Raw genomic sequence first — 57,671 nt, 5'->3', positions numbered from 1 at the left:
CCTGCTGCTCGTGAGCCGACGCGGCGAAGCGGGCGAGCTCGTCACCGAGCTGACGGAGCTGGGTGGCCGGGTGCAGGTCGCGGCGTGCGACGTCGCCGACCGGGACGCGCTCGCGGAACTGCTCGCGCAGCACGAGGTGGGAGCCGTCGTGCACGCCGCAGGTGTGCTCGACGACGGCGTGGTCGACGCGCTCACGCCGGAACGGCTGCGCACCGTGCTGCGGCCGAAGGTCGACGCCGCGTGGAACCTCCACGAGCTGACCGGAGACCTCTCCGCGTTCGTCCTGTTCTCCTCGGTCGCCGGAGCCTTCGGCAACGCCGGGCAGGGCAACTACGCGGCCGGCAACGTCTTCCTCGACGCGCTGGCCGAGCACCGGCGGGCCGAGGGCCTGCCCGCGGTCTCGCTGGCGTGGGGCGCGTGGCAGCAGGATGGCATGCTTTCGGAGGCCGAGGCCGAACGCATGGCCCGCGTGGGCATGCCGCCGCTGTCGGTGGCGGAAGGCCTCCGGCTCTTCGACGCGGCGATCGCGGGCGACCAGCCGGTCGTCGTCCCGGCCAAGCTGGACCTGGCGGCGATGCGCGCCCGCGGCGAGGTTCCCGCTTTGCTGCGCGGGCTCATCCGCACCCGGACGCGCCGCCAGGCTGCCGGGTCGCAGACCGCGGACACGCTCATCCAGCGCCTGAGCGCGCTGTCCGAGGACGATCGCCGGTCCGCGGTGCTGGACCTGGTGCGTGGCCGGATCGCGGCGGTGCTCGGTCACGCCGGTGGCGACGAGATCGACCCCGATCGCCAGTTCCAGGATTTCGGTTTCGATTCGCTGACGGCGGTGGAGCTGCGCAACCAGCTCAGCGCCGTCACCGGCCTGCGGCTCCCGGCGACGATGGTGTTCGACTACCCGACGCCGACCGCGCTGACCGCTCACCTGGTCGGTGAGCTCTTCGGCGAGGAGGTCGAGGCCCGGCCGACCAACGGTGCGCGCACGAGCGACGAGGACGACCCGATCGTCCTGGTCGGGATGGGCTGCCGCTACCCGGGCGGTGTCGGTTCGCCGGACGAGTTGTGGCGCCTGATCGACGAGGGCGGCGACGCCGTGTCCGGGCTGCCGACCAACCGGGGCTGGGACCTCGAGCGGCTGTACCACCCCGATCCCGACCACCCGGGCACCTCCTACGCGCGGTTCGGTGGGTTCCTGCACGACGCGGGGGAGTTCGACGCAGGGTTCTTCGGCATGTCGCCGCGCGAGGCGCTGGCGACCGACGCGCAGCAGCGCCTCCTGCTGGAGGTCGCCTGGGAGGCCGTCGAGCACGCCGGGATCGACCCGAGGTCGCTGCGCGGCAGCCCGACCGGTGTGTTCGCCGGTGTCATGTACAGCGACTACGGCGCCGGACTCGGCGGGGGTGACTTCGAGGGCTTCCAGGGCAGCGGCACGTCCCCGAGCGTCGTCTCCGGACGCGTCTCCTACACGCTGGGGTTGGAGGGACCTGCGGTCACCGTCGACACCGCGTGCTCGTCGTCGCTGGTCGCCATGCACTGGGCGATGCAAGCCCTGCGAGCCGGTGAGTGCTCGCTCGCGCTCGCCGGTGGCGTCACGGTCATGTCGACGCCGACCGCGCTCATCGAGTTCTCCCGGCAGCGGGGTCTGTCCCCGGACGGTCGCTGCAAGGCCTTCTCGGACTCCGCCGACGGCGTCGGCTGGTCCGAGGGCGTCGGCGTCGTCGTGCTGGAGCGGATGTCCGACGCGCGCCGCAACGGCCACCGGGTCCTCGGCGTGGTGCGCGGTTCCGCGGTGAACCAGGACGGCGCGTCCAACGGCCTGATGGCACCGAACGGTCCCGCGCAGCAGCGCGTGATCCGCTCCGCGCTCGCCAGCGCCGACCTGAAACCGTCCGATGTGGACGTCGTCGAGGCGCACGGGACGGGTACCTCGCTCGGTGACCCGATCGAGGCGCAGGCGCTGCTGGCGACCTACGGCCAGGACCGCGAGCAGCCGCTGCTGCTCGGCTCGGTCAAGTCGAACATGGGCCACACCCAGGCCGCCGCCGGTGTTGCCGGTGTCATCAAGATGGTGCAGGCGATGCGGCACGGCGTCGTGCCGAAGACGCTGCACGTCAACGACCGGTCCTCGCGCGTCGACTGGTCGGAGGGCTCCGTCGAGCTCCTGACCGAGCGCACCGTCTGGCCGCACCAGGACCGGCCCTGGCGCGCGGCCATCTCGTCGTTCGGCATCAGCGGGACCAACGCGCACCTGATCATCGAGCAGCCGCCGGAGGAAGCCGCCGCGGACTCCGGCGCGGAGGAACCGCACGCGGTGCCCGTGCTGCTGTCCGCTCGGACGCGCCACGGGGTTCGCGCGCAGGCGTCGCGGCTGCGTTCCCACCTGGACGCGCACGCGACCACGGGCCTCACCGATCTCGGCTACTCCTCGGCCACCTCGCGGACGGCCTTCGAGCAGCGGGCCGCGATCGTCGCGGAGGACCGCGACTCGCTGCTGCGGGCCCTCGACGCGCTGGCGGCCGATCGCGCCGATCCTGCGGTCGTCACCGGTGACGGTGAGACCGGTCGGGTGGCATTCCTGTTCTCCGGGCAGGGTTCGCAACGGGTCGGCATGGGGCGCGCGCTCCACGCGCGGTACCCCGCTTTCGCCGAGGCGCTGGACGAGGTGCTGACCCACCTCGACCCGGCGCTGCGCGACCTGATGTGGGGCGACGACCAGGAACTGCTGAACCGGACCGGGAACGCGCAGCTGGCGCTGTTCGCGGTCGAGGTCGCGCTGTTCCGGTTGGTGCGCTCGTGGAACGTCAAGGTCCACGCGCTCGCCGGGCACTCGGTCGGCGAGATCGCCGCCGCGCACGTGGCAGGCGTCCTGTCGCTGGAGGACGCCTGCCGGCTGGTGTCGGCACGCGCCTCGCTGATGCAGGCGCTGCCCACTGGTGGCGCCATGGTCGCTGTGCAGGCCGGTGAGGACGAGGTCGTGGCGCACTTGACCGATGGCGTTTCCATCGCGGCGGTGAACGGTCCTGGCTCGGTCGTGCTGGCCGGTGTCGAGGAGGAGGTGCTGGGGATCGCGCAGCGCTGGAAGTCCAAGCGCCTGCGGGTGTCGCACGCCTTCCACTCGCGGCTGGTGGAGCCGATGCTCGAGGATTTCCGGGAGGCGATCGGAGGACTGACGTTCCGGGCCCCGGAGATCCCCGTCGTCACCTCGGGTGACGTGACCTCGCCCGAGCACTGGGTGAGCCACGTCCGCGACACCGTGCGGTTCGCCGACAACGTCGCGGCGCTGCGCGATTCGGGCGTCACGACGTTCCTGGAGATCGGCCCGAGCGGCGCGCTGTCGGCCCTGGTCGACGAGTGCGTTCCGCTGCTGCGCGACGACCGCGACGAACCGGGCGCGGTGGTCGCGGCCCTCGCGCGGTTGCACGTGCACGGGGCGCGGGTGGACTGGTCCGCGCACTTCGCGGGGACCGGCGCCAAGCGCGTCGACCTGCCGACCTACGCCTTCCAGCACGAGCACTACTGGCCGGTGTCCGCGGCCGGGCCCGCCGCAGGTGGGCAGACCGATCCGGCGGACCGGCGCCTGTGGGCGGCGATCGAACGTGGTGACGCCGCCGAGCTGGCTTCGATGCTGCGGTTGGATCTCGACGAGCACCCGCAGCTGGATTCGCTGATCCCCGCGTTGTCCTCGTGGCGCAGGGGGAGTCAGGACAAGGCGCGGCTCGACGCGTGGCGCTACCGGGTGCTGTGGGCTCCGCTGCGCGCGACGGGAACACCCGCTCTGGAGGGCAGTTGGCTGCTGATCGCGTCCGCCGGAACCCACGACGACCTCGTGGAGCCGGTGCGGGCGGCGCTGAGCGCGGCAGGTGCCGAGGTGTCGGTGGTGCTGCTCGACGAGTCGTGCCTCGACCCGGAGGTGCTGGCCGCGCGGCTGCCGGAGTGCACCGGCGCGGTGTCGCTGGTCGCCCTGGACGAGCGGCGGTGCGCGCAACACCCCGCGCTGTCGGTCGGTCTCGGTCTCACCCTGGCGCTCACCCAAGAGCTCAACGCTCCACTGTGGACCATCACGCGCGGTGCGGTGAGCACCGGGCCCGCCGACGGGGTCGGGTCCGCCGGGCAGGCCGCGATCTGGGGCTTCGGGCGGGTGGCCGCGCTGGAGCACCCGCAGCGGTGGGCCGGTCTGATCGACCTGCCCGAGGTGCTGGACGAGCGCGTGGCGCAGCGCCTCGTCTCGGTGATCGCCGGGGTCGGTCGGGACCGGACCGAGGACCAGGTGGCGGTGCGCCCGACCGGTCTGCTCGGCAGGCGGCTCGTGCACCGCACCGCCGACGCGCTGCCGTCCGAGGACTCCTGCACCGCTCGCGGCACCGTCCTCATCACCGGCGGCACGGGGGCGCTCGGCGCGGAGACCGCCCGCTGGCTCGCCCGGTGCGGAGTGGAGCGGCTGGTGCTCACCAGCCGGCGCGGCAACGACGCACCCGGTGCGGCGGAGCTGGCCGCGGAACTGGAGGCGTGCGGACCGCGCGTCGAGATCGTCGCCTGCGACGTCGCCGACCGCGACGCCATCGGCGCGGTGCTCGACGGCATCCCCGACCTGACCGGGGTCGTGCACGCCGCGGGTGTCGGGCAGTCCGCACCGCTGGAGCGGACCTCGCACGCCGATTTCGCCGACCTGCTCTCGGCCAAGGCCCTCGGCGCGGTGAACCTGAACGACCTGCTCGCCGACCGCGAGCTCGACCTGTTCGTGGTCTTCAGCTCCATCGCCGGCGTGTGGGGAAGCGGTGGCCAGAGCGCCTACGCGGCCGGCAACGCGCTGCTCGACGCCCTGGTCGAACAGCGCGCGGCACGCGGCCTCGCCGCGACTTCGGTGGCCTGGGGGCCGTGGGCCGAGATCGGCATGGCGACGCACGAGGCGGTGGCCGAAGACCTGTCCCGCCGCGGCCTGACCCCCCTGCAGCCGGACCTGGCGATCACCGAGCTCAACCGGGCGGTGGTGCAGGGCGACACGAACGTCACGGTCGCCGACGTCGACTGGGAGGACTTCCACCCGGTCTTCACCGCGATGCGGCCGAGTCCGCTGCTCGCCGACCTGCCGGAAGTGCGCGGGCTCGCGGACGACACCGTGGAGGCCACCGAGGACTCCGACTTCGCCCGGCGGCTCCGGAACCTGCCCGCGGCCGACCAGGAACGCCACGTCCTCGACCTGGTCCGCGCCGAGGCGGCGGCGGTCCTCGGGCACAGCTCCGTCGAGGAGGTGGGGGAGCAGCGGGCCTTCCGCGACATCGGGTTCGACTCGCTGACCGCCGTGGAGCTGCGCAAGGAGCTCTCCTCGGCCACCGGTCTGAGCCTCCCGGCCACCCTGGTCTTCGACCACCCGACCCCGAGAGTGCTCGCCGACCACCTGGTGGGCGAGCTGCTCGGCGCGTCCGAGGACGACGTCGCGCGGCGTCCGCACCTCGACGGCTCCACCGACGAACCGATCGCGATCATCGGCATGAGCTGCCGATTCCCCGGCGGCGCCACGAGTCCCGAGGAGTTCTGGGAGCTCGTCAAGACCGGCACCGACGCGATCACGGAGTTCCCGGGCGACCGGGGCTTCGACGTGTCGGCGCTGCACGATCCGGACCCCGACCGCCCCGGCACCACCTACACCACCGCCGGTGGCTACCTCGACGAGGCCGCCGATTTCGACCCGGCGTTCTTCGGGATCTCGCCCCGCGAGGCGCTGGGCATGGACCCGCAGCAGCGGCTGCTGCTGGAGACGACCTGGGAGGCCATCGAGCGCGCGGGCATCGACCCGGCCGCGCTGCGCGGCACCAGCACCGGCGCGTTCATCGGTTCCAGCTACATCGAGTACGGCGGAGGTGACGGCGGCTCCGAGGGCTACCAGGTCACCGGCAGCAGCCCGAGCGTGCTGTCCGGGCGCGTGTCCTACCTGTTCGGCCTCGAAGGCCCCGCGGTCACCGTCGACACGGCGTGCTCCTCGTCGCTCGTGGCGCTGCACCTGGCCTGCCAGTCCCTGCGCAGCGGGGAGAGCACGTTCGCGCTCGCCGGTGGCGTGACGGTCATGCCGAACCCCAAGCCGCTGATCGCCTTCAGCCACCAGCGCGCGCTCGCCGAAGACGGCCGCTGCAAGGCGTTCTCCGACTCGGCGGACGGCATGACCCTGTCCGAGGGCGTCGGCGTGCTGGTGGTCGAACGCCTCTCCGACGCCGAGCGCAACGGGCACCAGGTGCTCGCCGTGGTGCGCGGATCGGCGGTGAACCAGGACGGCGCGTCCAACGGCTTGTCCGCGCCGAATGGACCTTCGCAGCGCCGGGTCATCAGGCAGGCGCTCGCCAACGCCGGCGTCGAACCGTCCGAAGTGGACGCCATCGACGCGCACGGGACCGGTACCGCGCTCGGTGACCCGATCGAGGCGCAGGCGCTGCTGGCGACCTACGGCCAGGAGCGCGACGCGGACCGCCCGCTGCTGGTCGGCTCGGTGAAGTCCAACATCGGGCACACCCAGTCCGCCGCCGGTGTGGCCAGCGTGATCAAGATGGTGATGGCCCTGCGGCACGGCACGTTGCCGGAGACCCTGCACTGCGGCACGCCGTCCACGCACGTGGACTGGAGCTCCGGTGCGCTCTCGCTGCTGCACGACGCGCAGGACTGGCCGGAGACCGGACGGGCCCGCCGGTGCGCGGTGTCGTCGTTCGGGATCAGCGGCACCAACGCGCACGTCATCCTGGAAGGCACCGCGAGCGAGCAGACCTCCCCCGTCGTCACCGCGCACCAGGGGCCTGTCCCGTGGCCGGTCTCGGCCAAGTCGGCGCGAGCCCTCGACGCCCAGATCGAGCGCGTGCAGCAGGTCGCCGCCGACCCCGCCGACATCGGTTACTCGCTGACGCTGCGGTCGCTGCTGGAGCACCGCGCGGTGCTGCTCGACGGCGTCGAAGTCGCTCGCGGCGTCGCCGACGTGGACGGCAAGGTCACCTTCGTCTTCCCCGGCCAGGGCGCGCAGTGGGTCGGGATGGGTGCGCAGCTGCTCGACGAGTCGCCCGTCTTCGCCGACCGCTTCTACGAGTGCGCCGCCGCGCTGGCCCCGTTCACGGACCTCTCGCTCGTCGACGTCGTCCGCGGCGCGGAGTCGCTGGACCGCGTGGACGTCGTGCAGCCCGCGACCTGGGCCGTGATGGTGTCGCTGGCCGAGGTGTGGCGCTCCCACGGCGTCGAACCGGACGCCGTCATCGGCCACTCCCAGGGCGAGATCGCCGCCGCCTGCGTCTCCGGCGCCCTGTCGCTGCAGGACGCGGCGCGGGTCGTCGCCTTGCGCAGCAAGGCGATCGCGGGCTCGCTCGCCGGACGCGGCGGCATCGCCTCCGTCGCGCTGGCCGCCGGGGAGATCGAGCCGCGGCTCGCCGAGTGGGACGGCCGGCTGTCGCTGGCAGCCACCAACGGCCCTCGCTCCGTGGCCATCTCGGGTGACCTGGACGCGCTCGACGAGTTCTGCGCGACGCTGACCGGCGAAGGCGTGCGGGTGCGCCGGATCGAGGTGGACTACGCCTCGCACTCCCGGCACGTCGAGGACCTGCACGACGAGCTGCTGCGCGAGCTGCACCCGATCCGGCCGCAGCGCCCCGGAGTGCCGTTCTTCTCCACCGTCACCGGCGAGCGGATCGACGGTCCGGACACCGACGCCGAGTACTGGTACCGCAACCTTCGCCGCACGGTGCGCTTCACCGAGACCGTTGACACCCTGCTCACCTCCGGGCACCACGCGTTCATCGAGGTGAGCGCGCACCCGGTGCTCACCCCGGGCGTGCAGGACGCGATCGACGACGCCGGAGCCCGCGCGGTCGCGTGCGGCACGCTGCGTCGCGACGCCGGTGGCGTGGACCGGGTGCTCAGCTCGCTCGCCGAGGCGTTCGTCCGCGGCGTCGGAGTGGACTGGGCCGAGCAGTTCCCGGACGCCCGGCGGGTGGACCTGCCGACCTACCCCTTCCAGCGCGAGCGGTTCTGGATCGAGCCCGCCATGCCGGAGCAGACCGAGGCGGATACGGCCGACGCGGCTTTCTGGACCGCCGTCGAGCAGTCCGACCTCGCCGCGCTCACCTCCAGCCTGCACGTCGACGAGGAATCCCTGGCCGCCGTGCTCCCCGCGCTGAACTCCTGGCGCGAGCGCAACCGCGAGAAGTCCACGACGGACTCCTGGCGCTACCGGGTCGCGTGGAAGCCGTTGCGCGGCTTGGGCGACCCGAAGCTCACCGGTACCTGGGTGCTCGTCACCGCGGACGGCATCGCCGACGACGACGTGTCGGCGGCGCTCGCCGATCACGGAGCCGCCGTGCACCGCGTCGTCCTCGACGAGGCGTGCGCGGACCGCGCGGAGCTCGCGCAGCGGCTCCACGGCGTGGACGCCACCGGGGTGGTCTCGGTGCTGCCCTCCGCTGAGGAAACCACCGGGGCGAGCGCGGACCTGCCGATCGGGCTCGTGCTCACCGTCGCCCTCCTCCAGGCGCTCGGCGACGCCGGCATCAACGCTCCGCTGTGGAACCTCACGCGGGGCGCCGTGTCCACCGGCCGGTCCGACGACGTCGAGCACCCGACCCAGGCGCTGGCCCTCGGACTCGGCTGGTCGGCCGCGCTGGAACACCCGCAGCGCTGGGGCGGTTCGATCGACGTGCCGGAGGAGTTGGACCAGCGCGGTGCCCGCCGGTTCGCGGCGGTGCTGGGCCAGCCCGGCGACGAGGACCAGGTCGCCGTTCGCACCAACGGCGTGCTCGTCCGCCGGCTCGTCCGCGCCCCGGCCCGGGCCGATCGGCCCGGTGAGTGGTGCCCGCGGGGCACCACGATCATCACCGGCGGAACGGGCACGCTCGGACCGCACGTCGCCCGCTGGCTGGCGCACCTGGGCGCCGAGCGCCTTGTGCTCACCAGCCGCAGCGGTCCGGAAGCGCCCGGCGTCGCCGAACTCGTCCACGAACTGGGCGAGCTCGGCACCCCGACCACGGTCGTCGCCTGCGACATCGCCGACCGCGATTCGGTCGCCGCGCTGCTCGACGGGCTGCGCGCCGACGGCCACCAGATCCGCTCGGTCGTGCACGCGGCCGCCAGCATCGGGTTGTGCTCGATCGACGAAGCCACCGTCGACGCCCTCGCCGAGGTGCTGCGCGCCAAGGTCGAGGGCGCGCGGAACCTGGACGCGTTGCTGGAGGAGGACCTCGACGCGTTCGTGATGTTCTCCTCGATCTCCGGCATGTGGGGCAGTGGCGAGCACGCCGCCTACGTGGCGGGCAACGCCTACCTCAACTCGCTGGCGGCCCACCGCCGCGCCCGCGGCCTGCGGGCGACCGCGATCTCGTGGGGCATCTGGTCCGACGACCTCGGACTCGGCCGCGTCGACCCGGAGCAGATCCGCCGCAGCGGCCTGGAATTCATGGAGGCGCGGCTGGCGCTGGCCTCGTTGCAGCGGGCGATCGAGGACGACGAGACGGAGCTCGCCCTCGCGCACGTCGCCTGGGACCGGTACCACCCGGTGTTCACCGCGGCGCGTCCCACGACGCTGTTCGACGAGGTCCCCGAGGTCCGCAGGCTCACCGCAGCGGCCGAGCAGCCCGAGGCGACGGACGGCGGCCTGGTGTCGCGGCTGCGCGCGCTGCCGGCGGTCGAGCGCGAGCAGGCGGTGCTGCAGCTGGTGCGCACCGAGGCCGCGAAGGTGCTCGGGCACGCGAGCCCCGACGCGCTCCCGGAGGACCGGGCGTTCCGCGAGGTCGGCTTCGACTCGATCACCGCCGTCGACCTGCGCAACCGCCTCGCCGCCGCGACCGGGTTGCGGCTGGCGACGACGATGGTCTTCGACCACCCGAGCGCGCTGGCCCTGACCGACCACCTCCTGTCCGAGGTCGGTGGCACCGAGACCCGTCGCGCCGCACCGGTCGTCGCCGCGGTCCGGGAGGACGAGCCGATCGCGATCGTCGGCATGGCCTGCCGGTATCCCGGCGGCGTGAGCTCGCCGGAGGACCTGTGGCGGCTGGTCGCCGACGGCGTCGACGCCATCTCAGGCTTCCCCACCGACCGCGGTTGGGACGACGTCCTGCACGACCCGGACCCGGACCGGCCCGGCAGCACGTACTCCGCGCAGGGTGGGTTCCTGCACGACGCCGCCGACTTCGACCCCGGGTTCTTCGGCATCAGCCCGCGCGAAGCGCTGTCGATGGATCCGCAGCAGCGCCTGCTGCTGGAAACCGCGTGGGAGGCGATCGAGCGCGCGGGCATCGACCCGCACGACCTGCGCCGAAGCCCCACCGGCGCGTTCATCGGCGCGAGCTACCAGGACTACTCGGCCAGCCGCGGTGGATCGGCCCCCGACGAGGGTCACATGATCACCGGTGCGCTCTCCAGCGTCCTGTCCGGGCGGATCAGCTACCTGTTCGGGTTGGAAGGACCCGCGGTCACCCTGGACACGGCGTGCTCCTCGTCGCTGATGGCCCTGCACCTCGCGTGCCAGTCGCTGCGGGGAGGGGAGAGCTCGCTCGCCCTCGCCGGTGGTGTCAGCATCATGTCGACTCCCGGCGCCTTCGTCGGGTTCAGCCGCCAGCGGGCACTCGCCGGGGACGGGCGTTGCAAGGCGTACTCCGAGGCCGCCGACGGCATGACCCTCGCCGAGGGCGTCGGTCTCGTCCTGCTGCAACGGCTCTCCGACGCGCAGCGCGAGGGCCGCAAGATCCTCGCGGTGGTGCGGGGCAGCGCCGTCAACCAGGACGGCGAGTCGAACGGGCTCACCGCCCCGAACGGACTCGCGCAGCAGCGGGTGATCCGCCAGGCGCTGGCCAACGCGCGCCTGGAAGCCTCCGACGTCGATGCCGTCGAGGGGCACGGGACCGGGACCGCGCTGGGCGACCCGATCGAGGCGGACGCCCTGCTCGCCACCTACGGCCAGGGCCGGGAACGGCCGCTGCTGCTCGGCTCGATCAAGTCCAACATCGGCCACACCCAGATGGCCTCCGGCGTCGCCAGCGTGATCAAGGTGGTGGAGGCGCTGCAGCGAGGCGTGCTGCCCCGCACGCTGCACGTCGAGCAGCCGTCCACGAAGGTGGAATGGGTTCCCGGTGCCATCGACCTGCTCGCGGAGGAGACCGCGTGGCCCGAGGTCGACCGTCCGCGCCGGGCGGGGGTTTCGTCGTTCGGGCTCAGCGGGACGAACGCGCACGCGATCTTGGAGCAGGCGCCTGCGGTCGAGCCGCCGGACGCCGAGCCGGTCGGCGGCACCGTTCCGGTGCTCGTCTCGGCCCGCGCCGACGGCGCGCTGCGCCAGCAGGCAGCGCGGTTGCTGGAACTGCTCGACGAGCGTCCCGGCCTGCACCTGACCGATCTCGCGAGCACGCTGGCCACCGCGCGCTCGACGTTCGAGCACCGCTGCGCGGTGATCGCCGAGGACCGCGACGAACTGGTGCGCGGTCTGACCGCGCTGCGCGACGACCAGCCCGATGCGGCGCTCGTGCGTGGCGTGGCGACGCGCGGCCGCACGGCTTTCCTGTTCTCGGGCCAGGGTTCGCAGCGCCTGGGCATGGGACAGGATCTCTACGAGCGGTTCCCGGTGTTCGCGGATGCCTTCGACGAGGTGTGCGCGCACCTCGACGCCGAACTGGACCGCCCGTTGCGCGAGGTCGCGTGGGGCTCGGACGTCGAGCTGCTGAACCGGACCGGTTTCGCCCAGCCCGCGTTGTTCGCGGTCGAGGTGGCGCTGTTCCGGCTGGTGGTCTCGCTCGGCGTCGTGCCGGACCAGCTGGTGGGGCATTCGATCGGTGAGGTCGCCGCCGCTCACGTGGCGGGGGTGTTCTCGCTGGAGGACGCGTGCCGGTTGGTGTCGGCGCGTGCCGGTCTGATGCAGGCGTTGCCCGCAGGTGGGGTGATGGTGTCGGTGCGGGCCGGTGAGGACGAGGTGCTGCCGCTGCTGACGGGCGGTGTGTCGATCGCGGCGGTCAACGGTGCGTCGTCGGTGGTGCTGGCGGGTGTCGAGGGCGAGGTGCTGGAGCTCGCTCAGCGCTGGAAGTCCCAGCGGCTGGCGGTGTCCCACGCGTTCCACTCGCCGCTGATGGACCCGGTGCTGGAGGACTTCCGAGCTGTTGTGGGGAGCCTGTCCTTCCACGAACCGCAGATCCCCCTCCTCGCCGCAGGCGACGTGACCTCGCCGGAGCACTGGGTGCGGCACGTGCGCGACACCGTGCGCTTCGCCGACGGCGTGGCGCGGCTCGCCGAGCGGGACGTGCGCGCGGCTCTGGAGATCGGCCCCGGTGGAACGCTGTGCGGACTCGCCCACGAGGTCCTCGGCGGTGAGGCCGTGCTCGCGCCAGCCCTGCGCCCGGGCCGCGCGGAAGTGCCGTCCCTGCTCAGCGCACTGGCCGGGGTGCACGTGCGCGGCACCGGTGTCGACTGGACGGCGTTCTTCGCCGACAGCGGAGCCCGCACCGTCGACCTGCCCACCTACCCGTTCCAGCACGAGCGGTTCTGGCCGGAGACCGTCCCCGCCGGCGGGGGTTCGGCTGGTGGGGCCGTGGATTCGGTGCCGCTCGACGAGCGGTTCTGGGACGCGGTGGAGCGCGAGGACTTCACGGCGCTGGCCGAATGGCGCCGCAGGCACCAGATGTCCACCGTGGACTCCTGGCGCTACCGCGTGACGTGGCGGCCCGTGACGGCCTCCGGCGCGCTGACCGGCCGGTGGCTCGGGCTCCTGCCGTCCGGGCACGACGCGAGCGACCTGATCGACGGACTCGGTGTCGATGTCGTCGGTCTGGAGGTCACCGAGCCGGACCGGGCGGTGCTCGCGGAATCGCTGCGCGGTCTCGACGGCTCCTTCGACGGTGTGCTGTCGCTGCTGGCCCTGGACGCCGACCTCCACGCGGGGCTGACGGCCACCACTTCGGCCGTGCAGGCGCTGGCTGACAGCGGGATCGAGGCACCGCTGTGGGTCGCGACCCGCAGCGCGGTCTCCGCCTGCGCGACCGATCCCGGACCGGTTCCCGAGCAGGCCGCTGTGTGGGGGCTCGGACGCGTCATCGCGCTGGAGCACCCGCAGCACTGGGGCGGCCTGGTCGACCTGCCGCAGCAGCTCGACCGCAACGCGCTCCGCCGGTTCGCCGGCGTCCTGGCGGGAACCGGTGAGGACCAGGTCGCGGTGCGGCCCTCCGGCGTCTACTCCCGCAGGTTGGTGCGCGGCGAGGTCGGCGACGATGAGCCCGGAGGCGAGTTCCGCCCCGGAACCGTGCTGGTCACCGGTGGCACGGGCGCGCTCGGCGCGCACGTGGCGCGTTGGCTCGTCGAGGCGGGCGCCGAGCACCTGGTGCTCATCGGCAAGCGAGGTGCGGACGCTCCCGGTGCCGCGGAACTCGCGCAGGAGCTGGGCGATCGGGTCACGATCGCCGCGTGCGACGCGGCCGACCGCGACGCCCTCGCGGCGCTGCTCGCCGAACATCGCGTCACGTCGGTGTTCCACGCGGCCGGTGTCGTCGAGGACGCGCTGGTCGAATCGCTCACGCCGGAGAGCTTCACCAACGTCCTGCGCGCCAAGGCGATCGCGGTGCGCAACTTGCACGAGCTCACCACCGACCTCGACGCGTTCGTGCTGTTCTCCTCGACCGCCGGTGTCCTCGGCGCGGCGGGCCAGGGCAACTACGCCGCCGCCAACGCCTACCTGGACGCGTTCGCCGAGATGCGCCGTGCGCAGGGGCTCGCGGCGACCTCGGTCGCGTGGGGCCCGTGGGCCGATTCAGGCATGGCGGTCGACGAGGGCGTCGAGGAACGGTTGCGGCGCGGCGGATTCGCACCGCTGCTTCCTGAGCTGGCGATCTCCGCGCTGCGGCGGGCGATCGAACGCGGCGACACCTCCATCGCCGTCGCCGACATCGACTGGGCGCGGTTCCTCCCCGGCCTCATCCAGCTCCGCCCGGCACCGCTGGTGGGTGACCTGCCCGAGGCGCGGCGCGCGCAGCTCAGCGCCGGGTCCCGCGCCGGTGCGCAGCCGGAGCCGCTGCGCGAGCTGGCGAGGGTGCCCGAGGTCGAGCGCCGCGGAGCGATGCTCGACCTGCTGCTGACCCACATCGCCGGGGTGCTCGGCCACGCGCGTGGTGCCGAGGTCGACGCCGAACGCGCGTTCCGCGACCTGGGCTTCGATTCGCTGACCACGCTGGAGCTGCGCAACCGGCTCGCGGCGGCCACCGACCTGACCCTGCCGGCCTCGCTGCTCTACGACCACCCGACCCCCGTGGAACTGGCGGAGTTCCTGCTCGCGCAGGCCGCAGGTTCGGTGGAGGCCGAACCCGTGGCGATCGTGCGTGCCGCCACCGACGAACCGATCGCGATCGTCGGGATGGGCTGCCGCTTCCCGGGAGGCATCAGCTCACCGGAGGAGCTGTGGCAGTTGCTCCTCGACGGCGAGGACACGGTCAGCCCCTTCCCGACGGACCGCGGCTGGGACCTCGCCGTCCTGAACTCCGGAGCCTCCGCCGCGCGTGAGGCGAGCTTCCTCAAGGGCGTCGCGAACTTCGACGCGGCGTTCTTCGGGATTTCGCCGCGCGAGGCGGTGGCGATGGACCCGCAGCAGCGGCTGGTGCTCGAAACCGCGTGGGAAGCGCTGGAACGCGCGGGTATCGACCCGGTGTCCCTGCGCGGCAGCGAAACCGGTGCCTTCGTCGGCACCAACGGTCAGGACTATGAGCACGTGCTCCGCCGCTCGCTGGACGCCGACGTGCTGGGCTACCTGGCCACCGGCAACACGGCGAGCGTCATGTCCGGCCGCATCGCCTACTCGCTCGGCCTGGAAGGTCCCGCGGTCACCGTCGACACCGCGTGCTCGTCGTCGATCGTCGCGATGCACTGGGCGGCCAGCGCGTTGCGCAGCGGCGAGTGCTCGCTCGCGCTCGCCGGTGGTGTGTCCGTGATGTCCAGCCCCGATTCGTTCGTCGAATTCACCGCGCAGGGCGGGCTCGCACCGGATGGCCGGTGCAAGGCCTTCGCCGACGCGGCTGACGGGACCGCGTGGTCCGAAGGAGTCGGCGTGCTGGTGCTGGAGCGGTTGTCCGACGCGAAGCGCAACGGTCACGAGGTGTGGGGCGTGCTGCGCGGTTCGGCGGTGAACTCCGACGGCGCGTCCAACGGCCTCACCGCCCCGAACGGCCCGGCGCAGCAACGCGTCATCCGCAGCGCCCTGGCCGACGCCGGTCTGTCCACGGCCGACATCGATGTGATCGAAGCGCACGGCACGGGAACCACGTTGGGCGATCCGATCGAAGCGCAGGCGCTGCTCTCCACGTTCGGCGACCGCGACCGGCCCCTGCGGCTGGGCTCGGTGAAGTCGAACATCGGGCACGCGCAAGCCGCGGCCGGTGTCGCCGGTGTGATCAAGGTGGTCATGGCGATGCGGCACGGAATCCTGCCGATGACCGCGCACGTCGACAAGCCCACCTCGCACATCGACTGGACGTCCGGCGCGCTGGAGCTGCTCACCGAGGCGGCCGAATGGCCCGAGACGGGACGTCCGCGCCGCGCGGGCGTGTCCGCCTTCGGCCTGTCCGGCACGAACGCCCACGTCGTGCTGGAGGGCGTCGCGGAGGAAGCGCGCCCGGTCGAGCGGCGGGAGCCCGTGGCCGCGCCGTGGTTGATCAGCGCCAAGACCTCGGCGGCGCTGGACGCGCAGATCGAGCGGGTGCGCGGCGCCGACGGTGACGCGATCGACGTCGCCCACTCCCTGGCGACCAGCCGTTCGGCGTTCGCGCACCGGGCCGTGCTGGTGCCCGCCGACGCCGGCCTGGTCGAGATCGCCCGAGGTGCGGTGCGGCGCGGCGGTTCGACCGCCTTCCTGTTCTCCGGGCAGGGCGCGCAGCGCGTGGGCATGGGCCGCGGCTTGTACGAGCGGTTCCCGGTGTTCGCGGATGCGCTGGACGAGGTGCTCGACCACCTGGACCCGGAGCTGCGCGAGGTCATGTGGGGTTCGGACGTCGAAGCGCTGGACCGGACCGGTTTCGCCCAGCCCGCGTTGTTCGCGGTCGAGGTGGCGCTGTTCCGGCTGGTCGAGTGGCTCGGGCTCGTGCCGGACCAGCTGGTGGGGCATTCGATCGGTGAGGTCGCCGCCGCCCACGTGGCCGGGGTTTTCTCGCTGGAGGACGCGGCAGCTCTGGTGTCGGCGCGCGCCGGTCTGATGCAGGCGTTGCCCGCAGGTGGGGCGATGGTGTCGGTGCGGGCCGGTGAGGACGAGGTCGCACCGCACCTGACGGGCGGTGTGTCGATCGCGGCGGTCAACGGTGCGTCGTCGGTGGTGCTGGCGGGTGTCGAGGGCGAGGTGCTGGAGCTCGCTCAGCGCTGGGAATTCAAGCGCCTGACCGTCTCCCACGCGTTCCACTCGCCGTTGATGGACCCGATGCTCGACGAGTTCCGCGCCGTCGTGGAGCGGTTGTCCTTCCACGAACCGCGAATTCCGCTGGCAACCAGCGGTGACGTGACCTCGCCCGAGCACTGGGTGCGGCACGTGCGGGAGACCGTGCGCTTCGCCGACAACGTGGCTGCGGTGCGCGAGGCCGGGGTGGCGCGGTTCGTCGAGATCGGACCGGACGGGCCGTTGTCCGTGCTCGTCGAAGGCAGTGTTCCGCTGCTGCGCCGCGACCGCGACGAGCAGGAGGCGTTCGCCTCCGCGCTCGGCCGGATGTTCGTCGAAGGCCTGTCCGTGGACTGGTCCGCCTTCTTCGAGGGCACCGGCGCGCGGCGGATCGACCTGCCGACCTACGCCTTCCAGCGCCAGCGCTACTGGCCCCAGACCGCTAACGCTACCGCCGAATCCGGCTCGGAGGACTGGCTCTACAACATCTCCTGGACCCCGGTCACCGGCACCGGTGTTGCGCGGGGACGGTGGCTGGCGCTCGTGCCCACCGGCGACGAGTGGGCGGCGGCCGCCGCCGACGCGCTCGGTGCCGAGGTGGTGCGAGCTGAGACCGTCCGCGCGGAGCACGCGCACGAGGAGTTCGCGGGTGTCGTGTCGCTGCTGGGAACCCGGCCTGACGAACTGCTGACGACCCTGGCCGAGGCCGGGATCACGGCGCCGCTGTGGTGCGTGACGCGCGGTGCCGTCGCCGTGGCCGCCGAGCCGCTGCGCAACGCCGCCCAGGCCGACATCTGGGGCGAGGCGCAGGTGGTGGCGCTGGAACACCCGGAGCGCTGGGGCGGTCTGATCGACCTGCCCGAGGTCGTGGGCGAGTGGCTCGGCTCGGTGCCCGACGGTGAGAACGAGATCGCGATCCGCGCTGACGGCGCCCACGCCCGGCGTCTGGTGCGCTGTGCCACGAGCGGTGATCCCTACGAGCCCCGGGGCACGGTCCTCGTCGTCGGCGGCACGAGTCCCATGGGCGAGGCGGTCGCCCGCTGGCTGAGCGACAACGGTGCCGACCACCTCGTGCTCACCGGCGTCGATGACGCCTCCGAGGCGGCGCGGGAACTTCCCGCGACCGTCGCGGTCTGCGACACGGGCGACCGCGACCAGCTCGCCGCGCTGCTCGACACCATCGGTGACGACCTGACCGCGGTGGTGCATGCCGGCGAGGAGCACGCCGAGGCGCCCGATCACGCGCTGGCCGGGCTGGCCAACCTCGACGCGCTGCTCGACGACCGCGAGCTCGACGCGTTCGTGGTGCTCGGTTCCATCGCCGGAACGTGGGGCGTGCGCGGGAGCTCGCCGCAAGCGGCCCACGACGCGCGGTTGGCTGCGTTCGCGCACCAGCGCGACGAGCGCGGCCGCACGACCCGCTTCGTCGGCTGGGGCCCGTGGGCGGAGACGACCGACCGGAGCATGAGCTCCCACCTGCGCATCAGCGGCCTCCCGGTGGTCCCGGCGCAGCGCGCGCTGGCTGCGCTGAGCCGCGTGGTCCCCGGTCAGGAAGCCGCCGTCGCCGTCGCGGACGTCCGCTGGGACACCTTCGCCCGAGCGCTCGCCGAACGCTCGGCGTTGTTCTCCCAGATCCCGGAAGCCCGAGCGGCGCATGCGGAGGAACCCACCGAGGAACCGGCGATGCGGCAGGCGCTGGTGGCGATGGCCGAGGGCCAACGGCGCAGCGCGATGCTGACCCTGGTGCGCGAACGAGCCGCCGCGGTCCTGGGCCACGGCGATTCGGACGCGGTCGAGGCGGACGCGCCGTTCCGCGACCTCGGCTTCGACTCGCTCACCGCGGTCGACCTGCGCAACCAGATCGGCGCGGCGACCGGGCTCACGTTGTCGGCCACCCTCGTGTTCGACCACCCGACGCCGACCGAGCTCGCCGACCACCTGGTCGCCGAACTCCTCGGCGAGAGCGAAGCCCCAGCGGTGCCGACCACCGGATCGGCAGCGACGAACGAACCCATCGCCATCGTCGGCATGAGCTGCCGCTACCCGGGTGGTGTGCGGTCTCCCGAGGACCTGTGGCAACTGCTGGTCGACGAGGTCGACGCCGTCGGTGAGATGCCCGGCGACCGGGGCTGGGACCTCGGCGCGCTGTGCGACGAGGGCAGGAGCGCCACCCGTTGCGGCGGTTTCCTGCACGACGTCGCCGACTTCGACCCGGACTTCTTCTCCATCTCACCGCGCGAGGCGCTGGTGATGGACCCGCAGCAGCGACTCGTGCTGGAAGCGGCGTGGGAGTCCCTGGAACGCGCCGGCATCGATCCGGCCCGGTTGCGCGGCAGCGCCACCGGCGTGTTCGTCGGTGGCGGCAGCGGCGAGTACCGAGCCCCGGTCGAGATCACCGGCATGGAGTGGCAGACGGCGCAGTCCGCGAGCCTGCTGTCCGGTCGGGTGGCCTACACGTTCGGCTTGCAGGGACCGACGGTGTCGGTGGACACCGCGTGCTCGTCCTCGCTGGTGTCGCTGCACCTCGCCGCGCAGGCGCTGCGCTCGGGTGAGTGCTCGATGGCCCTCGCCGGTGGTGTCACCGTGATGGCCACGCCGGTCGGGTTCGTCGAGTTCAGCGCCCAGGGCGCCCTGTCGCGGGACGGCCGGTGCAAGGCGTTCTCGGACTCCGCCGACGGCACCGGATGGGCCGAGGGCGTGGGAATGCTCGTGCTGGAGAGGCTTTCCGATGCGGAGCGCAACGACCACCAGGTCCTCGCCGTGGTCCGCGGGTCCGCCATCAACTCCGACGGCGCGTCCAACGGCCTCACCGCGCCCAGCGGTCCCGCGCAGCAGCGGGTGATCCGGCAGGCGCTCGCCTCGGCAGGGCTCGAACCGTCCGATGTGGACGTCGTCGAGGCGCACGGCACGGGAACCGAGCTCGGCGACCCGATCGAAGCGCGAGGACTGCTCGCGACCTACGGGCGGGACCGGGAACGCCCGCTGTGGTTGGGCGCGGTCAAGTCCAACATCGGCCACACCCAGGCCGCGTCCGGCGCCGCGGGCGTGATGAAGGTGGTCATGGCGATGCGGCACGGCGAACTGCCCAAGACGCTGCACGTCGACGCGCCGTCGACGCACGTGGACTGGGAGTCCGGCGAGCTCCGGCTGCTGACCGAGCGGACCGGCTGGCCGGAGGCGGAACGCCCGCGGCGCGCCGGTGTCTCGTCCTTCGGGGCCAGCGGCACGAACGCGCACGTGATCATCGAGCAGTACCGCCAGCGGCCCGAGGACGACGGTGGATCGGCGCTTCCGGTGACGGAGGTGCTGGTGCCGGTGTCCGGCCGCACCCCGGCGGCGCTGCGCGAGCAGGCCCGTCGCCTGCTCGGCCACGTGCGCTCCGGCGAGCCCGCGCTCACCGACGTCGCGTACTCGGCGGCGACGACGCGAGCCGCGTTCGAGAACCGCGCCGGCGTGCTGGCAGGCGATCACGACCAGCTGATCGACGGTCTGACCGCGCTGGCCGAGGACCGCAGCACCCCGCGGGTTCTGCGCGGTGAGGCCGCCCGGAACGGCAAGCTCGCCTTCCTGTTCTCGGGTCAGGGTTCGCAGCGCCTGGGGATGGGCCGCGGGCTGCACGAGCGGTTCCCGGTGTTCGCGGATGCCTTCGACGAGGTGCTCGACAACCTGGACCCGAAGCTGCGCGAGGTCGTGTGGGGTTCGGACGTCGAACTGCTGAACCGCACGGAGTTCGCCCAGCCCGCGCTGTTCGCGGTCGAGGTGGCGTTGTTCCGGCTGGTCGAGGAGCTCGGGCTCGTGCCGGACCAGCTGGTGGGCCATTCGATCGGTGAGATCACCGCCGCCCACGTGGCCGGTGTGCTGTCCCTGGAGGACGCGGCTGCCCTGGTGACCGCACGAGCCCGCCTGATGCAGGCGTTGCCCGTAGGTGGGGCGGTGGTGTCGGTGCGGGCCGGTGAGGACGAGGTGCTGCCGCTGCTGACGGGCGGTGTGTCGATCGCGGCGGTCAACGGTGCGTCGTCGGTGGTGCTGGCGGGTGTCGAGGGCGAGGTGCTGGCGCTCGCGCAGTCCTGGGAGCCCAAGCGGCTGGACGTGTCTCACGCGTTCCACTCGCCGTTGATGGACCCGATGCTCGACGACTTCCGGGACGTGGTCGCGGAGCTGTCCTTCCACGAGCCCAGGATTCCGCTGGTAACCAGCGGTGACGTGACCTCGCCCGAGCACTGGGTGCGGCACGTGCGCGACACCGTGCGCTTCGCCGAGAACGTGGAGACCGCCCGCGAGAGCGGCGTGACCCGGTTCATCGAGATCGGCCCCGACGCGCCGCTTTCCTCGCTCGTCGAAGGCAGCGTTCCGCTGCTGCGGCGGGAGCGGGACGAGCAGGCGTGGTTCACCTCGGCGCTGGGCCGGCTGTTCGCGGGTGGCGCGGCCGTGGACTGGTCCGCCTTCTTCGAAGGCACAGGTGCGCGGCGGATCGACCTGCCCACCTACGCCTTCCAGCGCCAGCGCTACTGGCCGGAGACGATGTCGCGACCGGCCGCGGCGACCACGCCGGACGCCGACGACCACGCGTTCTGGGACGCCGTCGAAGGCGAGGACTTCCAGTCGCTGGAGAACGTGCTCCAGGTCGACGGCGCGGCGCTGTCGGAGGTCCTGCCGGCGCTGCTCGACTGGCGCAAGCAGTGCCAGGACCTCGCCGAGGTGGACGGCTGGCGGCACCGGATCGCCTGGCGCCCGCTCGGAGGCGCCCACACCGGCGAACTGACCGGCAGGTGGCTGGTGGTCGTCCCGCACGACGCTCACGAGTGGGTTTCCAGCGCGGCGGACGCGCTCGCAACCGATGCGGTCCGGGTCGAGGTCGACGCGGCCGACCGGGACGCGATCGCCCGATCCCTGCGCTCGCACGGCACCGCGTTCGACGGAGTCGTGTCCCTGCTGGCCCTGACGGGGGTGGGCAGCGGCTCGGCACCGGACGGCGTGCTGCTCACCGCGACGCTGATCCAGGCCCTCGGCGACACCGGGCTCACCGCCCCGCTGTGGTGCGTCACGCGCAGCGGGGTGTCCACGGACCGGTCCGACGAGCTCGACGACGTCACGCAGGCCGCCGTGTGGGGCCTCGGCCGGGTCGCGGCGCTGGAACACCCGGAGCGCTGGGGCGGTCTCGTCGACCTGCCCGTGGAACTCGACGACCGGGCCGCGAACCTGTTCCGCGCGGTGTTGTCCGGGCTGGACGGTGAGGACCAGGCGGCGGTGCGCGCGGGCGGTGTGTTCGCCCGCAGGCTCGTGCCGGCGCCCGCACCGAGACCGGCGCCGGCCTGGGAGCCCTCCGGCACGGTGCTCATCACCGGTGGCACAGGGGCTCTCGGCGGGCACGTGGCCCGCGCGCTGGCCCGCGAAGGCGCGGAACACCTGGTGCTGGCCAGCAGGCGCGGACCCGAAGCGCCCGGAGCAGACGAGCTGCGGCGCGAGATCGAAGGAGCGGGCGTCGGCGTCACGATCACGGCGTGCGACGTCGCGGATCGCGCCTCGCTGGAAGCGCTGCTGGCCGCCGTCCCGGCACCGCTGACCGGTGTGGTGCACACGGCCGGCGTCATCGACGACGGCGTGTTGGACCGGATGACACCGGACCGCTTCCAGGAGGTCTTCCGCACCAAGGTGGACTCCGCGCTGCTGCTGGACGAGCTCACCTCGGACCTGACGGCGTTCGTGCTGTTCTCCTCGGCCTCGTCGGCCGTCGGCAGTCCCGGGCAGGCCAACTACGCGGCGGCGAACTCCGCGCTCGACGCGCTGGCCGAACGTCGCAGGTCACGCGGGCTCGCGGCCACCTCGATCGCCTGGGGCGCCTGGGGTGGCGGCGGCATGGCCGGTTCCGCCGAGGCCGAGCAGAGCGCGCAGCGCGCCGGGATCGTGCCGATGGACCCGGAACTGGCCTGCACCGCACTGCGGCAACTCGCCGCCGAGCAGGAGCCGACCGCGGTCGTCGCCGCCGTCGACACCGGGCGGTCCGTCCGCCCCGTCCGCCCGAATCCGCTGCTGCGCGAGCTCGTCGGAGACGACACCTCGGCGGAGGAAGGCGCGCAGCGGGAACCCGCGCTGCGCGAGCAGATCCTCGAGAACGCACCCGAACGGCGCTTCGAGGTCGTGCTGGACCTGGTGCGCACCCTCGCGGCCGGAGTGCTGGGCCAGCAGGACGTCGCGGTGGTTCGCGCCGACCGGCCGTTCCGGGACCTCGGCTTCGACTCGCTGGCGGTGGTGGAGCTGCGCAACCAGCTCAGCGCCGCCACCGGCCTGAGCCTCGCCTCGACGCTGGTGTTCGACCACCCCACGCCGGCCGACCTCACCGAGCACGTGCTCGCAGAGCTGGTTCCCGGCGGGGTGACCGAGGTCGACGACGAGGAATCCGAAATCCGCCGGTTGCTCGGGAAGGTCCCGCTCTCGCAACTCCGGGAGATCGGTGTGCTGGAGCCGCTTCTCCAGCTCATCGGCCGCGACGACGGCGCCGAGGAGTCCCACGACGACGGCATCGACTCGATGTCCGTCGATGACCTGGTGCACGCCGCACTCGACGGCCAGGACTGAAGGAGCTGACCATGAACGACTCCAGCGAGAAGGTCGTCGAAGCGCTTCGCGCCGCGGTCAAGGAGACCGATCGCCTGCGGCGGCAGAACCGGCAGCTGGTGGCCGCGGCCACCGAGCCGGTCGCGATCGTGGGCATGGCGTGCCGCTACCCCGGTGGTGTCGAATCGCCGGACGACCTGTGGGAACTGGTCTCCTCCGGCCGGGACGCGACCTCCGACCTCCCGACCGACCGCGGCTGGGACGTGGGCGCGCTCGGCGGCGCCGGTGTCGACGAGCGCGGAACCACCATCAGCGTGCGCGGCGGATTCCTCCCCGGGATCGCCGATTTCGACCCGGGGTTCTTCGGCATCTCCCCGCGCGAGGCCCTGACCATGGACCCGCAGCAGCGGCTCCTGCTGGAGACGTCCTGGGAGGCGATCGAGGACGCCGGCATCGACCCGACTTCGTTGCGGGGTAGCCGGACCGGCGTGTTCGTCGGCACCAACGGGCAGGACTACCAACACCTGCTGATCCGCTCGGTGTCCGACGCGACCGGCGACATCGGCACCGGCATCGCGGCGAGCGCGGAATCAGGACGCGTCTCCTACGAACTCGGGCTGGAGGGGCCGACAGCCACGATCGACACCGCGTGCTCGTCCTCCCTGGTGTCGCTGCACTTCGCCACGCACGCGCTGCGCGCGGGTGAGTGCGGTCTCGCGCTCGCCGGTGGCGTGAACGTGATGTGCACGCCGGGTTCGCTGGTGGAGTTCAGCCGTCAGGGCGGTCTGGCGCCCGACGGCCGGTGCAAGGCCTTCTCCGACGACGCCGACGGCACCGGCTGGTCCGAGGGCGTCGGCATGCTGGTGCTCGAACGGCTCTCCGACGCCGAGCGCAACGGGCACCCGGTGCTGGCGGTGGTGCGCGGTTCCGCGGTGAACTCCGACGGGGCCTCGAACGGCTTCACCGCGCCGAACGGCCGGGCGCAGCAGCGGATCATCCGCCAGGCGCTGGACCAGGCGGGACTCGTGCCGTCCGATGTGGACGTCGTCGAGGCGCACGGGACCGGAACCCCGCTGGGCGACCCGATCGAGGCGCGCAGCCTGCTCGCCACCTACGGCCAGGAGCGCGAGACACCGCTGCTGGTGGGCACGATCAAGTCGAACCTCGGTCACACGCAGGCGGCCGCCGGGGTCGCCGGTGTGATCAAGGTGGTCATGGGAATGCGCCACGGTGTGGTGCCGCGGACCCTGCACGTCTCCGAACCTTCCTCGCACGTGGACTGGTCGGCGGGCGCGGCCGAGCTGGTGACCTCGTCGGTCGAGTGGCCGTCGAGCGAGCGCCCCGCTCGGGCGGGCGTGTCGTCGTTCGGCGTGAGCGGCACGAACGCGCACGTGATCTTGGAAGGCCCGGGAGAGGTCGAGCCAGCCGCCGCCGAGGAGCCCCCGGGCCTGGTTCCGCTGCTGGTCAGCGCCAAGTCCGAGGCCGCGCTGGACAGGCAGGTCGAGCGGGTTCGGGCGGTCGAGGGCAACCCGCTGGACATCGGCTACTCGCTGGCGACCGGCCGCGCGGTCTTCGAGCACCGGGCGGTGCTGCTCGACGGTGCGGAGGTCGCCAGGGGAGAGGCTCGTCGGCGGTCGCTGGCGGTGCTGTTCTCCGGTCAGGGCAGTCAGCGTCTGGGGATGGGACGTGAGCTCTACGAGCGGTTCCCGGTGTTCGCCGAGGCGCTGGACGAGGTGTTCGAGCACCTCGACCCGCGGCTGCGCGACATCATGTGGGCCTCCGACGCCCATCCGCTGAAGGAGACCGAGCACGCCCAGCCCGCCTTGTTCGCCATCGAGGTCGCGCTGTACCGGCTCGTCGAGTCGTTCGGTGTCGTGCCGGCGCAGCTGGTGGGGCACTCGGTGGGGGAGATCGCCGCCGCGCACGTGGCGGGTGTGCTGTCGCTGGCCGACGCGGCGGCGTTGGTCTCGGCTCGGGCGCGCCTGATGCAGGCGTTGCCGGAGCGCGGGGTGATGGTCGCGGTGCAGGCGGCGGAGTCCGAAGTCCTCCCGCACTTGTCCGGTCGGGTGTCGATCGCGGCGGTCAACGGGCCCGCGTCGGTGGTGATCGCCGGTGCCGAGGACGAGGTGCTGCGGGTCGCCGCGGCGTGGAAGTCGCGGAGGCTGGAGGTCTCGCACGCGTTCCACTCGCCGTTGATGGATCCGGTGGTGGACGAGTTCCGCACCGCGATCAGCGGGCTGACCTTCCGCCAACCGCGGATCCCGGTGGTCGCCTCCGGTGACGTGACCTCGCCGGAGTTCTGGGTGCGGCACGTGCGCGAGACCGTGCGCTTCGCCGACAACGTCGCGGCTGTGGGCGAGGCGACCTTCCTCGAACTCGGTCCGGACGGGGTGCTCTCGGCGCTCGTCGACGACGCCGTCCCGGCGCTGCGCGAGAATCGTGACGAGGAGACCGCGTTCCTCACCGCCCTGGCGCGGCTGCACGTCAGCGGTGTCGAGGTGGACTGGTCGTCGTCGTACGCCGGTGGTCGCCGCGTGGACCTGCCGACCTACCCGTTCGAGCACCAGCGCTTCTGGCCTGCGGTGTCGGTGAGCGCGGGCGACCCGTCGGGCCTCGGGCTCTCCTCCGCCGACCACCCGCTGCTGGGCGCCGCGATGGCCGTCGCGGGTTCCGACGAGCTGATCCTGACCGGGAACCTGTCGCTTGCCGCGCACCCGTGGCTCGCCGACCACGTGGTCGACGACCGGGCGCTCTTCCCCGCCTCGGCCGTGCTGGAGCTGGCGTCCTACGCCGCCGACCGCATCGGCTGCGACCGCGTCGAGGAGCTCACCCGGGTCGCGCCGCTGGTGCTCCCGGACGACGCCCCGATGCAGGTGCAGCTGCGGGTCGGCGAGCCGGACGAGTCCGGTCACCGCGAGCTGCGGTTGCACGCGCGTCCCGCCGAGGAATCCGAGTGGTTGCTGCACGCCGTCGGCGTTCTCGGCACCGGGGAGCGCGGTGCGGCGTTCGACGCCGCGCAATGGCCGCCGCGGGGTGCGACGGTCGTGGACATCGACGGCTTCTACGACGGGTCCGCCGAGGTGGCGCTCGGTCCCGTGTTCCGTGGCCTGCGGGCGGTGTGGCGTCGCGCTTGCCCGGAGGGGGCCGAGATCTTCGCCGAGGTCGCACTGCCGGACGAGGTGTCCGACGCAAGGGCCTTCGGGCTGCACCCCGCGCTGCTCGACGCCGCGCTGCACGCGGCGAGCTTCCTCGGCGTCGAGGGCGTGCCGACGGACTGGAAGGGCGTGTCGCTGCACGCCTCCGGTGCGTCGGTGCTGCACGTGCGCTTGTCGGTCACCGAAGGCGGCGTTTCGATCGCAGCGGCCGACGTCACCGGCGCCCCGGTCGTCTCGGCGGAGGCCGTCCTCGCGCCGCTCCCGGAGCTGGCCAGGTGGGCGGACCCCAGCTCGCTGTTCCGGCTCGACTGGGTTCCCCAGCCGGTCGAGCGGGTCGCCCTCGGTGATTGGGCGCTGCTCGGCGAGGACGTGTTCGGTCTCGGATTCCCGGCGGTGGAGTCGCTCCCGGACGAGGCGCCGGAGGCCGTCGTCGTTCCGCTCTCCGGTGGTGCCGAGCCCGAGCGCGCGCACGAGCTGGTCACCGACGTGCTCGGTTTGGTGCAGGAGTGGTTGGCCGACCAGCGCTTCGCGGACTCCGCGATGGTCTTCCTCGCGCGCGGCGCGGTGTCGGGTGAGGACCCGGCCGCGGCTGCGGCCTGGGGGCTGGTGCGCGCCGCGCAGACCGAGAACCCCGGCCGGTTCCTGCTCGTCGACCTCGACGACTCCGACGAATCCGCCGCCGTGCTACCGGGTCTGCCCGCCCTCCTGGACGAGGGTGAGACGCAGGTGGTGGTGCGTGCCGGAGAAGCACGGGTCGGCCGCCTCGCGCGGTCGGCGCAGCACGAGGGCGCCGCACCCACCTGGGATCCCGACGGCACGGTGTTGATCACCGGTGGCACCGGTGGGCTCGGCGCGCTGCTGGCGCGGCACCTGGTCGCCGAACGCGGTGCGCGGAAGCTGCTGCTGGTGAGCCGCCGCGGCCTCGACGCCCCGGGAGCCCGGGAGCTCCAGGCCGACCTGGTCCAGCGCGGCGCCGAGGTGGAGGTGGCGGCGTGCGACGTCGCCGACCGCGACGCGCTGGCTGCACTGCTGGCCCCGGTGCGGCTGACCGCGGTCGTGCACACCGCGGGCGTGCTGGACGACGGTGTGATCGGTTCGCTGAACCCGCAGCGGTTGCGCACCGTGCTGCGCCCCAAGGTGGACGCCGCGTGGCACTTGCACGAACTCACCCGCGACCAGGACCTGGCCGCGTTCGTCCTGTACTCCTCGGTGTCCGGCGTGATGGGCGCCGCCGGTCAGGGCAACTACGCGGCGGCCAACAGCTACCTGGACGGGCTCGCCGCGCACCGGCGCGGGCTCGGTCTTCCCGCGCTGTCGCTGGCGTGGGGCGCCTGGGAGGCCGAGGCCGGCATGACCTCCACCGTGGACGACCTGCGTCGCATGCCGAGGCTGCCGGTCGAGCAGGGCCTCGCGCTGTTCGACGCCGCTGTCGCCTCCGACGAGTCGTTGCTGGTGCCCCTGGCGACCGGGGCGCGGCCCGCCGCGGGCGACGTCCCGGTGATCCTGCGCGGCCTGACGCGGCCGGGGCGGCGCGTCGCCGCCAGCGGGCGCGGCGGAGAGGCGGGCGGACTCGCGCAGCAGCTGTCCGGCCTGCGCGGCGAGGACCGGCTACGCCACGTGACCGACGTCGTGCGCACCGAGGCCGCACGGGTGCTCGGGCACGCCTCCGGCGCGGACGTCCGCCCGGACGAGGAGTTCCGCGCGCTCGGGTTCGACTCGCTGACCGCCATCGAGCTGCGCAACAGGCTCGCTCCCGCGACGGGCCTGAACCTGCCCGCGACGCTGACATTCGACCACCCGACACCGCGCGAGCTCGCTGAGCGCCTGCTCGCCGACCTGCTCGGTGGGGGAGGGCAGCTCGACCTCGCGCCGCAGCACGCCGAGACCACCGAGGACCCGATCGTCATCGTCGGGATGAGCTGCCGGTTCCCCGGCGGCGTGCGGTCCCCCGAGGACTTCTGGCGGTTGCTCGCCGACGGCACCGACGCCATCTCCGGCTTCCCGACCGACCGCGGCTGGGAGCACGACCCGCTCGCCGACGGCGCCACCGCCCAGGGCGGATTCCTCGACGGTGCGGCCGATTTCGACCCGGGCTTCTTCGGGGTCTCGCCGCGCGAGGCCGTGGCGATGGACCCGCAGCAGCGCCAGCTGCTGGAGGTGGCTTGGGAAGCCGTCGAGCGCACCGGGATCGACGCCGTCGGCCTGCGCGGAAGCAGCACCGGGGTGTTCGTCGGCACGAACGGCCAGGACTACACCCACCTCGTGCTCCGCTCGCGGGAGGAGGTCATGGGGCACTCCAGCACGGGCCTGGCCGCCGCGGTCATCTCCGGTCGCCTGTCCTACGCGCTCGGCCTCGAAGGACCCGCCCTCACGGTCGACACCGCGTGCTCCTCGTCGCTCGTGGCGCTGCACCTGGCGGCGCAGTCGCTGCGTTCCGGCGAGTCCTCGCTCGCGCTCGTCGGTGGCGTCACGGTCATGTCCACCCCGATGAACTTCGCCGGGTTCAACGCCCAGGGCGGCCTCGCACCTGACGCCCGGTGCCGGGCGTTCTCCGACGACACCGGAGGCACCGGCTGGTCCGAGGGCGTCGGCGTGCTCGTCGTGGAGCGGCGGTCGGACGCCGAGCGCAACGGGCACCGCATCCTCGCCACGGTGCTGGGCTCGGCGGTGAACCAGGACGGCGCGTCCAACGGCCTCACGGCGCCGAACGGTCCCGCGCAGCAGCGGGTGATCCGCCAGGCGCTCGCCAACGCGGGGCTCGAACCGTCCGATGTGGACGCGGTCGAAGCGCACGGCACGGGCACGACTCTCGGCGACCCGATCGAAGCGCAGGCGTTGATCGCCACGTACGGGCGGGAGCGGGAACACCCGCTCCTGCTCGGTGCGGTCAAGTCGAACCTGGGCCACACCCAGGCCGCCGCGGGCGTGGCCGGGGTGATCAAGATGGTGCTGGCGATGCGGCACGGGGTGGTGCCCAAGACGCTGCACGTCGCGGAGCCGTCCTCGCACGTCGACTGGTCCGCCGGAACCGTCGAGCTGGCGACGGGACCGACGCCGTGGGTGGAGGTGAACCGCCCGCGTCGCAGCGGGGTGTCCTCGTTCGGGCTCAGCGGCACCAACGCGCACGTGATCCTGGAGTGCGACCCGGCCGAGGACGTCGAGATCGAGGGCCAGGAGCCCGCCGGGCAGGTCCCGCTGCTGGTCAGCGCCAAGTCCGAAGCGGCGCTGGACGAGCAGGTCGAGCGGGTCCTGGCCACCGAGGGCAATCCGCTGGACATCGGCCACTCGCTGTTCGCCCACCGCAGCGCGTTCGAGCACCGCTCGGTGCTGCTGGACGGCGTGGAGGTCGCCAGGGGAGTGGTCGGCGAGCCGTCGCCCGCCGTGCTGTTCTCCGGTCAGGGCTCGCAGCGGCTCGGCATGGGACGGCGGCTCCACGCGCGGTTCCCGGTGTTCGCGGCGGCGCTGGACGAGGTCCTGGGGCACCTGGACGCCTCGGTGGCCGAGGTCATGTGGGGCGAGGACGCCGACCTGCTCGACGCGACCGGGCACTCGCAGCCCGCGCTGTTCGCGATCGAAGTCGCGCTCTACCGGCTGGTCGAGTCCTTCGGCGTGCGCCCCCGCTGGATCGCGGGGCACTCCATCGGTGAGATCGCCGCAGCGCACGTCGCCGGGGTTCTCTCGCTGGAGGACGCGGCGGCTCTGGTGAGCGCGCGCGCCGATCTGATGCAGGCGTTGCCCACCGGTGGCGCGATGGTCGCGGTCAACGCCACCGAGCAGGAACTCCTGCCGCTGCTGACCTCAGAGACGTCGATCGCGGCGATCAACGGACCCGATTCGGCCGTGATCTCCGGCGCGGAGGACGCAGTCGTGGAGATCGCCGAGCGCTTCGCGGAGCAAGGCCGCAAGACCACGCGGCTGCGCGTGTCGCACGCCTTCCACTCGCCGCTGATGGACCCGATGCTCGACGACTTCCGCGCGGCGATCAGCGGACTGACCTTCAACGAGCCGCGCATCCCGGTGGTCACCACCGGTGATGTGACCTCGCCGGAGCACTGGGTGCGGCACGTGCGCGAGACCGTGCGCTTCGCCGACAACGTCGCCTCGCTGCGCGAGTCCGGTGCCACGACGTTGCTGGAACTCGGTCCGGGCGGCGTGCTGGCCGCGATGGTCGACGGCGCGGTCGCGGCCTTGCGCGGGGACCGCGGCGAGGAAACCGCGTTCCTCACGGCGCTGGCGCGGCTGCACGTCAGCGGTGTCGAGGTGGACTGGTCGCCGGTCTACGCAGGCGGCCGGTCGGTCGACCTGCCGACCTACGCCTTCCAGCACGAGCGCTTCTGGCCGGAGATCGCCGGCACGGCAACGTCCGAGCCCGTCGACGACGCGCTCTGGTCGGCGGTCGAGAGCGAAGACCTGGGTTCGGTCGCAGCGACGCTGGAGCTCGACGAAGAGACCGTCGCGGCCGTGGTGCCCGCGCTCTCGGCGTGGCGCAGCCGCCGCAAGGCGCAGTCGGTGGTGGATTCCTGGCGGCACCGCGAGACCTGGCACCCGCTCACCGGCCTGGCACCCGACCGGTCGGGACGGTCGCTGCTCGTCGTCCCCCGCCGGATCAGGGACGAGCCGTGGGTCTCCGCGGTCCTCGCGGCCCTCGAACCGGACGTCACCCGCGTCGAGGTCGACTCCGCCGACCGCGACCACCTCGCCGACCGGATCGCCGCGGCGGACGGGCAGTTCACCAGCGTCGTGTCGCTGCTGGCGCTGGACGACCCGGGCGATCTGACGCCGGTCGTCGGCACCGCCGCGCTCGTGCAGGCGCTCGGGCAGCTCGGGAGCACCGCGCCGCTGTGGACGGTGACGCGCGGAGCCGTGTCGGTCGGCCGCTCGGACTTCGTGACCAGCACCTGGCAGGCCGGCGTCTGGGGACTGGGGCGGGTGGCCGCGCTGGAACACCCGCGCCGCTGGGGCGGGCTGGTCGACCTGCCCGAGCGCGTTGTCGACGAACGCGCGGCGGCACGTCTCGCCGCGGTCATCGGCGGCGCCTCCGGTGAGGACCAGGTCGCCATCCGCGCGGCAGGGGTGTTCGGACGCCGGATCGTGCCGGCGTCGCGAGCAGCGGATGTCCCCGAGTGGGAACCGTCGGGCACCGTTCTCATCACCGGTGGCACCGGCGCGCTGGGCGCGCACGTGGCCCGCGATCTCGCCCACCGAGGTGCCGAGCGGATCGTGCTGCTGAGCCGTCGCGGACCGGACGCACCGGGCGCCGCCGAGCTGCGCGATGAACTGCGCGGCTTCGGCGTCGACGCGTCCCTCGTGGCCTGCGACGCCGCCGACCGGGACTCGGTGGCCGAGGTGCTGTCCGGGTTGCCCGAGGTCACCGCCGTGGTGCACGCGGCGGGCGTGCTCGACGACGGCGTCCTGGATGGGTTGACGCCCGACCGGTTCGTCGAGGTGTTCCGCGCCAAGGTGGGATCGGCGCTGGTGCTCGACGAGCTGACCCGCGAACTCGACCTGACGGCGTTCGTGCTGTTCTCGTCGACCACCGCGGCGGTGGGCAACCCCGGCCAGGCGAACGACGCCGCCGCGAACGCGGCGCTGGACGCGATCGCGCAGCAGCGGCGCGCGGCCGGACTGGCCGCGACGTCGATCTCCTGGGGTGCCTGGCTGGGCGATGGCATGGCCGTAGGGGCCGGAGCCTCCGAGCAGATCCGGCAGCTCGGCGCCTCCACCCTGGACCCCGAGCTCGCGGTGACCGCCCTGCGCAGTGCGGTCGCGGATTCCGCGCCCACGGTGGTGATCGCCGACCTGAACCGCCCGCAGGTGCTCAGCGCGCTGCTCAGGCTGCGTCCCAGCCCGGTGCTGTCCGACCTCCCGGGAGCGCGGGACGTGCTGGCGGAGCTGGCGACGACGCGCGGCGACGGTGAGGCGGCAGGCGCGGAGCTGCGGCGCAGCCTGCGCGGCACCCACGCCGCGGACCGCGTCGAGGTGGTGCTCGACGTGGTGCTCGGGCACGCCGCCGGCGCGCTCGGCCACGCCGATGCGGACGTGATCAGCGCCGACAAGGCGTTCCGCGACCTGGGATTCGATTCGCTGACCGCCGTGGACCTGCGCAACCGGCTGACCGAGGTCACCGGTCTGGCGCTGCCCACCGGACTCGTCTTCGACCACCCGACGCCGAGGGGACTCGCCGAGTTCCTGACGGCGGAGCTGCTCGGTGGGGACGACGACGTCGAGGACGCGCCCAGCGGAACCCCGGAGGCGCTGCCGCGCGGAGGAACCGATGACATCGCGATCGTCGGCATGGCCTGCCACTACTCCGGCGGCGTTGACTCACCCGAGGACCTGTGGCGGATGCTGGTGGAGGGCCGGGACGCGATCGGCGACTTCCCGACCGACCGCGGCTGGGACCTGGCGAGCATGACCAGCTCCACCGGCAAGGGCGGCTTCCTCGACGGTGTCGCCGACTTCGACCCCGAGTTCTTCGGCATCTCGCCGCGCGAGGCGCTGGCGATGGACCCGCAGCAGCGGTTGCTGCTGGAGACGTCCTGGGAGGCCTTCGAACGCGCCGGTGTCGACCCGACGTCGCTGCGCGGCAGCCGGACCGGCGTGTTCGTCGGCACCAACGGGCAGGACTACCAGCAAGTCGTGATGGCGGCCAACGAGGACCTCGAAGGCCACGCCAGCACGGGACTGGCGGCCAGCGTGCTGTCCGGCCGGTTGTCCTACGTGCTGGGACTGGAAGGCCCGGCGGTCACCCTCGACACCGCCTGCTCCTCGGCTCTGGTGGCGATGCACCAGGCCGCGCAGGCGCTGCGGGGCAACGAGTGCTCGCTGGCCCTGGCCGGTGGCGTGAGCGTGCTGGCGACCCCCACCAGCTTCGGCGGCTTCTCCTTGCAGGGCGGCATCGCGCAGGACGGCCGCTGCAAGGCGTTCTCCGACGACGCCGACGGCACCGGGTGGTCCGAGGGCGTGGGACTGCTGGTGCTGGAACGCCTCTCCGACGCCGAGCGCAACCGACACCAGGTGCTGGCGGTGCTGCGCGGTTCCGCCGTGAACCAGGACGGCGCGTCCAACGGGCTGACGGCGCCGAACGGGCCCTCGCAGCAGCGCGTCATCCGCGACGCGTTGGCCAGCGCTCGACTCGCACCGTCCGAAGTGGATGCCGTGGAGGCGCACGGCACCGGCACGACGCTCGGCGACCCGATCGAGGCGGGAGCCCTGGTGGCGTCCTACGACCGCGATCGGGAACACCCGCTGCTGATCGGTTCGGTGAAGTCCAACCTCGGTCACTCGCAGGCCGCGGCCGGCGCGTCGGGCGTGATCAAGGTGGTCATGGCGATGCGGAACGGATTGCTGCCCAAGACGTTGCACGTCTCCGAACCGTCGTCGCGCATCGACTGGTCCGGGGGGATCGAGCTGCTGACCGAGGCCACCGCGTGGCCGGTCGAGGACCGGCCGCGACGCGCGGGCGTGTCGTCGTTCGGCATGAGCGGCACCAACGCGCACGTGATCCTGGAATCGGTCGCCGTCGACCAGCGCCCCGCCGTCGAGCACGCGGGACCGGCACCGTGGCCGATCAGCGCCAAGTCGGAGGAGGCGCTGGACGAGCAGGTCGAGCGGGTCCGGGCGATCGAGGACCACCCGCTGGACGTCGGGTACTCGCTGGCGACCGGGCGGGCGACGTTCGAGCACCGGGCGGTGCTGCTCGACGGCGCCGAGGTCGCCAGAGGAGTGGCGGCCGACGGACCGCTGGCCGTGCTGTTCTCCGGCCAGGGCAGTCAGCGCCTCGGCATGGGGCGCGAGCTCCACGAGCGGTTCCCGGTCTTCGCCGAGGCGCTGGACTCGGTCCTGCTGCACCTCGATCCGCAGCTGCGCGAGGTCATGTGGGGCGACGACGCCGAGCTGCTGAACCGGACGGGCCACACCCAGCCCGCGCTGTTCGCGATCGAGGTCGCGCTCTACCGGCTGGCGGAGTCGTTCGGCATCAGGGCGCGGTACCTCGCGGGGCACTCGGTGGGCGAGATCGCGGCCGCGCACGTGGCCGGTGTGCTCTCGCTGGAGGACGCGGCGACGCTCGTGACCGCGAGGGCGAGCCTCATGCAGGCGCTGCCCTCCGGCGGGGCGATGGTCGCGGTCCAGGCCAGCGAGGACGAGGTCCTCCCGCACCTGACCGAGCAGGTGTCGATAGCGGCGGTCAACGGGCCTGCCTCGGTGGTGATCGCCGGTGCCGAGGCGGAGGTGCTGCGGATCGCCGAGCGGTGGGAGTCGCGCCGCCTGGAGGTCTCGCACGCGTTCCACTCGCCGCTGATGGACCCGGTGCTGGCGGACTTCCGCGCGGCGATCAGCGGGCTGACCTTCAACGAACCGGAGATCCCCGTGGTCACGACCGGGGACGTCACGTCCTCGGAGCACTGGGTGCGCCACGTGCGCGACGCCGTGCGGTTCGCCGACAGCGTGGAGTCGCTGCGCGAGTCCGGGGCCACCCGGTTCCTCGAACTCGGCCCGGACGGTGTGCTCTCGGCGATGGTCCCCGGGGCGCACCCGATGCTGCGCGAGGGCAGGAGCGAGCAGGTCGCGGTGGCCACCGCGCTGGGCCGCCTGCACGTCGAGGGCGTGCGGGTGGACTGGAGCGCGTGGTTCGCCGGAACCGGTGCCCGCCAGGTGGACCTGCCCACGTACCCCTTCCAGCACGAGCGCTTGTGGCCCAGGACTTCCGCGGTCGGGCGGGCCGACGCGCGATCGTTCGGGCTCGACCGCGCCGGGCACCCGTTGCTCTCCGCGGCCGTCGCGGTGGCCGGAACCGAGGAGCTGGTGCTCTCCGGTCGGCTCTCGGTCTCGACGCACCCGTGGCTCGCCGACCACGTGGTCGGCGGCGCGGTGCTGTTCCCCGGCACCGGTTTCCTCGACTTCGCGCTGCGCGCGGGCGACATGGTCGGCTGCGACCGGGTGGACGGGCTCAGCATCGTCGTCCCGCTCGTCCTGGGTGAACGCGAAGCCGTCGACGTGCAGGTGCGGGTCCAGGAGCCCGACGACTCCGACCGCCGGGCCGTGAGCATCCACTCGCGCCCAGCCGACACCGAGGAGTGGACGAAGCACGCCGGTGGCGTGCTCGTCCAGGGCGCGCACACCGCCGAGTTCGACGCCGGTGAATGGCCGCCGACCGGCGCCGACGAGCTCGACCTGGAGGACTTCTACGCCACGCTGGTCGACGGCGGGCTGGGTTACGGTCCGGTGTTCCAGGGGCTGCGCGCCGCCTGGCGCCGGGACTCGGACGTCTTCGTCGAGGTCGCGCTGCCCGAGTCCGTCGAGGACGCGAGCTCGTTCGGCGTGCACCCCGCGCTGCTGGACGCTTCGCTGCACGCGATCGCGTTCGTCGACGGGGCCGGTCAGGGCCTGCCGTTCGCGTGGGACGGGGCGTCGCTCCACGCGGTCGGGGCTTCTCGGCTGCGGGTCCGCCTCTCGCCCGCGGGCAGGACGGGCGTGTCGGTCGCGGCCGTCGACGTCGAGGGCAAGCCGGTGATGTCGGTGTCCTCGCTGATCGTCCGCACGCCGTCGACCGACCAGCCCACCACCGCCAAACCGGCCGAGGACCCGCTGTACCGCGTCGAGTGGGTGCCGGTGCCGGTCGACGACGCGGTGGACGGTCCGAAGGTCGACCTGGTCGAGATCTCCGGTGGCATGAACCCGGGATCTGCGCACGCCGAGACCGAGCGCGTGCTCGAGATGCTCCAGCAGGCGCGCAAGCCGATCGTGTTCGTCACGCGCGGCGCCGTCTCCGTCGACGGTGAGCAGATCACCGACCTCGGCGCGGCCTCGGTCTGGGGCCTCGTGCGTTCCGCGCAGGCCGAGCAGCCGGGCAGGTTCCAGCTGATCGACCTCGACTCCGACGCGACCGTGACACCCGGCATGTTCGGCACCCGGGAACCGCAGCTGGTCGTCCGCGACGGCAACGCGTACGCGGCGCGGCTGACCCGGCTGTCCTCGGGCGGAGGGCTCGTGCCGCCGGCGGGCGTCCCGTGGCGACTCGACATCGAGAAGCGCGGCAGCATCGACGACCTGGAGCTCGCGCCGTACCCGGAGGTCATGGAACCGCCTGCGGGCCGCCAGGTCCGGGTCGCGATCCGCAGCGCCGGTGTGAACTTCCGCGACGTGCTCAACGCGCTGGGCATGTATCCCGGCGAGGCGGGCAAGCTGGGCAACGAAGCCGCCGGTGTGGTGGTGGGAACCGGCCCGGACGCGACCGACCTGCGGGTCGGCGACCGGGTCTTCGGCATGCTGCCTGGCGGGTTCGGCCCGCTGGGCGTGGTCGACGAGCGACACCTCGCGCGGGTGCCCGACGGCTGGTCGTTCGAGGTCGCGGCGTCGGTGCCGCTGGTGTTCCTCACGGCCCACCACGCGCTGGTGGACCTCGCTGACCTGCGGCCCGGCGAAAAACTGCTGGTCCACGCCGGGGCCGGTGGTGTCGGCATGGCGGCGATCCAGATCGCCCAGCACCTCGGCGCCGAGGTGTTCGCCACGGCCAGCGAGGGCAAGTGGGACGTGCTGCGCGGCTTGGGCCTCGCCGACGACCACATCGCCTCCTCGCGCACCGTGGAGTTCGAGCAGCGCTTCGCCCAGGGCGTCGACGTCGTGCTCAACGCCCTGTCCGGGGAGTTCATCGACGCCTCGCTGCGGCTGCTCGGCGACGGCGGCCGCTTCCTGGAGATGGGCAAGACCGACCTGCGCGACCCGGCCGAGCTGCCGGGGATCCAGTACCAGGCGTTCGACCTCGGCTGGGTCCACCCCGACCGCATCCAGGAGATGCTGACCGAGCTGCTGGGCCTGTTCGGCGACGGCGTGCTGGAACCGCTGCCCATCGCGAGCTGGGACGTGCGCCGGGCTCGCGAGGCGTTCCGCTTCATGAGCCGCGCCAAGCACATCGGCAAGATCGTCCTGTCGGTGCCCGAGAGCTGGGACCCCGAGGGCACGGTGCTGATCACAGGCGGCACGGGGGGCTTGGGCGCCGAGCTCGCGCGGCACCTCGTCGTCTCGCGCGGAGTGCGGCACCTGCTGCTGCTGAGCCGTCGCGGCCCGGACGCCCCGGGCGCAGCGGAGCTGCGCGACGAACTCGCCGAGCACGGGGCGGACGTGGTGATCAAGGCCTGCGACCTCAGCGATCGCGACTCGCTCGCGCAGGTCTTGTCCGAAGTGGACCGACCGTTGACCGCGGTGGTGCACGCCTCCGGCGTGCTCGACGACGGTGCGATCGGCTCGCTGACGCCGGAGCGGTTGCACAAGGTGCTGCGGCCGAAGGCGGACGCGGCGTGGCACCTGCACGAGCTCACCCGCGACCAGGACCTCACCGCGTTCGTCCTGTACTCCTCGGTGTCCGGTCTGCTCGGCACGCCTGGTCAGGGCAACTACGCGGCGGGCAACAGCTTCCTCGACGCCCTGGCGGCGCACCGGCGCTCGCTCGGCCTGCCCGCCGTGTCCCTGGCGTGGGCCGCGTGGGCGTCGAACCTCGGCATGACCAGCACGATGGACGCGCGACAGCTCCAGCGCCTGGAGAAGTCGGCCCTGCCGCCGCTGCCGGTCGAGGTGGGACTTGCGCTGTTCGACGTCGCCACGGCGGTGGACGAACCGCTCGTGGTGCCGGCGCAGATCAAGACCGGTGCCCTCGACGGCATGCTGCCGCCGATGCTGCAGGGCCTCGTGCGCGGCGGCCGGCGGGCCGCGGCACCGGGGACCGAGAGCGCCGGAGCGGCGTCGCGGTTGCAGGCCGTGCCTCCCGCCCAGCGCGCACGGGCGCTCGCGGACCTCGTGTGCGGCGAGGCCGCGGCGGTGCTGGGCCACTCCTCGGGGGACACGATCGAGGAGGACAAGGAGTTCCGGCAGCTCGGCTTCGACTCGCTGACCTCGGTCGAGCTGGGCAACCGTCTCGGCACCGCAACGGGGCTGACGCTGCCCGCCACCCTCGTCTTCGACTACCCGACACCGCAGGAGGTGGGTGAGTTCCTGCTCGGCGAGCTGTTCGGCTCGGAACCCGAGCTCGACGACGACTTCACCACCGGAGCCGACGTCCGGGACGACCCGATCGCGATCGTCGGCCTCAGCTGCCGCTTCCCCGGTGGCGCCGACTCGCCGGAGGCGCTGTGGGAGCTGCTGGCCGAGGGGCGCGACGCCATCGGCCCGTTCCCGCAGGACCGCGGCTGGGACCTCGACGCGCTCACCGGTGACGGGCCCGGCCACAGCGCCACCGATCGCGGTGGCTTCATCTCGGGCATCGCCGACTTCGACCCGGCGTTCTTCGGCATCTCACCGCGCGAGGCGGTCTCGATGGACCCGCACCAGCGGTTGACGCTGGAGCTGTCGTGGGAGGCGCTGGAACGCGCGGGCATCGACCCGGTGTCGTTGCGCGGCAGCCGGACCGGCGTGTTCGTGGGCGCCAGCGGCCAGGACTACGCCCACCTCGTGCTCGGTTCGCAGATGAGCATGGCGGGCTACTCGGGCACCGGCACCTCGCCGAGCATCATCTCCGGCCGCCTGTCCTACGTCTTCGGGCTCGAAGGGCCCGCGATGACGATCGACACCGCGTGCTCGTCCGCCCTGGTGGCGCTGCACGTGGCGATGCAGGCCCTGCGCAACGGGGAGTGCTCGCTGGCGCTCGCCGGGGGCGTCCAGCTGATGTCGACGCCGGGCGCGTTCATGGAGTTCACCCAGCAGGGCGGGCTCGCCTTCGACGGCAGGTGCAAGCCGTTCTCCGACAGCGCCGACGGCACCGCGTGGTCGGAGGGCATCGGTGTGCTGGTCGTGGAGCGGCTGTCGGACGCCGAGCGCAACGGGCACGAAGTCCTCGCCGTGCTGCGCGGTTCCGCGGTGAACCAGGACGGCGCGTCCAACGGCCTGACGGCGCCGAACGGCCCGTCGCAGCAGCGCGTCATCCGGCAGGCGCTGGCCAGCGCAGGGCTGGAGGCCGCCGACGTCGACGCCGTCGAGGCGCACGGCACCGGCACGACGCTCGGCGACCCGATCGAGGCCCAAGCGCTGCTGGCCACCTACGGGCAGGACCGCGAACGTCCGCTGCTGCTGGGTTCGGTGAAGTCCAACATCGGCCACACGCAGGCAGCTGCGGGGATCGCCGGTGTGATCAAGGTGGTCATGGCGCTGCGCAACGGCGTGCTGCCGCAGACGCTGCACGTCACCGAACCCTCGACGCACGTCGACTGGTCGGCGGGCACCGTGCGGCTGCTGACCGGAGCGACCGAGTGGCCATCGGTGGACCGCCCGGCTCGCGCCGGTGTGTCCTCGTTCGGGATCAGCGGCACCAACGCCCACGTGATCCTGGAAGGCGTCACGACCGATCCGAGCCGGCCCGACGGGGAGCAGCGCTCGCGGGCGGTTCCCGCTCCCTGGGTGGTGTCGGCCAAGAACTGCGCCGCGCTCGACAGCCAGATCGAGCGCCTGCGCTCCGCCGAGCACGATCCGGTCGACGTCGCGTACTCGCTGCTGCGGCGCTCCGCGTTCGAGCACCGGGCGGTGCTGCTGGACGGCGTTGAGGTCGCCCGGGGTGAAGCTCGTCGGCGGTCGCTGGCGGTGCTGTTCTCGGGTCAGGGCAGTCAGCGGCTCGGGATGGGGCGTGAGCTCTACGAGCGGTTCCCGGTGTTCGCCGAAGCGCTGGACGACGTCCTGGCCCGGCTCGACCCGCAGCTGCGCGACGTCATCTGGGGCGACGACGCCGACGCACTGGACGGGACCGGCAGCACGCAACCCGCCCTGTTCGCGGTGGAGGTCGCGCTCTACCGGCTCGCCGGATCGTTCGGCGTCGTCCCTGACTTCGTCGGCGGGCACTCGGTCGGCGAGATCACGGCGGCGCACGTCGCGGGCGTGCTGTCGCTGGCGGACGCCTGCGCGCTGGTGTCCGCGCGGGCGGAGCTCATGCAGGCGCTGCCGGGCGGTGGCGCGATGGCCGCGATCCAGGCCGACGAAGACGAGGTGGCAGCGCACCTGACCGAGCAGGTGTCGATAGCGGCGGTCAACGCACCCGGTTCCGTCGTGATCTCCGGTGCCGAGACCGCTGTGCTGGACATCGCCGACCGCTTCGCGCGGGGGGACCGCAGGACCCGTCGGCTGCCGGTCAGCCACGCGTTCCACTCACCGCTGGTGGAGCCGATGCTGGAGGACTTCCGCGCCGTCGTGGCGGAGTTGTCCTTCGCCGAACCGCAGATCCCCGTGGTGTCCACCCTCAGCGGTCAGCTCGCCGGGAGCGACGAGCTGCGCTCGCCGGAGCACTGGGTGCGGCACGTCCGCGAGTCGGTGCGCTTCGCCGACGGGATCGCCGCGTTGGAAGCCGCTGGGGCGGACGCGTTCCTGGAGATCGGACCGGACGGCGTCCTGTCGACCCTGGTGGACGGCTGCGTTCCGATGCTGCGCCGGGACCGCGACGAACGGGCATGCGTGCTCACCGCGCTCGCCCGGCTGTTCGTCACCGGCGTGGGAGTTGACTGGGAGCAGCTGTTCGCCGGTGGCGGCGCGCAACGCGTGGACCTGCCGACCTACCCCTTCCAGCACGAGCGCTACTGGCCGACGCCCGCCGAAGTCACCGGCGACGCGGGCGGACTCGGCCTCGCACCGGCCGAGCACCCGCTGCTGGGCGCGGTGATGGAGGTCGCGGGTTCGGAAGCGGTCGCGTTCACCAACCGGTTGAGCGCGGCCGTGCCGGAGGCGGACTCGCTGAACCTCGCCTTCGCCGCGGCGGAGCACGTCGGGTGCGGACTCGTCGAGGAGCTCACCGTCGTCGAACCCCTCGCGCCCGGAGTGGTGCAGGTCTGGGTCGACCCCGCCGACGACGCTGGACGCCGACGCCTCACGGTGCACTGCCGCCAGTCCGACGATCAGCCGTGGCGCAGGCACGCCAGCGGATTCCTCGCGCAGGGCGGAACGGCGGCCGGAGGCATCGCAGAGCAGTGGCCGCCGCAGGGAGCGGCACCCGTCGAGGTGCCGGATCCCGAGCACGTACCGGCGGCGTGGCGACTCGGCGACGACGTCTACGCCGAGGTCGTGCTGCCGGAGGACTCCGACGCCGTGGCCTACGGCGTGCACCCGGCGCTGCTGACCACCGCCCTCGGCGCGGCCGCGGAGGACGATCGGGTCGCGCTGGAGTGGCGCGGCGCGTCGCTGCACGCGGTCGGCGCCACCGCGCTGCGGGTCCGCATGGCGGTCCGCGGGGATTCGGTCGGCCTGGTCGCGGTCGACCCCGGCGGCGCACCGGTGCTGACGGTCGAATCGGCGGTGCTGCACGCTCCGATCGCTGCTGCCGCACGGCGTGATCCGCTGCTGCGGCTGGACTGGGTCCCCGCTCAGGTCCACGGCTCGGGGGAGGACGCTCGCTGGGCCGTGCTCGGGCAGGACGAGATCGGCGCGGTCGTGGCGCTCGAGAAAGCGGGCCACCAGGTGGTTCCCGCGTCGTCCCTGGCGGAGGTGGCCGCGGATGACCAGCCCGCCGACGTCGTCCTCGTCCCGCTCTCCGGTGGCGCCGACGGCGCCGAGGCCGCGCACGACGCGGCGGCGCGCGCGTTGCGGGTCCTGCAGGAGTGGTCGGCCGACGACCGCTCCACGCGCAGCCGTCTGGTGTTCGCCACCAGCGGGGCGGTCAGCGGCGACGACCTCGGTGCCGCGACGGCGTGGGGCCTGGTGCGCTCGGCGCAGTCCGAGAACCCCGGCACCTTCCTGCTGGTGGACCTCGACGAACCGGAAACCTCGGCGAGCTCCCTGCCGCTCGTGCCCGAGTTGCTGGACTCCGGCGAGACGCAGGTGCTCCTGCGTGACGGTGCTGCTCTGGTCGGCCGGCTCGTCCGCACGACCGACGACGTCGAACCCCGGTCCTGGGATCCCGAGGGCACGGTCCTCATCACGGGCGGTACCGGTGGACTCGGCGCGGAGCTCGCCAGGCACCTGGTCGTGCGGCGCGGCGCGAAGCACCTGCTGCTGGTGTCCCGACGCGGGCTGGAAGCCGCGGGCGCAGCGGAACTCCGGGACGAACTGACCGCGCACGGCGCGGAGGTCGGTGTCGCCTCGTGCGACATCGCCGACCGGGACGCCCTGACGCAGCTGCTGTCCTCGCTCGAGCGGCCGCTGACCGCGGTCGTGCACACCGCCGGTGTGCTCGACGACGGCATCGTCGGCTCGCTGACGCCCGAGCGCCTGGACGCGGTGCTGCGGCCGAAGGTCGACGGCGCGTGGAACCTGCACGAGGCCACGCGGGAACTCGACCTCGCGGCGTTCGTGCTCTACTCCTCGGTCGCAGGCGTGATCGGCTCCGCAGGCCAGGGCAACTACGCGGCTGCGAACGCGTTCCTGGACGCGCTCGCAGCGCACCGCCGCCGCCGCGGTCTCGTGGCGACCGCGTTGGCCTGGGGACCCTGGACCGCGGAGGTCGGCATGACCAGCGGTCTCGCGGACGGATCCGCGAACCGAATCGGGCGGTCCGACATGCCGCCGCTGTCGATCGAGCACGGGCTCGCACTGTTCGACGAGGCGACGGGACGCGACGACGCGCTGCTGGTCGCGGCGCGGATCAGCACCGGCCGCAGCCAGGGCCCGGTGGCGGCCGTGCTGCGCGGACTGCTCCGCGGCGGCAAGCGGGTCGCCGCAGGCCGGTCCGACGCGGATCTGGCCGACAGCCTCGCGGAGCTCGACGCCGAGGAGCGGATGCGGCACCTTGTGGGACTGGTGCGCGGTCACGCCGCCGGTGTCCTGGGGCACGGTTCGCCCGAGGCGATCAAGCCGGACGAGGAGTTCCGCCAGCTGGGCTTCGACTCGCTCACGGCGGTGGAACTGCGCAACAGCCTGTCCACGGCGAGCGGCCGGAGGCTGCCCTCGACGCTGGTGTTCGACCACCCGACGCCGACGGAGCTCGCCGAGTTCCTCGCCGAGGAGCTCTTCGGCGGAGGCGAGGACGAGGCCGCGCGGTTGCTCGGCGAACTCGACCGCCTGGAGTCCCTGCTGGCCGCCAGCGGCCCGGAGGAGATGGCGCGCTCCGGGGCCGCCGCGAGGTTGCGCAACCTCCTGGCGCAGTACGGCGGGTCCGGTGCGAACACCGAGGAGGCGGCCGTGACCGAACGGATCCAGGCGGCGAGCACCGATGAGGTCCTGGCGTTCATCGACAACGAGCTCGGCCGCGACGCCGAGCGCTGATCCCTGGTCTTGAGAAGGAAGGCGTACCGGCCATGCCCGACGAAGAGAAGCTCGTTGAGTACCTGAAGTGGGTCACCGCGGACCTGCACCGGGCCCGGCAACGCCTGGAGGAGGTCGAGTCGGGCAAGCACGAACCGGTCGCGATCGTCGGCCTCGCCTGCCGCTTCCCCGGTGGTGTGCGCACCCCCGAGGACCTGTGGGAGCTGCTGTCGTCGGGCCGCGACGCGATCTCGGGCTTCCCGACCGACCGAGGCTGGGACCTCGGCACCCTCGTCGGCGGGGACCAGGGGCACAGCGCCACGCTCCAAGGCGGGTTCCTCTACGACGCGGCGGAGTTCGATCCGGGCTTCTTCGGCATCTCGCCGCGCGAGGCGCTGGCGATGGACCCGCAGCAGCGGCTATTGCTGGAGACCACGTGGGAGGCGATCGAGCGCGCGGGCGTCGACCCGGGCTCGTTGCGCGGCAGCCGCACGGGCGTGTTCGTCGGCACCAACGGCCAGGACTACGGGCACGTGCTCATCGGATCGCAGGAGGACGTGGGCGGTCACGCCGGGATGGGCACGGCGGCCAGCGTGATCTCCGGGCGCGTGTCCTACACCTTCGGGTTCGAGGGTCCATCGGTGACGGTGGACACCGCCTGCTCGTCGGCCCTGGTGGCGCTGCACCAGGCGGCGCAGTCCCTGCGCAGCGGCGAGTGCGCGTTGGCGGTGGCGGGCGGTGTCACCGTCATGACCACCGCGTCGAACTTCGCCGGTTTCACCAGGCAGGGCGGGCTCGCGCCTGACGGCCGCTGCAAGGCGTTCTCCGACGACGCCGACGGCACCGGCTGGGCCGAGGGCATCGGTGTCCTGCTCGTCGAGAAGCTCTCCGACGCCCAGCGCAACGGGCACCCGGTGCTCGCGGTGGTGGAGGGCAGCGCGGTGAACTCCGACGGCGCGTCCAACGGGCTCACCGCACCGAACGGTCCAGCGCAGCGCGAGGTGATCCGCGCCGCCTTGGCCAGCGCGGGTCTGAGTGGGTCCGATGTGGACGCCGTGGAGGCGCACGGCACGGGCACGACGCTCGGCGACCCGATCGAGGCGCAGGCGCTGCTGGCGACCTACGGCCAGGACCGCGAGCAGCCGCTGCTGCTCGGCGCGATCAAGTCCAACATCGGCCACACGCAGGCCGCGGCGGGTGCTGCAGGCGTGATCAAGGTGGTGCTGGCGCTGCGGCACGGCCTGCTGCCGCAGACCCTGCACGTCACCGAACCCTCGGCGCACGTCGACTGGGCGGCGGGAAGCGCTCGGCTGCTCACCGAGCCGGTCGCGTGGCCGCGCGGGGAGAAGCCGCGCCGTGCGGGGGTGTCGTCGTTCGGCGTCAGCGGCACGAACTCGCACGTGATCCTGCGGGAAGCCCCTGAACCCGAGGACGGGGAAACCGCGCCCTCGTTCCGCGACGTGGTGCCGCTGGTGGTGTCGGCGAAGTCCGCCACCGCGCTGGACGCCCAGGTCGAGCGGATCAAGAGCGCCGAGGGAAACGCGGTCGACCTCGGCCACTCGTTGCTGACCACCCGGTCGACCTTCGACCACCGCGCGGTTCTGCTGTCCACCGAGGACGGAGTGGTGGAGGCCGCGCGTGGTGTCGCGGGCAGTGGAGAGCTGGCCGTGCTGTTCTCCGGTCAGGGCTCGCAGCGGCTCGGCATGGGCAGGCGGCTCCACGCCCGGTTCCCGGTGTTCGCCGAGGCGCTGGAGGCGGTGCTGGGGCACCTAGACCCGGCCGTGCGCGAGATCATGTGGGGTGCCGACGAAGAACCGCTGCAGCAGACCCGGCACGCCCAGCCCGCGCTGTTGGCGATCGAGGTCGCGCTGTACCGGCTCGTGGAGTCCTTCGGAATCACCCCGGACCACCTCGCCGGGCACTCGATCGGCGAGATCGCCGCGGCGCACGTGGCAGGTGCGCTCTCGCTGGAGGACGCCTGCCTGCTGGTGTCGGCGCGGGCGAGGCTGATGCAGGCGCTGCCCGCCGGCGGCGCGATGGTCGCGGTCGAAGTCTCCGAGGACGACGTCCTGCCGCACCTCGTGGGCCGAGTCTCGATCGCCGCGATCAACGGGGAGAACTCGCTGGTCCTGGCCGGGCCCGAGGACGAGGTGCTGGCGCTGGCGAAGCGGTGGGAGCACAAGCGGTTGCGCGTCTCGCACGCCTTCCACTCGCCGCTGATGGACCCGATGCTGGACGAGTTCCGGACGGCCATCAGCGGAATCACGTTCTCCGCCCCGCGGATTCCGATCGCCACCAGCGGCGACGTCACGTCGGTGGAGCACTGGGTGAACCACGTGCGGGACGCGGTGCGCTTCCACGACGACGTGACCGGGCTGCGCGACCGGGGAACCACCCGGTTCCTGGAACTGGGCCCGGATGGCGCGCTCTCGGCGATGGTCGACGGCTGCGTCCCTGCGCTGCGCAAGGACCGGCCGGAAGACGTCGCGTTCCTGACCGCGCTGGCGCGGCTGCACGTCGCCGGTGTCGCCGTGGACTGGCAGGCGTTCTTCGACGGCACCGGAGCCCGGCGGGTGGGGCTGCCGACCTACCCGTTCGACCGCGAGCGGTACTGGCCGGAATCCACGGCCGACCCCCGCGCGGCGTTCGGAGCGATGTTCCAGGGGCCGAAACCGTCGCTGTACCGCCTCGGCTGGGCTCCTGTGGAGATCACCACGTCCCCCACCGCCGCGCGCTGGGCCATCGTCGGCGACGACCCGCTCGACCTCGCGCACCTGCTCTTCAGCGCGGGACAGACCGTGACGGGCTACGGCGAGGACCTGGCCGACGCGACCGGGGAGAGCGGCGTCGCCCCGGACGTCTTCCTGGTGACCCTGTCGGGCGGCGAGGACGCTGGTTCCGCGCACGCGTTGACCACCCGCGTGCTCGGCCTCATCCAGGAATGCCTGTCGAACCCGCAGCTCGACAACTCGCGGCTGGTGTTCGTCAGCCGTGGTGCGGCCATCGGTGACGACCTCGCCGCCGCGTCGGCGTGGGGCCTGGTGCGTTCGGCGCAGTCTGAGAACCCGGGGCGCTTCGTGCTCGTCGACTCCGACGGCGAGCCGATGTCGGCCGCGGTCCTGCCGAAGCTGGTCTCCGCCGACGAGCCGCAGGTGCTGGTGCGCAACGGTTCGGTGCGAGCCGCACGGCTGGCCGATCTGCCTCGGTCGGACCAGGCCGCGCACACCTGGGACCCCGACCGGACCGTGCTCATCACCGGTGGCACGGGCGGTCTCGGCGCCGAGCTCGCGCGGCACCTGGTGACGCGGTGCGGCGTCCGGCACCTGCTGCTCGTCAGCCGCCGCGGAGCTGACGCACCGGGAGCCACCGAGCTGGTATCCGAGCTCACCGCGCACGGCGCGACCGTCACGACCACCGCCGCCGACATCTGCGACACCGACTCCGTGGCGGACCTGCTGGCCGCGATTCCCGCTGACCACCCGCTCGGTGCCGTCGTGCACACCGCGGGAGTGCTCGACGACGGACTGGTGGACACCTTGACCCCTGACCGGCTCGCCGCCGTGCTGCGGCCGAAGGTGGACGGGGCGTGGAACCTGCACCGCGCCACCCGGGATCTCGACCTCTCCGTCTTCGCGCTGTACTCGTCGGTCGCGAACCTGCTCGGCGGTGCCGGACAGGGCAACTACGCCGCCGCGAACGCCTACCTGGACGCGCTCGCGGCGCATCGCCGACACGAGGGCTTCCCGGGGATTTCGCTGGCGTGGGGCCCGTGGACGGCGACGAGCGGCATGACGGGAGGCCTGAGCGACGCGGCGCTGGAGCGGATCACGCGCTCCGGGATACCGCCGCTGGCACCGGAGCAGGGCCTCGCGCTGTTCGACGCCGCCATCGCCGGCGACGAGGCCCTGGTGGTGGCCGCCCACGTCGAAACGAGCGCGCCCGGAGCGGTCGGTCCGCTGCTGCGCGGTCTCGTCTCCGATGAGCCGATCGCGGGAGCGACCGGCAGGACCGCCGCGGTCACCGTGCTGGAGCGGCTGCGCGAGGCCGACCAGGGGGAGCGCGAAGGCATGGTGCGCGACCTCGTGATCGGACTGTCGTCCGCACTGCTCGGCCATCCCGATCGGAGCGCGGTCGATCCCGAGCGCGACTTCCTGGAACTGGGTTTCGACTCGCTCATCGCGGTCGAGCTGCGCAACCAGTTGTCCGAGCAGCTGAGCACGAGGCTGTCCAGTTCCGTCGTCTTCGACAGCAAGACGCCGCAGCAGCTCGCGAAGACGCTGGTCGGTGAACTCGGCGCGCTCGACGGCGCGAACACCGCGCCCGCGCAGGGCGTCGGTCCGGCCGTGGCCCCGGAGGACACCCTCCACGGGCTGTTCATGCAGTCGGTCAGCTCGGGCCGGACGCTGCAGGGCCTGCAGGTGCTCAAGCACGTCGCGCTGCTGCGGCCGATGTTCGAGACACCGGCTGAGCTGGAGGAGCTGGCGGCCCCGGTCCCGCTTGCGAGCGGCCCGGAAGGACCGAAGCTGATCTGCATCAGCGCTCCCGGCGCCACCGCGGGCATCCACATGTACGCGCGGCTGGCGGCGCGGCTGCGGGGCAAGCGCGACGTGTCGGCGCTGCCGCTGGTGGGTTTCGAACCGGGAGAAGCCCTGCCCGCCACCAGCGAGGCGGCGGCGCGCTGGGTGGCCGAGGCCGTGCTGCACGCCAGCGACGGGGAACCCTTCGTGCTCGTCGGGCACTCCTCGGGCGGGACGCTGGCCTACTTCGCGGCCGCGGTGCTGGAGGACACGTGGGGTGTCCGTCCCGAGGGGGTGATCATGCTCGACACGCTCAGCCTCCGCTACGACAGCCACGAGGGCATGGACTTCGACGCCGTCACCAACAACTACTTCAACACCATGGAATCGCCCGCGGTGAGCCTCAACAGCGCCCGGCTGTCGGCGATGGCGCACTGGTTCGTCCGCATCGTCGACATCGGACTCACCACGACCGCGCCGAAGCTGCTGGTCCGGTGCGCCAAGGAGGTGGGTGGGACCAACCTCGAGATCACCGGTCAGGACGTCGAGGTGCCCCACGACGAGCTGCGCGTGGTGCAGACCGACCACATGTCGATGGTCAAGGAGGACTCGGCGCTGACCGCCGAGGTGATCGAGGACTGGCTCACCACCTTCGCGGCGGCGGAACCGTGACCCCGCCCGCCGGAGAGACCTGGACAACGCACAGACCTGGAGACGCGTCATGACCGCGGCACGAGAAGAACTCCCCCTGGTGGGCGTCGAACGCCCCTCCATCCTCAGCTTCAGCAAGGTCCGCCTCGACCTGCAGGCGCAGGGGCCGGTGTGCCGCATCCGCACCCCGGCGGGCGACGAGGCGTGGCTGGTGACCCAGCACGCGGAGGTCAAGGCTCTGCTGCAGGACGACCGGCTCGCCCGGTACCACCCGGACCCGGCCAACGCGCCGCGGTTCCTGCGCAACCCGATGCTCGACATGCTCGTGACCGACACCGACGTCGCGGTCGAACGCCAGGTGCACGAGGAGAAGCGCGTCCTCTACACCAAGAGCTTCGCGGCCCGCCGCGTGCTGGACCGCAAGTCCCGCGTGGAAGCCATCGCGCACGCCAAGATCGACGAGATCATCGCCGCGGGCCAGCCCGCGGACCTGCACGAGACCTTCTCCACGGTGTACTCGCAGAACGCGCTCTGCGACATGATCGGAATTCCGGAGGACGCCCGCGAGGAGCTGCTGACGCAGATGGACCGGGTCGGCGCGGTCGATCGGGAGCACGCCGAGGGCGGCGTGGAACCGGTGTTCGGCTTCGCCGCCGAGGTCGGTCGGCGCAGGCGCGAGGACCCGGGTGACGACGTGATCACGCGGTTCGTCGAGAGCGGCCTCACCGACGACGAGATCGGCATGCACGTGGTCGTCCTGCTGTTCACCGGGCTGGCCGGGCTGGTGAGCCACCTCGACTTCGGCGCCTTGCTGTTCATGCTGAACCCGGACCAGCGCGACCTGGCGATGAACGACCCGGAGATCATGGCGCGCGCCGTGGACGAGGTGATGCGCGCGACCATCGGCAGCCCGGTGCTCCCGCGCTACGCCAGCGAGGACATGGAGGCCGGTGGCGTGAAGATCCCCGCCGGTGACCTCGTGATGCTGGACTTCTCGCTGGCGAACTTCGACGCGCGGGTGTTCGCCAATCCCGAGGAGTTCGACGTCACCCGAACTCCGAATCCGCACTTCACCTTCGGGCACGGGATGAGGCACTGCACCGGCGCCCCGCTGGTGCGGGTCATCATGGCGGTGGGCTTCACGGCCCTGTTCTCCCGGCTGCCCGGCCTGAACCTCGCGGTGCCGCAGTCCGAGCTCGAGTCGCGCGCCGGCGGCAAGCTCGCCGGTGGGCTCGAACGGTTTCCGATCCGTTGGTGAGAACCCCTTTTCCGAACGTTCTCCTAGTGGTTCCGGACCTACGGTTGGCCCGTTGGACGCCAGTGGCGAGCGATCGCACACCGACGAGCGAGGTGCAGATCTGCCCATGATGGACGAAGCGCTGCCTGCCTGTCCGTTCCCGATGCCGAGGGACGACGCCCACCGGCTCGACCTCCCGCCCGAGTACCGGCGCCTCCGCGAGGAGGCACCGGTGTGCCGGGTGCGGACGTCGGCGGGTGACGACGCCTGGGTGGTCAGCCGGTACGAGGACGTGCGCGCCGCGCTCAGGGATCAGCGGCTGAGCTCGCGGGTGGCGCACCCGGGGTACCCGAAGTTGTTCTTCCCGGAGCCCGCGCCACCGGGCGCGTTCGTCCAGTCCGACCCGCCGGAGCACACCCGGTACCGGCGGATGGTGATCGGCCAGTTCACCAGGAAGCGCGCCGAGGACGTGCGGCCCTACCTCCAGGAGCTGGTGGACGCCCGGATCGACGCGATGCTCGCGATGGATCCGCCCGTGGACCTGGTGACCGAGTACGCCAAGGAGGTGCCGCTGTCGGTCATCTGCAAGCTGCTCGGCGTCCCGTACCGCGACCGGGTCGCGTTCGGGCGGTGGGTCAACAAGCTGAACGAACCGACCGCGAACCCGTCGGTGAACAAGGGGGCGGCGAGCTCGCTGTTCCAGTACCTGCGCCGGCTCGTGACCGCCAAGGCCAAGCACCCCACCGACGACCTGCTCGGCTGGCTCGCCGGTGAGCACCTGGCCAAGGGCGAGATCACCCGCGAGGAGATCACCGCCATGGCGATGATGCTGCTCTCGGCCGGGTACGACACCTCGGCGAGCGCCATCTCGCTGAGCGTGATGGCGCTGCTGGAGAACCCGGACGAGTTCGCCCGCCTCCGCGACGACCCCGACCTGATCAACAGCGCGGTGGAGGAACTGCTGCGCCACCAGAACATCATGCAGTGGGGCGTCGGCCGGGTCGCCGCGGAGGACGTGGAGATCGCCGGTCAGCGCATCCCGGCCGGCGACGGGGTGATCCTGCTGCTGCCCTCGGCGGACCGCGACGACGCCGCCCACCCCGACGCCGACCGGCTCGACATCACCCGCGAGACCGGGATCTCGATGTCGTTCGGGCACGGCATGCACAGCTGCGTCGGCAAGTTCCTCACCAGGGTGGAGATGCAGGTCGCGATCGGAACGCTGGTCCGCAGGGTCCCGACACTCCGGTTGGCGAAGCCTCCGCACGAGCTGAGCTACCGCGACGCGGCCATCACCTACAGCGTGCGCGAACTGCCGGTGACGTGGTGAGCCCGCACCGGGTGTGACGATGACCGCGCGCCCGGGTGCTCGCGGCGCGCAGTCATCGGGGAGTGCGCTCAGGGTCGCTGAGCGACGAGCAGGAGGTATCCGAGCTCCTCCACATCGATCAGCCCCGGTGCCGGAATTCCCGCTGCGAGAGCGGTTCCCAGGCCGACCTCGGGGTGCGCCGCCGCCCACTCCGTCCAGGGCCGCGACATCTCGATGAAGGTGCGCCGGGTCGTGTGCGGACTGATGTCGACGATCTCCTCGAAGAGCATCCCCGAACCGCGCAGCATCGACGGGTAGTCCTCCACCCGCACCGTGGAGAGCAGGGACGATTCGCGCAGCAGGTCCACGAAGGGGCGGTGGACCTCGGGGATGGGGGCGCGTTCGAAGAAGTCCGTCAGCACCACGCGTCCCCCGGGGCGCAGCACGCGGGCGATCTCGCCGAGCACCTGCGGGCGATCAGGCATGTGCATCATGGATTCGAGCGCGAAGACGGCGTCGAAGGAGCCGTCCCGGAAGGGCATGTTCAGCGCGTCCGCGAGGCGGAAGTCCAGTCGTCCGGCGAGATCCGCGTCCTGCGCGAGCGCCTTCGCCTGCTCGATCTGCGACTCGCTGACCGTGATGCCCGTGACGCGCGCGCCCGTGCGCCGCGCGGTGCGCAGCGCGGGCCCGCCGATGCCGCACCCGACGTCCAGCACGTGGTGCGCCTCGTCGACGCGCAAGCGGTCGATCACCATGTCGGTGAGCCGCATGGCCGCGACGTCCAGCGGAGCGTCCTCGTCCGGGGTCTCCCAGTAGCCGAAGTGCAGGTGTTCGCCGAACCCGAAGTTGGGTACCTCGGCCTCGTCGGGCCAGAGGTCGCGGGATTCCGCGGCGAAGCGGTCGTAGAGTCTGCCGACCGCTTCGGCGTTCGAGGTGCTCGACTTCTCAGGCATCAGGGGCTCCTTGGGGGCGTCGTCCGTCGGGTCACCGGGTTCCTCCGAGGAGCGGGGTGAGCACCTCTGTCAGTTCCGCGACCGGTTCGTCCACCGCGTCGGGGCTGCGCCAGGCGACGAACCGGTCCGGGCGGACCAGCACCGCACCTCGCTCGCTGACACCCCGGTTCGCGATCCAGGTGGACCGCGGGTCGTGGTAGTCGCCGTCGACGTGCCCGATGCTCAGCGCGTCCAGCGGAACGTCGTAGCGCTCGACCAGCTCGGTCGCGGCCTCGGTCCACGCGTCGTCCTCGCCCGCGATCAGCAGGAACCGGCCCGGCCGCACCAAGTCCATGAGCGGAACGCGGTAGCCGTCGTGGTCTTCGAGCAGCGCGTGCGGCAGGGGCTGACCGGGGCGCGTGCCGGGTTGGTAGTGGCGGACCGGGTCGGGGTTCGCAGGTTCGGGAGTGCCGTCGGGGATCACCGCGTCGGACTCGTAGGTGTAACCGCACTCCAGGTTGAGCGCGTTGAACTCCATCGACTGGGTGGTGATGGCCCGGCGCACGGCGGCGCGGAACTCCGCGTCCTCCGGAAGTCCGCTCCAGAGCCTGCGCAACGCCCGCCAGTTCTCCTCCGGCACGCTGTCCGGTCCCATGCCGACGGTCTCGATGGCCTGCAGGTGGTTGACGATGTTGTTCACCGCTCGCCGGACGGTGCGCCCCGTGACCTTCCTGCGCTCGACCTCGTAGGTCTCCAGCAAGGGCTCGCCGGCGTCGCCGTGCAGCACCGCCGCCAGCTTCCAGGCGAGGTTGTGCGCGTCCTGCACCGCCGAGTTCAGGCCGTACCCGCCGGTGGGCGGGAACCGGTGCGCGGCGTCGCCGAGCAGGAAGATCCGGCCTTGGCGGAACCGATCCGCGACCGAGCCGCCCATCGTCCAGCGGGAGACCGCGTGCACCTGCACGTCCGCCTGGTCGACACCGAGGATGGTGCGCACCTCGGCCACGACCGCCTCGTCGTCGGGGCCGTCGACGTCACCGGTCACCGGACTGGTGTGCACGACCCACTCCTCGGAGTCCGGGCCCCAGTTGTCGGGGCCCATCGGCAGGAGCGTGGCGCCCACACCGGTCTCCGGCAGCCACAGCCACCGCAGCAGGACCTCGGGGTCCGACACCGTCTTCGACAGGTCGGCGGAGAAGTGCACCGAGACCATGCGCGCGATGTCGTCGACGCCCTCGGACCCGATGCCCAGCGCCGGCGGGACCATCCGCCCGCCGTCGCAGGCGAGCAGGTACCGGCTGCGCACCTGGTAGGTCCGGCCGGTGGAACCGTCGCGCACCGTGGCGGTCACCTCGGCGTCGTCCTGCTGGAAGTCGGTCACCTCGTGGCCGAACCGGAGGCGTCCCGGGGCGAGTTCCTCGGCTCGGTCCCTCAGCAGGGGTTCGAGCCGCATCTGCGGGAGGTTCGCCGGTCGGCAGGCGCTGGCGGCCAGCCACGCCGGGTTCTCGCCGCCCGCGCCCCAGAGCTCGACCTTGGCCAGGCAGCGACCGCACTCGTCGTGATCGCTGCCCTCGACGTACCAGCCCGCGTAGGCCATGTTCTCCGGCGGGGTGCCACGCTCGTAGACGGCGTCGGCGATGCCCGCGTCGCGCAGGACCTCCATGGTCCGCTGGTGGAGCACGTGCGCCTTGGGCAGGACGGAGGTCGTCTGCGCGGCGCTGACGAGCAGCGAGTCCACTCCGTGCAAGGACAGCAGGATCGACGCGGTCAGCCCCGCGCCGCCACCTCCCACGATGAGCACCGGTACGTCGTCAGCGGTGGTCCCGGGATCGGTCATGTTCTCCTCCTGCGGCGCGGGACGACTTCCAAGCGGGCTTGCGCCCCACGACCGCTCCGTCGGCTCCGGCGGCGTCGAAGCGGACCACGTCGATGTCGACGAATCCCGCATCGGACAGCCAATCCCGGTACTCGGCCTCGGAGTAGTTCTGGCCGCCCGCGTGGCTGACGAGCATGTTCAGACCCATCACGGCGGCGTTCGCCGGGCCGGTGCGGTCGGAGTTGAGCAGCAGTTCGCAGATGAGCACCGCGCCACCGGGCTGCAGCGCGGCGAAGCACTTGTCCAGCAGTGCGCGGTTGGCCTCCTCGTCGCCGCAGTGCATGACCTGGCTGAGCAGCATCACGTCGTAGCCGCCGGGCAGCACCTCGTCGGTGTTGAAGTCGCCCGGCAGGGCGCTGATGACCTCGCCGAGCCCGGCTTCGCCGATCTTCCGCTCGATCACGGGGCAGACGTGCGGCAGTTCGTACACACCCGCGGTGAGCGACGGCACCCGCCGGCACAACTCGATCGGGATGCCGCCAGAGCCGCCGCCGACGTCGAGCAGCCGGTGGTGCGCGCCGAAGTCGTAGACCTCGCCGAGCGCCTTCCCGGTGTACCCGGCCAGCGAGTGCATCGCCTCCCAGAAGAAGTTCATCATAAAGTCGTTGGGAGCGAAGACCGTTTCCTGCTTCTCGGGATCGACGAACATCGACCTGTTCGTGCGCAGCGAGTTCACCAGCTGTTCCCAGCCGGGGTAGAGCGCGCGGTCGTAGAACTGCACGAACCCGCCGAAGAAGTGCGGTCGGTCCTTGACGAGGAATTCCTCGGCCACGGGGGAGTTCCGGTAGACCTCGCCGTTCTTCTCCAGCAGGTCGAGCGCCACCAGCGCGGGGAGCAGCACGTCCGCCGGGCGCTGCTGCAGGTCCGTCTCGGCGGCGAACTCCTCCGCGGTCACCTCGCGCCCGTTGGCGAGCCGGGTGAACACCTCCAGTTCCACCGCGGCCGAGAAGGTCTTGAAGCGCATGAAGCCGGTGGTCAGGTCGAGCAGCGGCCGCTGACTGACCTCGTTCGCGATGTCTGCCAAGACTCCTCCTGCCGTGTGAGGGGCGGACGACCGCCACGATAAGCACGAACCCGTTAGTGAAACTCCCAGAGAGGTTTCGGTGTTCGCTTGCTCGGCGGTGCGAGCTGAGTCCCGCGCTTGGAACAGCGGCTGCCGCCGCAGTTTCAGCTCCTCTTTCGAGCGATGTTCTGGCGGTAGCTGTGGTAGGACTGCTGCGTGCGCTTGGGGCGGATGCGGGTGGCTTCCAAGACCTGGTCGAGCCAGTCCCGGTGCCCCACGAAGTCCGCTCCCGCGAGGTGGCTGCCGCCGCGGCCCATCATGATCCGGGTCTTGACCGAGAGCTTCTTCGACGAGAAGTTCTGGCGGTAGAAGCTGCCCGGTACCAACCTCTTCCGGATGGCCGCGCGCACGGGCTCGGTGATGTCGACCTCTTCGGCCCACTCGAACGCGCGATCCTGCTGCTTGAGCTGCGTGAGGCGCGCGTGGGACTGGTCGATGAACAGGTCGACGTGCGAGAGGTACCCGCCGGGCTTGAGCACCCTGGCGGCTTCGTCGAGGAATCCGCCGAGATCCGGGTAGTTGTGGGAGCTCTCGACGTTGATGACGACGTCGAACTCTCCGTCCGGGAAGGGCAGGTCCTCCGCGTCGCCCTGCACGAAGCTCAACCGGTCGACTCGGGACAGCCGGGCGTTGGCCCGATCGGTCGCCGCTCGCGACAGGTCCAGCCCGATGATCTGCGAGGCGTTGACCAAGCGCGACAGGAAGTTCAGCCCCTCTCCCAGTCCGCTGCCGACTTCGAGGACGCCCTTGCCCGCGTAGCCGTCCAGCGGGATCGGGATCTCGCGCAGCGCCTGGAAGTACAGCTGCTCGGACAGGCCGTCGGTGTCGTACCGGTCGAAGTCGGGGACCAGCTCGCGGATCTCGGCGAGCACCCGCTCGTCGTGCATCCCCCAGTTCCAGAAGTCGCCCTTGGTCGACCACGACGCGACGCCGTTGTAGATCTCCGAAACCGCTCCCTTGACCTGCTCCGGGGCGGGGCCGCCCCGTTCCGCCTCGGACCGCTTGTTCAGCTTGCGGAATCCCGAGGCGAAGTCCTCCGCCGTCGCGGCGTTCGAATTGTGCGTGCTCGTCGACATTGCCGTGTCCGCCCTTCCTGCGCCAGGTTCTGCGTGGTCACTGCTGGGGGCTCGGCTGCCGGGTCGCGGCCGGGCGGCGCGGGATCGACGGCGAGCCGGTGATCTGCGAGCGGAGCTCGCGCACGAGCCGGGTGATGTCGGAGCGGTCGCGTGCGCCACCGAAGACGTAGAAGTCCGGGCGCACCAGCACCGCGGCCTGCTCCAGCTCGTCCAGGTACGGGAGGTAGACGTTGCCGACGTCGACGACCTCGTGCGGCTGCGCGTGCTTCGGCCCGGTCCCGAAGGGCAGGACCCGGACCAGGTGCGTGCCGATGCCCTCCAGGAACGCTCGCCCTTCGTCGTCCAGCGCGGCGTGGGGATCGAGCGAAGTGATGAGCGCGAAGCCGTTCCCGACCACGTCGTCGAACAGACCCCGATGTTCGCCGCGCGCCACTTGGCCCTGCGGCATGAGCTCACCGGCCGGTTTGACGATCGTGCGACCGATGTTGCGGCGCAGGAAGCCGTCTTCCAAGGCGAACGACGGCGGCGCCGCCTCCGGCTGGTCCTGTTCGGACCGCGAGGCGATCAGGTACTCGTCCCGCCGGGCGGCCTTCACCGGGTCGAGCTCGGAAACCAGCTTGCCCATCTCGATCGACGCGTCGGTGGTGCGCCGGACCTGCTTGGCGCGCTCGACCACGTAGGTGTCCAGCAGGCGTTCGCCGGCGAGGCCGCGCAGCACCAGGTCGAGCCTCCAGGAAAGGCTGGCCGCGTCCCGGACCCCGGAGCACATGCCCTGCCCCGCGAACGGTGGCATCAGGTGCGCCGAGTCACCGGCGAGCAGGAGCCGTCCCCGGCGCCACTGCTGGGTCATGCTGGCGTCGAAGGTGTAGACGATGTTGCGGGTCAGCGTGGCGTTGTCGGGGGAGGCCCCGTGCGGTTCGAGCAGGCTCCACATGGCCTCGACCGTGCTGAGCTCCTCGACGCTCTCGCCCGGCAGCAGCATGAACTCCCAGCGGCGGTGACCGCGACCGCTCGCGACGATCGTCGTCGGCCGCTCGGGATCGCAGATCTGCACGTCCGTCGGGTGGAACCCGCGCGGTTCGTGGAACACCACGTCGCAGAGCAGCCAGTCCTGCGAGAAGCCGAAATCGGTGACCTGCGCGCCCATGTGCTCGCGGACGATGCTGTTCGCACCGTCGCAGCCCACCAGCCACGACCCGGTGAGCGGGCCGTCTCCGAGCACCGGACCTGGTGCGCGCACCTCGACGTGGTCCCCGCGGTCCACCAGGCTCTCGACCTCATGACCGTAGAGCATCCTGAGGTTGGGCAGCGCTTCCGCGTGCGCCCGCAACGCCGCCTCGTACGAAGGCTGGTGCATCACGGCCGCCCTCGGCCACCCCTGGTGATCTGGCTGGTAAGGCGCGTCGAAGCTGAGCAGTGTTCTGCCGGCCGCGTTCCGGAACTCGTAGACGCCCATCGGTTCACCGAGCTCGTGCAGCTGATCGCCGATCCCGGCGGCGGCGAAGTTCCTGGAGGTCTCGCCGTCGATCGTGACGACGCGGGGGAAGGGGTACTGCTCGGCGTAGCGCTCCAGGACGGCCACCTGCCACCCGCGGTGGGCGAGCAGCAGCGCGAGTGTCAGTCCCACCGGGCCGCAGCCGACGATCACCACGTCCGCGTCGGCGCCGCGGTCGGACCTTGAGGACTTCGTTGGGATCGGCATCTCACTTCCGCTCGGCGTGGTCGGAGTCGTTCGCGTGAACGGCGTTGCGGCGTCAACCGTAGGCGCAGAACTCTCGGGGTTCTCCCAGTTCTCGCCCACCCCGGCCCGTCCGCC

Annotated in this window: 10 protein-coding genes (1 of these 10 running past the window's edge); 5 read left to right on the top strand and 5 right to left on the bottom strand. The window is 72.5% G+C overall.

All coding sequences use genetic code 11. The annotated features are described in order from the left end of the window. The 5 genes from E1161_RS16605 to E1161_RS16585 all read left to right on the top strand — a co-directional run. A protein-coding gene (locus tag E1161_RS16605; protein ID WP_235875081.1) for a type I polyketide synthase crosses the window boundary here: on the top strand, positions 1 to 22,918 show its 3' portion. It extends 4,151 nt beyond the left edge of the window; the window shows 22,918 of its 27,069 coding nt (coding positions 4,152-27,069); the start codon falls outside the window, past its left edge; the stop codon is at positions 22,916 to 22,918. A gap of 11 nt (positions 22,919 to 22,929) precedes the next feature. After that, complete coding sequence (locus E1161_RS28115) at positions 22,930 to 43,218, top strand: type I polyketide synthase (RefSeq protein WP_132624254.1); 20,289 nt, start codon at positions 22,930 to 22,932, stop codon at positions 43,216 to 43,218. Between the two features lie 32 nt (positions 43,219 to 43,250). Then, complete coding sequence (locus tag E1161_RS28540) at positions 43,251 to 48,386, top strand: SDR family NAD(P)-dependent oxidoreductase (RefSeq protein WP_132624252.1); 5,136 nt, start codon at positions 43,251 to 43,253, stop codon at positions 48,384 to 48,386. A 49-nt stretch (positions 48,387 to 48,435) separates the two neighbouring features. Then, positions 48,436 to 49,623, top strand: a complete 1,188-nt coding sequence (locus tag E1161_RS16590) for a cytochrome P450 (RefSeq protein ID WP_132624250.1) — start codon at positions 48,436 to 48,438, stop codon at positions 49,621 to 49,623. Positions 49,624 to 49,729: 106 nt separating this feature from the next. Continuing rightward, complete coding sequence (locus E1161_RS16585) at positions 49,730 to 50,932, top strand: cytochrome P450 (RefSeq protein ID WP_132624248.1); 1,203 nt, start codon at positions 49,730 to 49,732, stop codon at positions 50,930 to 50,932. Between the two features lie 68 nt (positions 50,933 to 51,000). Here the strand turns inward: E1161_RS16585 and E1161_RS16580 are convergent, their stop codons facing one another. The 5 genes from E1161_RS16580 to mhpA form a co-directional block, all read right to left on the bottom strand. Beyond that, entirely contained in the window at positions 51,001 to 51,864 is an 864-nt protein-coding gene (locus tag E1161_RS16580; protein WP_132624246.1) for a methyltransferase domain-containing protein, read from the bottom strand. A gap of 31 nt (positions 51,865 to 51,895) precedes the next feature. Beyond that, complete coding sequence (locus tag E1161_RS16575; protein ID WP_132624244.1) at positions 51,896 to 53,677, bottom strand: FAD-dependent monooxygenase; 1,782 nt, start codon at positions 53,675 to 53,677, stop codon at positions 51,896 to 51,898. Beyond that, positions 53,652 to 54,740 (bottom strand): methyltransferase, encoded by a 1,089-nt coding sequence (locus E1161_RS16570; RefSeq protein WP_207920272.1) that lies wholly within the window; start codon positions 54,738 to 54,740, stop codon positions 53,652 to 53,654. The genes E1161_RS16575 and E1161_RS16570 overlap by 26 nt, the downstream gene beginning before the upstream one ends. Positions 54,741 to 54,883: 143 nt before the next feature. Next, positions 54,884 to 55,855: a class I SAM-dependent methyltransferase gene (locus tag E1161_RS16565; protein ID WP_132624243.1), complete on the bottom strand. Its 972-nt coding sequence runs from the start codon at positions 55,853 to 55,855 to the stop codon at positions 54,884 to 54,886. A 37-nt stretch (positions 55,856 to 55,892) separates the two neighbouring features. Next, entirely contained in the window at positions 55,893 to 57,557 is a 1,665-nt protein-coding gene (mhpA, locus tag E1161_RS16560; RefSeq protein ID WP_132624241.1) for a bifunctional 3-(3-hydroxy-phenyl)propionate/3-hydroxycinnamic acid hydroxylase MhpA, read from the bottom strand. Between the last annotated feature and the right edge of the window lie 114 nt (positions 57,558 to 57,671).

The sequence above is a fragment of the Saccharopolyspora aridisoli genome, from assembly GCF_004348445.1.
Taxonomy (GTDB): domain Bacteria; phylum Actinomycetota; class Actinomycetes; order Mycobacteriales; family Pseudonocardiaceae; genus Saccharopolyspora; species Saccharopolyspora aridisoli.
The sequence above is the reverse complement of the archived record's forward strand: the minus strand, read 5'-3'. Positions and strand labels throughout refer to the sequence as shown.

Excerpts from the sequence above, each read along its gene's own strand:
- E1161_RS28115 (WP_132624254.1), top strand. The coding sequence starts at position 22,930 with ATGAACGACTCCAGCGAGAAGGTCGTCGAAGCGCTTCGCGCCGCGGTC.
- E1161_RS28540 (WP_132624252.1), top strand. The coding sequence starts at position 43,251 with ATGCCCGACGAAGAGAAGCTCGTTGAGTACCTGAAGTGGGTCACCGCG.
- E1161_RS16590 (WP_132624250.1), top strand. The coding sequence starts at position 48,436 with ATGACCGCGGCACGAGAAGAACTCCCCCTGGTGGGCGTCGAACGCCCC.
- E1161_RS16585 (WP_132624248.1), top strand. The coding sequence starts at position 49,730 with ATGATGGACGAAGCGCTGCCTGCCTGTCCGTTCCCGATGCCGAGGGAC.
- E1161_RS16580 (WP_132624246.1), bottom strand. The coding sequence starts at position 51,864 with ATGCCTGAGAAGTCGAGCACCTCGAACGCCGAAGCGGTCGGCAGACTC.
- E1161_RS16575 (WP_132624244.1), bottom strand. The coding sequence starts at position 53,677 with ATGACCGATCCCGGGACCACCGCTGACGACGTACCGGTGCTCATCGTG.
- E1161_RS16565 (WP_132624243.1), bottom strand. The coding sequence starts at position 55,855 with ATGTCGACGAGCACGCACAATTCGAACGCCGCGACGGCGGAGGACTTC.
- mhpA (WP_132624241.1), bottom strand. The coding sequence starts at position 57,557 with ATGCCGATCCCAACGAAGTCCTCAAGGTCCGACCGCGGCGCCGACGCG.